General features: G+C 65.4%; 52 protein-coding genes, 1 pseudogene and 1 riboswitch (1 of these 54 cut by a window edge). Of the genes and pseudogenes, 23 read left to right on the forward strand and 30 right to left on the reverse strand.

Translation table 11 applies throughout. From position 1 onward, the window contains the following. Positions 1-78 precede the first annotated feature (78 nt). The 6 genes from IWX64_RS13330 to nirD form a co-directional block, all read right to left on the reverse strand. Positions 79-318 (reverse strand): hypothetical protein, encoded by a 240-nt coding sequence (locus IWX64_RS13330; protein WP_196867616.1) that lies wholly within the window; start codon positions 316-318, stop codon positions 79-81. A gap of 108 nt (positions 319-426) precedes the next feature. Further along, positions 427-1,602, reverse strand: coding sequence for an MFS transporter (locus tag IWX64_RS13335; RefSeq protein ID WP_196867617.1), 1,176 nt, complete (start codon positions 1,600-1,602; stop codon positions 427-429). 4 nt (positions 1,603-1,606) lie between these two features. Next, the gene (locus tag IWX64_RS13340; protein WP_196867618.1) at positions 1,607-2,344 is read right to left on the reverse strand and encodes a GntR family transcriptional regulator; all 738 of its coding nucleotides are present in this window, start codon (positions 2,342-2,344) and stop codon (positions 1,607-1,609) included. A gap of 70 nt (positions 2,345-2,414) precedes the next feature. Then, the gene (locus IWX64_RS17095; RefSeq protein ID WP_334683304.1) at positions 2,415-2,540 is read right to left on the reverse strand and encodes a hypothetical protein; all 126 of its coding nucleotides are present in this window, start codon (positions 2,538-2,540) and stop codon (positions 2,415-2,417) included. A gap of 38 nt (positions 2,541-2,578) precedes the next feature. Then, positions 2,579-3,391, reverse strand: a complete 813-nt coding sequence (locus IWX64_RS13345; RefSeq protein WP_196867619.1) for a sirohydrochlorin chelatase — start codon at positions 3,389-3,391, stop codon at positions 2,579-2,581. 30 nt (positions 3,392-3,421) lie between these two features. Beyond that, a complete protein-coding gene (gene nirD / locus IWX64_RS13350; RefSeq protein WP_196867620.1) occupies positions 3,422-3,808 on the reverse strand; it encodes a nitrite reductase small subunit NirD in 387 nt (128 codons plus the stop codon). A gap of 227 nt (positions 3,809-4,035) precedes the next feature. On the opposite strand from nirD, the gene nirB reads away from it, so the two are divergent. The 3 genes from nirB to IWX64_RS13365 are packed head-to-tail and all read left to right on the forward strand — an operon-like array spanning position 4,036 to position 8,879. Then, positions 4,036-6,702, forward strand: coding sequence for a nitrite reductase large subunit NirB (nirB, locus tag IWX64_RS13355; protein ID WP_196867621.1), 2,667 nt, complete (start codon positions 4,036-4,038; stop codon positions 6,700-6,702). Between the two features lie 3 nt (positions 6,703-6,705). After that, positions 6,706-7,761, forward strand: a complete 1,056-nt coding sequence (gene cobA, locus IWX64_RS13360; protein ID WP_196867622.1) for a uroporphyrinogen-III C-methyltransferase — start codon at positions 6,706-6,708, stop codon at positions 7,759-7,761. Beyond that, complete coding sequence (locus IWX64_RS13365; protein ID WP_196867623.1) at positions 7,758-8,879, forward strand: uroporphyrinogen-III synthase; 1,122 nt, start codon at positions 7,758-7,760, stop codon at positions 8,877-8,879. The genes cobA and IWX64_RS13365 overlap by 4 nt, the downstream gene beginning before the upstream one ends. A 12-nt stretch (positions 8,880-8,891) precedes the next feature. Here the strand turns inward: IWX64_RS13365 and IWX64_RS13370 are convergent, their stop codons facing one another. The 3 genes from IWX64_RS13370 to IWX64_RS13380 are packed head-to-tail and all read right to left on the reverse strand — an operon-like array spanning position 8,892 to position 13,989. Continuing rightward, complete coding sequence (locus IWX64_RS13370; protein ID WP_196867624.1) at positions 8,892-10,421, reverse strand: FAD-dependent oxidoreductase; 1,530 nt, start codon at positions 10,419-10,421, stop codon at positions 8,892-8,894. Then, on the reverse strand, positions 10,418-12,577 hold the full coding sequence (locus tag IWX64_RS13375; RefSeq protein ID WP_196867625.1) for a molybdopterin oxidoreductase family protein: 2,160 nt from the start codon (positions 12,575-12,577) through the stop codon (positions 10,418-10,420). The genes IWX64_RS13370 and IWX64_RS13375 overlap by 4 nt, the downstream gene beginning before the upstream one ends. Positions 12,578-12,582: 5 nt before the next feature. After that, the gene (locus IWX64_RS13380; RefSeq protein WP_196867626.1) at positions 12,583-13,989 is read right to left on the reverse strand and encodes an MFS transporter; all 1,407 of its coding nucleotides are present in this window, start codon (positions 13,987-13,989) and stop codon (positions 12,583-12,585) included. A 166-nt stretch (positions 13,990-14,155) separates the two neighbouring features. Between IWX64_RS13380 and IWX64_RS13385 the strand changes: the two genes are divergently transcribed. Next, entirely contained in the window at positions 14,156-17,041 is a 2,886-nt protein-coding gene (locus IWX64_RS13385; protein ID WP_245345826.1) for an FAD-binding and (Fe-S)-binding domain-containing protein, read from the forward strand. Here the strand turns inward: IWX64_RS13385 and IWX64_RS13390 are convergent, their stop codons facing one another. Beyond that, entirely contained in the window at positions 17,042-17,491 is a 450-nt protein-coding gene (locus tag IWX64_RS13390) for a pyridoxamine 5'-phosphate oxidase family protein (RefSeq protein WP_196867627.1), read from the reverse strand. It abuts the gene before it with no gap. A 41-nt stretch (positions 17,492-17,532) separates the two neighbouring features. After that, complete coding sequence (locus IWX64_RS13395; RefSeq protein WP_196867628.1) at positions 17,533-17,769, reverse strand: PLDc N-terminal domain-containing protein; 237 nt, start codon at positions 17,767-17,769, stop codon at positions 17,533-17,535. Positions 17,770-17,855: 86 nt separating this feature from the next. Here IWX64_RS13395 and IWX64_RS13400 point away from each other — a divergent pair, with 86 nt between their 5' ends. Then, positions 17,856-20,222 carry a phosphoketolase family protein gene (locus IWX64_RS13400; protein WP_196867629.1) on the forward strand — a complete coding sequence of 789 codons (2,367 nt, stop codon included), beginning with the start codon at positions 17,856-17,858 and terminating at the stop codon, positions 20,220-20,222. 81 nt (positions 20,223-20,303) lie between these two features. On the opposite strand, the gene IWX64_RS13405 is transcribed toward IWX64_RS13400, so the two are convergent. The 4 genes from IWX64_RS13405 to IWX64_RS13420 all read right to left on the reverse strand — a co-directional run bounded on the left by IWX64_RS13405 (position 20,304) and on the right by IWX64_RS13420 (position 23,752). Beyond that, positions 20,304-21,155: a universal stress protein gene (locus tag IWX64_RS13405; RefSeq protein WP_196867630.1), complete on the reverse strand. Its 852-nt coding sequence runs from the start codon at positions 21,153-21,155 to the stop codon at positions 20,304-20,306. Beyond that, positions 21,152-21,604 carry a universal stress protein gene (locus IWX64_RS13410; protein ID WP_196867631.1) on the reverse strand — a complete coding sequence of 151 codons (453 nt, stop codon included), beginning with the start codon at positions 21,602-21,604 and terminating at the stop codon, positions 21,152-21,154. Before IWX64_RS13410 ends, IWX64_RS13405 begins: the two co-directional genes overlap by 4 nt. A gap of 94 nt (positions 21,605-21,698) precedes the next feature. Continuing rightward, positions 21,699-23,321, reverse strand: coding sequence for a SulP family inorganic anion transporter (locus tag IWX64_RS13415; RefSeq protein ID WP_196867632.1), 1,623 nt, complete (start codon positions 23,319-23,321; stop codon positions 21,699-21,701). 35 nt (positions 23,322-23,356) lie between these two features. Next, on the reverse strand, positions 23,357-23,752 hold the full coding sequence (locus IWX64_RS13420; RefSeq protein WP_196867633.1) for an ArsR/SmtB family transcription factor: 396 nt from the start codon (positions 23,750-23,752) through the stop codon (positions 23,357-23,359). A 185-nt stretch (positions 23,753-23,937) separates the two neighbouring features. Between IWX64_RS13420 and IWX64_RS13425 the strand changes: the two genes are divergently transcribed. From IWX64_RS13425 to IWX64_RS13440, 4 genes are all read left to right on the forward strand, one after another. After that, the gene (locus IWX64_RS13425; RefSeq protein ID WP_196867678.1) at positions 23,938-26,358 is read left to right on the forward strand and encodes an HAD-IC family P-type ATPase; all 2,421 of its coding nucleotides are present in this window, start codon (positions 23,938-23,940) and stop codon (positions 26,356-26,358) included. 156 nt (positions 26,359-26,514) lie between these two features. Then, positions 26,515-26,973 carry a universal stress protein gene (locus tag IWX64_RS13430; RefSeq protein ID WP_196867634.1) on the forward strand — a complete coding sequence of 153 codons (459 nt, stop codon included), beginning with the start codon at positions 26,515-26,517 and terminating at the stop codon, positions 26,971-26,973. Next, positions 26,970-28,019, forward strand: a complete 1,050-nt coding sequence (locus IWX64_RS13435; RefSeq protein ID WP_196867635.1) for an NAD(P)-dependent alcohol dehydrogenase — start codon at positions 26,970-26,972, stop codon at positions 28,017-28,019. The genes IWX64_RS13430 and IWX64_RS13435 overlap by 4 nt, the downstream gene beginning before the upstream one ends. Then, positions 28,016-28,873 carry a universal stress protein gene (locus IWX64_RS13440; protein ID WP_196867636.1) on the forward strand — a complete coding sequence of 286 codons (858 nt, stop codon included), beginning with the start codon at positions 28,016-28,018 and terminating at the stop codon, positions 28,871-28,873. Before IWX64_RS13435 ends, IWX64_RS13440 begins: the two co-directional genes overlap by 4 nt. On the opposite strand, the gene IWX64_RS13445 is transcribed toward IWX64_RS13440, so the two are convergent. Beyond that, positions 28,874-29,323 carry a pyridoxamine 5'-phosphate oxidase family protein gene (locus IWX64_RS13445; protein WP_196867637.1) on the reverse strand — a complete coding sequence of 150 codons (450 nt, stop codon included), beginning with the start codon at positions 29,321-29,323 and terminating at the stop codon, positions 28,874-28,876. It lies immediately after the preceding gene. A 135-nt stretch (positions 29,324-29,458) separates the two neighbouring features. On the opposite strand from IWX64_RS13445, the gene IWX64_RS13450 reads away from it, so the two are divergent. Then, on the forward strand, positions 29,459-31,129 hold the full coding sequence (locus IWX64_RS13450; protein ID WP_196867638.1) for a GAF domain-containing sensor histidine kinase: 1,671 nt from the start codon (positions 29,459-29,461) through the stop codon (positions 31,127-31,129). A 125-nt stretch (positions 31,130-31,254) separates the two neighbouring features. Here IWX64_RS13450 and IWX64_RS13455 read toward each other — a convergent pair whose 3' ends face one another. Beyond that, on the reverse strand, positions 31,255-31,929 hold the full coding sequence (locus tag IWX64_RS13455; protein WP_395939784.1) for a response regulator: 675 nt from the start codon (positions 31,927-31,929) through the stop codon (positions 31,255-31,257). Positions 31,930-32,115: 186 nt separating this feature from the next. Here IWX64_RS13455 and IWX64_RS13460 point away from each other — a divergent pair, with 186 nt between their 5' ends. Further along, positions 32,116-33,216, forward strand: a complete 1,101-nt coding sequence (locus IWX64_RS13460; RefSeq protein WP_196867639.1) for an SDR family oxidoreductase — start codon at positions 32,116-32,118, stop codon at positions 33,214-33,216. 2 nt (positions 33,217-33,218) lie between these two features. Here IWX64_RS13460 and IWX64_RS13465 read toward each other — a convergent pair whose 3' ends face one another. From IWX64_RS13465 to IWX64_RS13500, 9 genes and pseudogenes are all read right to left on the reverse strand, one after another. Beyond that, positions 33,219-34,265, reverse strand: coding sequence for an LLM class flavin-dependent oxidoreductase (locus tag IWX64_RS13465; RefSeq protein ID WP_196867640.1), 1,047 nt, complete (start codon positions 34,263-34,265; stop codon positions 33,219-33,221). Positions 34,266-34,301: 36 nt separating this feature from the next. Continuing rightward, on the reverse strand, positions 34,302-36,203 hold the full coding sequence (locus tag IWX64_RS13470; RefSeq protein WP_196867680.1) for an amylosucrase: 1,902 nt from the start codon (positions 36,201-36,203) through the stop codon (positions 34,302-34,304). A 107-nt stretch (positions 36,204-36,310) separates the two neighbouring features. Then, positions 36,311-36,442, reverse strand: a complete 132-nt coding sequence (locus tag IWX64_RS17100; protein ID WP_209728484.1) for a putative transporter small subunit — start codon at positions 36,440-36,442, stop codon at positions 36,311-36,313. 9 nt (positions 36,443-36,451) lie between these two features. After that, positions 36,452-38,155 (reverse strand): sodium:solute symporter family protein, encoded by a 1,704-nt coding sequence (locus IWX64_RS13475; protein WP_196867641.1) that lies wholly within the window; start codon positions 38,153-38,155, stop codon positions 36,452-36,454. A 343-nt stretch (positions 38,156-38,498) separates the two neighbouring features. Next, positions 38,499-38,753: pseudogene (locus IWX64_RS13480) on the reverse strand (GNAT family N-acetyltransferase); the annotation flags it as partial. 21 nt (positions 38,754-38,774) lie between these two features. Then, complete coding sequence (locus IWX64_RS13485; protein WP_196867643.1) at positions 38,775-39,440, reverse strand: SDR family NAD(P)-dependent oxidoreductase; 666 nt, start codon at positions 39,438-39,440, stop codon at positions 38,775-38,777. After that, positions 39,437-40,777: an LssY C-terminal domain-containing protein gene (locus IWX64_RS13490; RefSeq protein ID WP_196867644.1), complete on the reverse strand. Its 1,341-nt coding sequence runs from the start codon at positions 40,775-40,777 to the stop codon at positions 39,437-39,439. The genes IWX64_RS13485 and IWX64_RS13490 overlap by 4 nt, the downstream gene beginning before the upstream one ends. A gap of 87 nt (positions 40,778-40,864) precedes the next feature. Beyond that, complete coding sequence (locus IWX64_RS13495) at positions 40,865-41,125, reverse strand: hypothetical protein (RefSeq protein WP_196867645.1); 261 nt, start codon at positions 41,123-41,125, stop codon at positions 40,865-40,867. Between the two features lie 118 nt (positions 41,126-41,243). Then, entirely contained in the window at positions 41,244-41,705 is a 462-nt protein-coding gene (locus IWX64_RS13500) for a Fur family transcriptional regulator (protein ID WP_196867646.1), read from the reverse strand. A gap of 60 nt (positions 41,706-41,765) precedes the next feature. Here IWX64_RS13500 and IWX64_RS13505 point away from each other — a divergent pair, with 60 nt between their 5' ends. From IWX64_RS13505 to IWX64_RS13515, 3 genes are all read left to right on the forward strand, one after another. Continuing rightward, positions 41,766-42,338 carry an MOSC domain-containing protein gene (locus tag IWX64_RS13505; protein ID WP_196867647.1) on the forward strand — a complete coding sequence of 191 codons (573 nt, stop codon included), beginning with the start codon at positions 41,766-41,768 and terminating at the stop codon, positions 42,336-42,338. A gap of 97 nt (positions 42,339-42,435) precedes the next feature. Then, entirely contained in the window at positions 42,436-43,482 is a 1,047-nt protein-coding gene (locus IWX64_RS13510) for an NAD(P)-dependent alcohol dehydrogenase (RefSeq protein WP_196867648.1), read from the forward strand. Positions 43,483-43,550: 68 nt separating this feature from the next. After that, positions 43,551-44,129: an HhH-GPD-type base excision DNA repair protein gene (locus IWX64_RS13515; protein WP_196867649.1), complete on the forward strand. Its 579-nt coding sequence runs from the start codon at positions 43,551-43,553 to the stop codon at positions 44,127-44,129. 109 nt (positions 44,130-44,238) lie between these two features. Here the strand turns inward: IWX64_RS13515 and IWX64_RS13520 are convergent, their stop codons facing one another. After that, entirely contained in the window at positions 44,239-45,048 is an 810-nt protein-coding gene (locus tag IWX64_RS13520; protein ID WP_196867650.1) for a nitrilase-related carbon-nitrogen hydrolase, read from the reverse strand. Positions 45,049-45,163: 115 nt separating this feature from the next. On the opposite strand from IWX64_RS13520, the gene IWX64_RS13525 reads away from it, so the two are divergent. Genes IWX64_RS13525 through IWX64_RS13540 form a run of 4 tightly spaced genes read left to right on the forward strand, consistent with a single transcriptional unit; the run spans position 45,164 to position 48,636 of the window. Continuing rightward, on the forward strand, positions 45,164-45,337 hold the full coding sequence (locus IWX64_RS13525; protein ID WP_196867651.1) for a hypothetical protein: 174 nt from the start codon (positions 45,164-45,166) through the stop codon (positions 45,335-45,337). Next, positions 45,334-46,797 carry a purine-cytosine permease family protein gene (locus tag IWX64_RS13530; protein WP_196867652.1) on the forward strand — a complete coding sequence of 488 codons (1,464 nt, stop codon included), beginning with the start codon at positions 45,334-45,336 and terminating at the stop codon, positions 46,795-46,797. The genes IWX64_RS13525 and IWX64_RS13530 overlap by 4 nt, the downstream gene beginning before the upstream one ends. Further along, on the forward strand, positions 46,794-47,888 hold the full coding sequence (locus tag IWX64_RS13535; RefSeq protein WP_196867653.1) for an alcohol dehydrogenase catalytic domain-containing protein: 1,095 nt from the start codon (positions 46,794-46,796) through the stop codon (positions 47,886-47,888). The genes IWX64_RS13530 and IWX64_RS13535 overlap by 4 nt, the downstream gene beginning before the upstream one ends. Positions 47,889-47,913: 25 nt before the next feature. Continuing rightward, positions 47,914-48,636, forward strand: coding sequence for a TetR/AcrR family transcriptional regulator C-terminal domain-containing protein (locus IWX64_RS13540; RefSeq protein ID WP_196867654.1), 723 nt, complete (start codon positions 47,914-47,916; stop codon positions 48,634-48,636). On the opposite strand, the gene IWX64_RS13545 is transcribed toward IWX64_RS13540, so the two are convergent. After that, positions 48,637-49,647, reverse strand: coding sequence for an aldo/keto reductase (locus tag IWX64_RS13545; protein ID WP_312883916.1), 1,011 nt, complete (start codon positions 49,645-49,647; stop codon positions 48,637-48,639). It abuts the gene before it with no gap. Positions 49,648-50,154: 507 nt separating this feature from the next. Between IWX64_RS13545 and IWX64_RS13550 the strand changes: the two genes are divergently transcribed. The 4 genes from IWX64_RS13550 (at position 50,155) to IWX64_RS13565 (ending at position 54,727) form a co-directional block, all read left to right on the forward strand. After that, positions 50,155-51,582 (forward strand): putative bifunctional diguanylate cyclase/phosphodiesterase, encoded by a 1,428-nt coding sequence (locus IWX64_RS13550; protein WP_196867655.1) that lies wholly within the window; start codon positions 50,155-50,157, stop codon positions 51,580-51,582. Between the two features lie 173 nt (positions 51,583-51,755). After that, a riboswitch (SAM riboswitch) is annotated at positions 51,756-51,873 on the forward strand. A gap of 212 nt (positions 51,874-52,085) precedes the next feature. After that, positions 52,086-52,967, forward strand: a complete 882-nt coding sequence (locus tag IWX64_RS13555) for a MetQ/NlpA family ABC transporter substrate-binding protein (protein ID WP_196867656.1) — start codon at positions 52,086-52,088, stop codon at positions 52,965-52,967. A gap of 72 nt (positions 52,968-53,039) precedes the next feature. Beyond that, positions 53,040-54,068 (forward strand): methionine ABC transporter ATP-binding protein, encoded by a 1,029-nt coding sequence (locus IWX64_RS13560; protein WP_334683306.1) that lies wholly within the window; start codon positions 53,040-53,042, stop codon positions 54,066-54,068. Then, positions 54,068-54,727: a methionine ABC transporter permease gene (locus IWX64_RS13565; protein ID WP_196867657.1), complete on the forward strand. Its 660-nt coding sequence runs from the start codon at positions 54,068-54,070 to the stop codon at positions 54,725-54,727. Before IWX64_RS13560 ends, IWX64_RS13565 begins: the two co-directional genes overlap by 1 nt. A 118-nt stretch (positions 54,728-54,845) precedes the next feature. Here IWX64_RS13565 and IWX64_RS13570 read toward each other — a convergent pair whose 3' ends face one another. Together IWX64_RS13570 and IWX64_RS13575 are read right to left on the reverse strand one after the other, a co-directional pair. Next, the gene (locus IWX64_RS13570) at positions 54,846-55,112 is read right to left on the reverse strand and encodes a hypothetical protein (protein WP_196867658.1); all 267 of its coding nucleotides are present in this window, start codon (positions 55,110-55,112) and stop codon (positions 54,846-54,848) included. A gap of 22 nt (positions 55,113-55,134) precedes the next feature. Beyond that, complete coding sequence (locus tag IWX64_RS13575) at positions 55,135-56,013, reverse strand: TPM domain-containing protein (protein ID WP_196867659.1); 879 nt, start codon at positions 56,011-56,013, stop codon at positions 55,135-55,137. Positions 56,014-56,304: 291 nt separating this feature from the next. Between IWX64_RS13575 and IWX64_RS13580 the strand changes: the two genes are divergently transcribed. After that, positions 56,305-56,353: the beginning of a VOC family protein gene (locus IWX64_RS13580; RefSeq protein ID WP_196867660.1), read on the forward strand. The gene runs 350 nt beyond the window's last position; 49 of the gene's 399 nt are visible here — the first part of the coding sequence; the start codon lies at positions 56,305-56,307; its stop codon lies beyond the right edge, outside the window.

Below are 56,353 nucleotides of genomic sequence, written 5' to 3' on the forward strand. Positions count from 1 at the left end.
CCTGGGCTTCCGCAATATCGCCAACTACATCGCCCGCTCACTCCTGGAAACCGGCGGCTTCAGACCCCGACTACACCCTCAATTATGAAGAGCCTGGTTACCTCGAGCGATGAAATCGCGCACGAGCTCAGCCGTGGCCCGCTTCCGTCCGCTGAGGACAAGACCAAGCAGTTCATCCGCTAGCCGCCGGGTGTCACCAAAATGTTCGATCGTGTACTCGGGCGATGCTGCCACCGCCTCGGGATGGGCGGCGCAATAGTCCTGCCACATCCGAATACCGGCGTGCTGGTTGACGGGGGCAACAGGTTGGGATTCCACCACCCCATCGTGCCAGAAGTCGCGGCAGGCCGACCAGAGTGGGCCTACTAGAGCGGGCCGACCAGACTAGAACAGTGCGGGCGTCCTGGAAATCTGAACGGGTGACAATCATGAGCGTGCCGCAGCCAGCACGCCGAGGGTTGCCACCCCTGCCATGGCCAGCGCCATCGCCGGATACCCTCCGAGGAGCGCCGCAAGGAGCGGCCCAGCCGCAGGAGCCAGTGCGCCGACTGCAGTCACCGGCGCCACGAACACGCCCTGCACGGCACCGAAGTTCGCGGTGCCCCACCGGTCGGCAACTGCTGTCGCCTGGAGCAGGGTGACGCAGCCGCGGACCGCGCCCGCCAGCACCGTCACAGCGATAAGCGCAAACGCCGGTCCGGGCAGCAGGCCCAGCAACCACAGGCTGGTCGCGCCTGCGCTCAGCAACAGCACCGCACGGCGCACCGGGTTCGCCTTGCCGGGGAGGACGGCGAAGAACAGCCGGCCGATGACCTGGCCCACCCCGATCAGGCTGAACGCGAGCACCGCGGTCCGGTAGTCAAGACCGCGCTCCAGCAGGAGGGGAATCAGGTTGAACGTTACTGCGAAGAGGGCAAGGGTGGCCGCTGCGACCGCCACCTGCAGCATGATGAACCGGCGGCTGCGCGTCGTCATCCGGACGTCACGGGTTACTGCCTGCCGTGGTTGAACAGGTACCGGTACCGACCAGTGGGCATTCAGGAAGAACCAGTGCAAGGGGATGGTGACCACCGCCAACGCGACGGCAAGCACCACGTAGGCGGAGCGCCAGCCGACACTCTCGATCAGCAGCGCCGTCAACGGCGCATAGATCGGTGACGCGAACCCGGCGACCAGGGTCAGGATGGTCAGCGCGCGCACCCGGGCCGGCCCATACCAGCGGGTCAGCACCACAAAAGCGGGTTGATAGAACACGGCCGCCTGCGCCAGCCCTGCCACCAGCCAGGCGGCTACAAAGACGGGCAGGTTCGGAGCCGTGGCGACAAGCAACAGTGCAGCCACACCGACCAGGCTGCCGGTCACCATCAGGCGTCGCGGTCCGCGCTGGTCCAGCAACCGACCCACCCAGATCCCCACGACCGCCGAGACAATTAACCCTGCAGAGAACGCGGCGGTGATCGCTGCTGCGCTCCACCCGGTGTCCAGTTCGATGGGCACCACGGCCACGGGCAACGAGTAATACAGCAGCCCCCAGCTGGTGGTCTGGGTGATACACAGGGCGGCAAGCCCACCCCGAGGGTGACGCTCCACCTCGTCGGTCATCCGGCTACCTGTCGCCTGCGTTGGACACTGGATCAACCAGGTCTTCCCACAGCGACGTATCCTGACCTCCCACGGCCCCCCGCAGGAGAAGCTTCCCGGTGGACTCCAGGTGCCGACGCATGGCAGCCCCTGCGGCACCCGGGTCGGCGTCGTCAATCGCGTCCAGGATGGGCCGGTGCTCCCGGTAAACATCGTCCAGGGACCGCGATTGCCTGATCGTCGACGCACCGACCAGCCGGGTGGCATCGCGGAGATTTTCGATGATCCGGGCAGCATGCGCATTGCCGGCGAGATCGAGCAGCAGTCCGTGTAGCCGCTGGTCGTGCAGCATGAAGGCGGTCTCGTCGCCCGCGAGCACCGCCTCCTGCATCGCCAGATGCTCGGCGTGCAGGGCTGACCGGTCGACGTCGGTGGCCCGGACCGCCGCCCGCTCAGCTGCGGGCACCTCAAGGGCCAGCCGGACGGCGATGATCTCGGTCAGTTCCCTCGCCCCCGGGACCACCACCCGGAAACCACGGTTGCGTTCGAACGCCACCATCCCGGTTTCCGCCAACCGCAGCAGTGCGTCGCGGACCGGGCTGCGGGAGACGCCGAGTTCATCCGCCAGCCGGTAGACCGAATACAGCTCGCCAGGGACCAGGGTGCCGTTCCGGATCCCCTCACGCACGGCCTCGATGGTCCGGTCGGTGAGGGACGGCGGCCGCGCAGCGGGGGCGGGGGCGTCGTCGGCGGCGGGTGACATGACTCCAAGGGTAATGCTCGACGGCATTAGTGCACGCCGAAAGAAAGAGCGTGCCGGGGCGAAGAGGCGGCTAGAAACCCTCGCGGTAGGCGTGAGCCAGGGTGGGATTAGGGCTGAACTGGCCGATGAACGCCCTGTGCGCAATCCACCGTCGCCCAATGATGAGTTCGTTGGTCAGCGCAAGCAGGATCGCCAAAACGGGGCACCAGGGGGTTCCACAATGGGTGGAATGCCTCAGGCCGCCGGCACCAGACCGCTTCGGACACACGTTGCCACGCGCGCCCGACACGGTCGGAGGCACGGGCCCGTGTCCGGTCGTGACCCGCTGAGCAGACGAACGACGGCGTCGTCGTACCGGGATAGAGCGATCCCAGCAATCACGGGGCTCGGGAGCAAGGGAGCGCTGACGACGTCGGCCCCGGCCTTCGCCAGCTGGTCATGGAAATACCCGGGCGCGAGGAGGTAGGACGCCAGCGCAACCGGCGAAGACGGGTCGCCGTCCCGAAAGGCTGCGACGGCGTCCGGGACGGACGGAGAGGCCTTCGAACCAAACCCCGGGCGTACCGGGCCGGTTCTGAGCGTTGCCAGACTTGATCGAACCTCGGCGACGTCCTCGGCAGCACAGGCGTCGGAGGAGCCTGCAGCCGATAGGACGACGGCGTCACCGTCGGTCACCCCTGCCTCGATCAGTCGCTGCTGCAGGACCTGCGCCAGGCGCGGATCCGGTCCAAGGGGAAGCGCTGACACCGTCACTGGCCGGCTCGCCGCCGCCCGTGCAATGTCTACTTTGACGTGGTAGCCGACCGACAACAGCAACGGCACAATCACTGCGGGACGGTTCGGCGGAAGCGTGGCGACCACGTCCACCAGGTCGGGATTCTGCACGTCGACGTAGGCCTCAAGCACGTCAAGCTCCGGACGCAGCGCAGCAATACCGGCGCGGACCGCGTTGATCTCCCGGCGCCCCTGGGCGTTGTCCGTGCCGTGCGCGCAGGCGATCAGGACCGGTACGCCGTCGTCCTTCAGATGCGAGGTCATGTCAGCCATTGAAGCATTGATCGGAGCATCGCTGCCCACTCAGGCAGGGAACCCGACCTCGATGAGGAGTTCCACAACTCCGTTGACGCACCGCACCGGATACGCGCTGAGACCTTGGCCTCCAGACACCGAAGCTCCAGTGGCAAGGTCGTACACCTCTTTATGAAGGGGCGAGGCGACCGTCGGTGAGGCACCACGCGACCCGACGATACCGCGGGCCATCACGGCTGCACCCGTTCTTGGGTCGATATTCCCGACGGCGTGGAGCCGGTCACCGGGCAACCGGAACAGGGCAACCTGAACCGTCCCCACCAGGGCAGCCTCCCCCCAGCATTCCTCGAGGTCGTCGAGCCGGCAGATCTGTTCCCAGGCAAGCTCGGCGGTTGTCTCCGGGATGCCGGGACGCTGCAGGATGAGCTCTGTCATGGTGTTCTCCTCGATAACGGATATTGCACTGGGGACAACGCTAGGCCGCGGACATGTCGCCCGAGTCCCGGGGGCGTTGCGCCCGCGTAACAACCACCTCACAGGGCATCCGCCGCACCGTGAGTCGATTGTTAACGTTGCGATACATTCACGACACATAAGCGACACTCCCCCCTCATAATGTGGAGCGAAAGACGGGACCGCCCGGTCCTGACGGAAGGCACCACATGAGCGAGACCCGATCATCCCGGCCCGCTGAGGATGCCACCCCACCGCAGGAGCGGCGCATCGTCGTCATCGGCGGTGGACCAGCGGCGCACCGCTTCGTTGAGGCGCTCTGGCGGCGAGGCACGGACGGGCTACTTATCACCGTCCTCACGGAGGAGGCTCATGCTCCGTATGACCGGGTGGCGCTAAGCCGGCGACTGATCGACGACGTCGACCTGAGCCTCGGCGAGTCCATCATGTGGCGCGAGCCCGCCATCGCCCTCGTCACCGGCGAGCGCGCCGTTCAGCTGGATCTGGACGCCCAGTGCGTCACCGGTGCCTCCGGCACGCGGTACCCCTACGACGACGTCGTCTTCGCCACCGGATCGGAAGCAGTCCGGCTGCCCCTGCCGGGCGGGGAGCATGCGGTGGTGTACCGCACGGTCGACGACATGCACTGGCTCCGCTCGGAGACAGCCCGGCTCGCCATCGATCTCGGAAGGGCGCCGCGCGCTGTCGTCATCGGCGGTGGGCTCCTTGGCCTTGAAGCGGCGGGAGGCCTCCAGCAACTCGGCGCTGAGTCGACCGTCGTCAACAGGGCGGGGTGGTTGATGAACGCGCAGCTTGACCAGGGTGGTGGGCAGGCGTTGGGGCGCCTCATCGCCGAAAAGGGGCTGGGGATCAACTGTGGTGGCGCGCCAACCGGCATCACCGCCGACGACGACGGCCGTGTCACCGGTGTGACCCTGAGCGACGGCATCGTCCTCCCCGCCGATCTCGTGGTCTTCTCGGTCGGCATCCGGCCCCGTGATGAACTCGCTCGGGAGGCCGGCCTCGACCTGGCACCCCGCGGCGGAATCGTCATCAGCGATGCCTGCAAAACGGCTCGGCCGGGAGTCTGGGCGATCGGCGAGGTGGCGAGCTACGAGGGGGTCAGCATGGGGCTGGTCGCTCCGGCGAACGCGATGGCCGAGGTCTGCGCCGACGGCATCCTGGGTGGGCTGTCCACCTTCCCCGGGTTCGACACCGCCACCAAGCTGAAACTCTCCGGCGTTGAGGTCGCGAGCTTCGGGGACGCGCTCGCGGAGACGGAGGGAAGCCTCGAAATTGTATACGCCGACCCCGCCCGTGGGCTCTACCAGAAGCTCGTGGTCACAGACGATGCGCGGATCCTGCTCGGCGGCATCTTCGTCGGGGACGCAGCGCCCTATTCGGCGCTTCGGCCGCTGCTCGGCCGTGAACTCCCGACCGAGCCGGGCGCTTATCTTTCGTCGGCGGGCAACGGCGACGCCCCACCGTCGGAACTGCCCGACGACGTCGTCCTCTGCTCCTGCAACAACGTCACCGCCGGGGCCTGCCGCTCAGCGGTGCACGGTCTGGACGCCAACGGAGAGGCGACTGACCCGGCGTTGGACATGCCCTCACTCAAAGCGTGTTCCCGCGCAGGAACCCAGTGCGGCTCCTGCGTGCCAATGCTCAAAAAGCTGCTCGACGCCGAGCTCACCAAGGCCGGCCGCACCGTTTCGAAGGGCATCTGCGAACACTTCGCGATGTCGCGGCCGGACCTGTTCGAAGCCATCCAGGCTCTCGACCTGGCGTCCTTCCAGGACATCATTCTGCGCTTCGGGGCGACTGACGAGGCGAAAACCGGGCACGGTTGCGACATCTGCAAACCGGCCATCGGTTCCATCCTCGCCACCCAACGTGGGGAGTACGTGCTCGACGGCGGCCGCGGCACCCTGCAGGACACCAACGACCGTGCGCTCGCCAACATGCAGCGCAACGGCACCTACTCGGTGGTGCCGCGGATCCCCGGCGGAGAAATCACGCCGCAGAAGCTCGCCGTCATCGCACAGGTGGCCGAGCAGTTCGGCCTGTACGTCAAGCTCACCGGCGCCCTGCGGATCGACCTGTTCGGGGCCCGGCTGGAGCAGCTGCCGGAGATCTGGAAGATTCTCGTAGAGGCGGGGTTCGAGTCCGGGCAGGCGTACGGCAAGGGCCTGCGGAACGTGAAATCCTGCGTCGGGTCCACCTGGTGCAGGTTCGGGGTGCAGGACTCGGTGGCCATGGCGATCAACCTGGAGCTCCGGTACCGCGGGCTGCGCGCGCCGCACAAGTTCAAGATGGGGGTCTCCGGGTGCGCCCGTGAGTGCGCCGAAGCGCGCGGCAAGGACGTGGGCATCATCGCGACCGACCAGGGGTGGAACCTTTACGTCGGCGGCAACGGCGGCTTCCAACCGGCCCACGCCCAACTCCTCGCCCAGGACCTTAACGACGCGACGTTGATCCAGTACATCGACCGCTACCTCATGTACTACATCCGCACCGCCGACCGCATGCAGCGGACGGCCCGCTGGATGGACGACCTCGACGGTGGCCTGGAGCACGTCCGTGACGTCGTCATCAACGACTCCCTCGGTATCGCAGCCGACCTCGAAGCCGCGATGGCCCGTCATGTGGAGCATTACGAAGATGAGTGGGCGGCGACCCTCAACAATCCCGACCGGCTCCGGCGATTCAGGTCCTTCGTCAACGCGCCAGACGCAGCAGACCAGTCGATCGTCCTTGTCGAGGAGCGCGGCCAGCGCCGCCCGGCCACCCCGGCAGAGATTGAGGCCGGCGCAGGACGCGTCAACCTCGGTGCGGCGATCCCCGTCCGCGCCGCAGCGGAAACCATGGAGGGCTGAGCCGTGCATCTCGAGATCGATCTGTCTGGGCGCCGCGTAGTGGTCATCGGAAATGAGTGGACCACCCGCCGGGCCCTCGCGCGGTACCGTTCCGCGGGCGCCGTCGTCGAGCGATATCCCCATCCTGAGGACTGCACGTCACCTGTGCTCGAGGGTGCTGCCCTCGTCGTCGTCGTGGAAGGGGCACCCATAGCGGCGGTGCCCACCGCCGGGGCGAACGCCCCCGGTGATGCACTCCGGGGACGGTGCCGCAGCGCTGGCGCCCTCCTCACCCGGGAAGCAGCGCCGTTGGACAGGGGTCATGTGACCCTGATTGGTGGTGGCCCCGGCGCACTAGGGCTCTTGACTCTCGACGCCGCGGCAGCCCTCAGGGAGGCCGACGTGGTGCTGTACGACCGGCTGGCTCCCGCCGAGGCCCTCGCCGAATTCGCTCCAGCCGCGGAGCTGCTTGACGTCGGGAAGTTGCCAGGTCATCACCGGGTGCCGCAGACCGGGATCAATGACCTCCTGGTCAGCCACGCACGAGCGGGACGGCACGTGGTCCGGCTCAAGGGTGGCGACCCTTTCGTGTTTGGGCGCGGCAGCGAAGAGTTGGCGGCATGCCTCCAGGCGCAGGTCCCCTGCCGGGTTATCCCCGGCGTCAGCTCGGCGATTTCGGTGCCCGCCGCAGCAGGCATCCCGGTCACGCATCGCGGGGTCAGCCACCTGTTCACGGTGGTGTCCGGACACGCCCCCTTGACTGACGAGGAACATGAGCATCTCGCGGGGTTGGGCGGCACCATTGTGGTCCTCATGGGGGTCTCGACGCTTCCGCAACTGGTGGCCGGACTCGGCCGGGCCGGGATGCGGCATGACATGCCGGTCGCCGTCGTCGAGCGCGGTTATAGCCCATCCCAGCGGACGACGGCGGGTACCCTGTCGACAATCGTCACGGCCGCTGGCGTCAGCCGATGCCAGTCCCCAGCCGTCCTCGTGATCGGTGAGGTGGTGCGTGTCGGACTCGAGCTGCAGGGCGGCGCCGCGCACCTTGCGCACCTGACCGAATCCCTGGCATCGTGACCGGGGCGATCCGCAGGGACGGAGCTGGCAAACAGTTGGCGGGTTTCCGTATCGGTGTGACCTCCGACCGCCGCTCAGGCGACCTTATCGATGCCCTCGAACGGCGCGGCGCTGCGGTGTTCCATGCGCCGGCGTTGAAGATCGCCCCGATCGCTGAGGATGTGGCGTTGCTGACGGACACCGCCGCCATGGTTGCCGCGCGCCCCGATCTGTTCATCATCACCACCGCCTACGGGATGCGCCGCTGGTTCGAGGCCGCGGACGCCGCCGGGCTGGGCGACGATCTTCTTGAGGTGCTGGGGGAAGGCCGTATTTATGTTCGCGGGCCCAAAGCCAGGGGAGCGGTGCGGGCGGCTGGACTGGACGACGAAGGCATCAGCTCCGACGAGACGACGGCGACCCTCGTCGACCAGTTGCTGGAGCAGGACCTGTCGGGGCTGACCATAGGCGTTCAACTGCACGCCTATGCCGACGCTCATCAACTGGATCGGCTGCAGGCCGCAGGCGCTACCCTGCTGACGGTCACCCCCTATCGCTGGGTCAAACCCGAGGGCTCTGAACGATTGCCCCGCCTGATCGAGGCCATCTGCGCCGGCCAGCTGGACTGCGTGACCTTCACCAGCGCGCCGGCCGTTGACGCGTTGTTCAGCACTGCGGCGGAGCAGGGTCTCCAGACGGAACTGGTGCAGCGGTTTCGCACCACTGTCCTGACCGCCGCCGTCGGGCCGGTCACCGCTCAACCACTGATCGAGGCGGGAATCGAGCCGCTCGTGCCGGAACGCTTCCGGATGGGCGCACTGATCCGCCTGGTCTGCGACCACCTTTCGGAAAACCATGTCGAACAGCTGACCACCTCGTCCGGCTGCGTCGAGGTACGGGGCCGGGCCGTCCGGGTGGATGAGGTAGAGGTGGACCTCGCCCCGGCGCAGCTCGTCCTCTTCAAAGCCCTCGTGACCGCGCGGGGCGCCGTCCTTGGCCGCGACGCCCTGATTGAACTCCTCGCCCGCACCGGTGCCAGCCACGCACTGGACATGAACGTGAACCGGTTGCGGAAATCCCTGCCTGATCCTGCCCTGATCGAAACAGTGGTCAAACGCGGGTACCGGCTACACATCTAGACCGCCGCTGCTCTACACCGCCACCGCGAAGTGTTGCTCGATTACGGTCCTGATGTCCTCGTGGCATCCCCCGCATCCCGTTCCCGCCCTGGTGCTGGCCGAGACATCGGAGACAGATGCACAGCCGTTCACCACTGAATCTGCCACCGATCCCCGGGTGACCCCCGCGCAACGGCAGAGTGTCGCGTCCGGTCCGGGAGGTATCGCCGCCACGACTCCCTCGGCGCTGTCGAGCCGCAGCAGACTGGAGCGGTCAGCTGGGAGCTCACTGCCGCGTTCAAAAAGCAGCACCAGTTCGGCGCCGGTCCGTGGCATCCCCACGCAGACCAAGCCTGTCAGGACACCATCGCGGGTAACCATCTTCACGTAGCGTCCGTGCCCCGGGTCCGCCCAGACCGCCACGGCCAGCCCCGCCTGAACCGTCCAGGGATCCGCGTCCGTTTCGCCGGCCGTCACGGCGTCCACGCCGCGGGCTTTCAGCACCAGGACGGCGTCGCGTCGCTCCGGAAGCCTAACGGCTGGGGCTGGCACACCGGCGAATTCGGCCGCCCATGCCAGGCCGAGGTAGTCCGCCTGTTGCCAGCCTGGACCGATCAGTCCCTGGGGGGCGGTGTCATTCATGCAGGCCTGGCAGGAACTGTCCCGGCAACGCACCTCGGCGCAGTCCCCGATCGCCCAGATGCCCCCCGCATCGACCGCGCGCAGCGTGTGATCCACCAGCACACCGTCGGCGACGTCGAGGCCGCATCCCTCGGCGAGTTCCGTCCGCGGCCGCACACCACACGCGAGGACAAGCCTCCCGCCGTCGACCCTCGTCCCGTCCTCGAGGTCCAATCCCGCGAACCGGCCGTCCGCCAGGTGCACCCCGGTCGAGGTGCCGGCGACGACGGCGATGCCTGCGTTTCGTAGCGCTGCCGCAAGAACCAGGGCCCCTTCACCCAGAAGCCGTTCCATCGGTGAGCGGCCATGGTGCACGAGGGTGACCCGGTCGCCCTCCTCGGCTGCGGCGAGGGCCGCCTCGATGCCGAGAATGCCGCCGCCCAGCACCACGATGCGTTCCCGCGAGGCGAGGGCGGTGGCCACGGCGCGGGCATCATCGAGGTCGCGTAGGAAACTGACTCCCGCGGGTAAGGTCTGCGATCCGTTGTCGCGTTCGTCCATGCCCTCGAGGCACGGCAGGATGGGGCGTGAGCCGGTCGCGAAAACCAGCCGGTGATAGTCGATCGCCTCTCCGTCCTCGAGCAACACCCGCCGGGAGGGGCGGTCCACCCGGGCTACCCGGGCGCCGAGACGAACATCGATGCCCAGGGCCATCAACGCAGCCGGGTCGGCCAACCCGATGGCGGCCTCACGGCTACGGCGGACGGCCACGTCGGCGACGAGCACCCGGTTGTAGGCGGCCTCCTTCTCCTGACCGATGACCGTTACGGCGACCTTTCCGGCGGCGACGAGTGGCTCAAGATGTTCAACGAGCCGGGCCGCGACCGGGCCGAAACCCACGATGACGATCCGCTCCGGGGCACCAGTATTAGGGTTACTCATGCGTTGACCTCCAGCTTGTCTGCCAATGACTGGGACGGGTGGGTAGCCAGAGCCGCCACCCGTACCGGGGTTGTCTTGAATTCAGGCATTCCGGAGATGGGGTCGGTCGCGCTGCCCGTGAGCCGGTTCGCGCTGCCTGCCTCCGCGTAGTGGAATGCCAGGAAGACCGTGTCCTGCCGGATGTCGGCCGTGAGATCCGCCAGGGCGTGGGCTTCGCCGTTCTCACTCGTGATGACCACACGATCATCCTGGGCAATGCCGAGGTCATCAGCCGTGGCGGGATGAAGTTGCAGCCGCGGCTCGGGTTGAGCCGACAGCAATTCGAGTACTCGCCGCGTCTGGGTGCCGGACTGGTAGTGCTCGAGGAGGCGGCCGGTCGCGAGGAGCAGCGGGGCGGGAACACGGGAGCCGGTTGTCGCGGCCAGCGGGGCAACCCGTATCAGAGCGGCTCGCCCGCCCGGATGTGCGAATGCGTTGAGGAAGAGCCGGGGCGTGCCGGTGCCGCCCGATGGGTAGGGCCAGTAAGCGGCTGTTCCGCCGTCAAGCAGATCGTAGTCAAGCCCTGAGTAGTCGGCGAGGCCGCCGGCGCTGGCCCGGGCGAGCTCGTTGAACATCGTCTCGGGGTCCTCGCTGAACAGCGATGGAGCTTCCAGGAGCCGGGCGAGTTCCTGCATGATCCAGAGCTCGCTGCGGGCGCCTTCAGGAGGTGCCACGGCGGCCCGGCGGCGGAGGGCGCGGCCCTCAAGGTTGGTGATGGTGCCCTCCTCCTCGGCCCACTGCAGGACCGGGAGAACGACGTCTGCCAGCGCAGCGGTCTCGGACAGGAAGAAGTCGGAAACGACGAGCAGGTCCAGTGAGCGCAGTCCGGCGATGACCGTCGCCGCGTTCGGCGCTGAGACGGCGATGTTGGCCCCGTGCACGAAGAGGCACCTGACGCCGTCTGGACGGCCCAGCGCCGCGAGGAGTTCGACGGCGGGAAGCCCCGGGCCGGGGATCGCGTCCTCGGGCACTCCCCACACGCTGGCCACGTGAGCCCGGCCGGCTGGTTCGGTAATCTTCCGGTAGCCCGGCAGCTGGTCGGCCTTCTGGCCGTGCTCGCGACCGCCCTGGCCGTTCCCCTGCCCGGTCAGTGTCCCGTAGCCGCTGTGGGAGGTGCCGGGTAGCCCGAGGAGGAGGGCGAGGTTGATGGCCGCAGTCGTGGTGTCCGTGCCATCAGCGTGCTGCTCAATGCCCCTGCCGGTGAGGATGTAGGCACCTGAACCACCGCTGGCTCCGCTACGTGCGCCTCGCGCGAGCAGCCGTGCAGTCGCCCGAATGGACGCAGCAGGAACGCCCGTAAGGCTCTGGACGCGCTCGGGCCACCAGCGCGCGAGGCCCCGAGCGACGTCGTCGTGCCCAATGGTCCGCTCTTCAAGGAACGCGCGATCCTCCAGGCCCTCGGCGACCACCACGTGGGCGAGCCCGAGGAGGAGCGCGAGGTCAGTGCCGGGGGTGGGCTGCAAGTGGATGCCCTTACCCTGATCGGTGAGGCGGGCCGTCGCGGACCGTCGGGGGTCGACAACGATGAGCCCGCCCGCGCCTTGGGCGCCGCGAAGATGCTGCACAAAAGGCGGCATCGTGTCAGCGGCGTTCGACCCGAGGAGGAGCACTACCGAGGCTGCGTCGAGGTCCTCGACGGGGAAGGGGAGGCCGCGGTCGACGCCGAACGCCCGGTTCCCGGCCGCCGCCGCAGACGACATGCAGAACCGGCCGTTGTAGTCGATGCGGGAGGTGCGCAGGGCGAGACGGGCGAACTTGCCAAGTGTGTAGGCCTTCTCGTTGGTGAGGCCTCCGCCGCCGAACACCGCCACGGCGTCCCGTCCATGATCGGCCTGGATGGCGCGGACGCGGTCGTTGATGAGCTGCAGGACGTCATCCCAGGGGGCCTCCCGGAGCACGCCGTCGGTACCACGGAGCAGCGGCGCGGTCAGGCGGTCCGGGTGGCGGAGCAGATCGGCTGCAGACCAGCCCTTCCGGCACAGGCCGCCCCTGTTGGTGGGGAAATCCCGGCCACCGACCCTCACCCCGCTGTCGGCGGTGGGGGCGCTGACAGTCATCGCGCACTGCAGCGCGCAGTAGGGGCAGTGTGTGTGCTGTCCGGGGTCGGTTTGTTCCATGGTGATCAGACCTTGCCGAGCGTCGAGGAGCGGCGTAGGTAGCAGAACCAGGTGACGACGAGCATCAACACATACCCACCGACGAAGCCGTAAAAGGCGAAGTCGTAACTGCCGGAGGCACTCTTTGAGGCGTTGAGGACCTGTGGGATGAGGAAGCCTCCATAGGCGCCGATCGCCGAGATGAGGCCGAGCGCAGCAGCGGATTTACGGGCTGTGCTGACCGATTCCCGCAGATCAGTCTGTCCTGCTGCGGCTCCTCTCACCGCGAAAATTATGGGAATCATCCGATAGGTGGCGCCGTTGCCGGTTCCAGCGGCGGCAAAGAGGACGAGGAAGAGACCGAGGAAGAGCCAGAAGTTGGCCAGCGGAAGAGTCCAGACAACCGTGAGGGCGACCGCGGCCATGACGGCGAAGGCCGCGACCGTGATTAATGCTCCGCCGAAACGGTCAGCGAGGCGGCCACCGAAGGGCCGGGCTAGGGAGCCGACCAACGGTCCGAGGAAAGCCAGCGACAGGGTGACCGGTCCCATCGCGAGGGTGGAGAAGGCGGGGAACGAGTCGACGATCAGTTTCGGGAACACCCCAGCGAACCCGATGAAGGAGCCGAAGGTGCCGATGTAGAGCAGGGACATGATCCAGAAGTGCGGTTCGCGAAGGGCCGCGAGGGACCCCGCAACGTCGCTCCTCGCGTTGGACAGGTTGTCCATGTACTTCCACGCGCAGAAGGCGGCGACGAGAATCAGAGGTACCCAGAGCCAGCCGGCCAGCGGCAGATTCAGGGTAGCGGCAGCGCCAAGTGCGACGGCGATTGGCACGACGAGTTGTGCGACGGCGGCGCCCAGGTTGCCTCCGGCGGCGTTCAGGCCGAGCGCCCAGCCTTTTTCACGGGCCGGGTAGAAGTAGGTGATGTTCGCCATCGAGCTGGCGAAGTTACCGCCACCAAAACCTGCCAGTGCTGCGACAGCGAGCAGGACACCGAAGGGCGTGTCCGGGTTCGAAACGCAGACAGCCAGCCCGATGGTGGGAATCAGGAGAAGCAGTGCGGAGATGACCGTCCAGTTCCTGCCACCAAACCGCGGAACCATAAAGGTATAGGGGATCCGGAGCGTCGCCCCGACGAGGGACGGCATCGAGATTAGCCAGAAGATCTGCGACGTTGAGAGGGTGAAGCCGGCCGCTGGCAGGTATACGACAACGATCGACCACAGTTGCCACACCACGAACCCAAGGAATTCGCACAGGATGGACCACTGCAGGTTGCGCTTGGCGATGGACTTGCCCACGCCATTCCACTGGGTGGTGTCCTCGGCGTCCCAGTTGTCGATCCACCGGCCGGGCCGATGGATCAAGGGCGGTGCGGTCGTGGCGGCTGGAGCGCTCAGGGCCGCCGGTGCTGCTTCGTCAATGCTCACGGAGACCTCCAGGGTTGGTGTTTCTATTTCCCTGACGGTACGGAGCCTTCGTTTCCACCCATGGCGTGCAACGTAAACGCCCCGTGACGTTCACCTATCCGCACTCGAAGGGCATTGTGAGAACTTCTCCGCCGAAAACGTGGGCATCCTGGACACGGTGAGTAACATGTTACTCATGGCGACGACGCTCACAGCACCCACCTCCCTGGTTTCCGAACTCCAGTCCCGGGGCGTCCCCGACGTACGGGTGGATCCGACGTCACGGGCCACCTACTCCTCCGATGCGTCCCTCTACCGGGTGCAGCCCACCGCCGTCGTCTTCCCCCGCCACCTTGATGAGGTGCTGGCCACCCTGGAGGTCTGCCGGGAACGCGGTATCCCCTTCACCTCCCGCGGCGCCGGCACCTCACTCGCTGGGAACTCCATCGGCGCCGGCGTGGTGATCGACTTCAGCCGCCACCTGAACCGCGTGCTGGGCTTCGACGCCGAAGCCCGCACGGCCGTCGTCGAACCGGGTGCCGTGCACGCCACCCTGCAGAAGGTTGCCCTGACGCATGGCCTGCGTTTCGGACCCGACCCGTCCACCCACACCCGCTGCACCGTCGGCGGGATGATCGGCAACAACGCCTGCGGGTCGCGGGCGCTCGCCTACGGGCGCACCGCCGACAACGTGACGCACCTCGACGTCGTCACCGGTTCTGGCTCCCGGCTCTACCTCGGCGCTGACGGCACGCCGTCGTCGCCGGAAACCGACGCACTCCGGTCGCTGGTGGGCGCTGAACTCGGCACCATCCGGACCGAACTCGGCCGCTTCGGCCGGCAGGTCTCCGGCTACTCCCTCGAACACCTGCTTCCGGAACGCGGCTTCGACCTGCGTCGGGCGCTGGTCGGCAGTGAAGGCACCCTCGCCGTCGTGCTCGAAGCCGGGGTGCGGCTCGTCGCCGACGCACCGCACAAGACCATGGTGGTGCTCGGGTTCGAAACCATTGGCGACGCCGGCGACGCCGTCACCAGCGTCCTGCCGTTTAGTCCCACCGCCTGCGAGGGCCTGGACTCGCGCATCGTCGAAGTGGTGCGGACCCGGAAGGGACCGCAGGCGGTGCCGGAACTGCCGGGCGGGGCGGCCTGGCTGTTCGTCGAAATCTCCGGGGACGACGCCGTCGACGTCGCTGATCGCGCGGGACGGCTCAGTGCCATCGAGCAGGCGAGGCATGCCCGGATCATCACCGACCCGCGGGAAGCCCTAGCGCTCTGGCGGATCCGCGAGGACGGCGGCGGGCTTGCTGGCCGGTCACCAGCCGGCGCACCCGCCCACGCCGGGTGGGAGGACGCCGCCGTGCCGCCGGAACGGCTGGGCGACTACCTCCGCGAATTCGACGACCTGCTGCTCACCCACCACCTGACCGGCTTCCCGTTCGGCCACTTCGGCGACGGGTGCGTCCACATCCGTCTCGACTTTCCCCTGGCCCACGACGGCACCACCGTCTTCCGCGCCTTCCTCACCGACGCTGCGAAACTGGTGGCCCGCTACGGCGGCTCCCTCTCCGGTGAACACGGCGACGGCCGCGCCCGCAGCGAGCTCCTGCCCTACATGTACTCGCCGGCAGCCATCTCCCTGTTCGGGAAGGTCAAGGGCATCCTCGACCCGGATAACATCCTCAACCCCGGTATCCTCGTGAACCCGGAGCCGCTGGACGCGAACGTCCGGGTGGCCGAGGCAGGTCCGCTCCGATCCAGGCTGGGCTTCGGGTACCTGCACGACGACGGCGACTTCAGCCAGGCGGTCCACCGCTGCACCGGCGTGGGGTTGTGCCGGGCGTCGCACGCGGACAACAGCTCGGTGATGTGCCCGTCCTACCTGGCCACCCGCGAGGAAAAGGACTCCACCCGCGGCCGGGCACGGGTGCTGCAGGAAATGATCAACGGATCGGTCACCGGCGGCACGACGGGCGGGGCACCGAACTGGCGGGCACCCGAAGTGCACGAAGCCCTCGACCTCTGCCTGTCCTGCAAGGGCTGCGCCTCGGATTGCCCCACCGGCATCGATATGGCTGCCTACAAGGCCGAGGTGCTGCACCAGAGCCACAAGGGAAGGATCCGGCCGGCGTCGCACTATTCCCTGGGCTGGTTACCGCGCTGGGCGAAACTGGCGTCCTTCGCCCCCAAACTCGTGAACGCAGTGGTCCGGTTACCGGGCGTCCGTCAGCTGGGGCTCCGGTTGGCTGGCGTCGACCAGCGGCGCTCCATCCCCGCGTTCGCCCCGCAGACCTTCCACTCCTGGTTCACCGCACGGTCCAGCGCCCAGGCCAGCACCGGTGCAGGTGGCAATGGCGGCGAGAACCGGCCGCAGGTGCTGCTCTGGGCGGATTCGTTCACCAACAATTTCTCGCCTGAAGTAGGCCAGGCGGCGGTGCGGGTGCTGGAAGCCGCCGGCTATGAGGTGATGATCCCCGACGCGCCGGTCTGTTGCGGTCTCACCTGGATTTCCACCGGTCAGCTCGATGCCGCCCGGAGGATCCTGCGCTCCAGCGTCACGGTGCTGGGGGAGTCGGTGGACCAGGGCATCCCGATTGTTGGCCTGGAACCGTCCTGCACGGGGGTGTTGAGGTCCGACGCCGTCGAGCTGCTTGGGCAGGCGACGGCCGGTCGGGTGGCAGCGGCCACCCACACCCTCGCCGAGTTCCTCGCGAAGGCCCCCGGCTACACCCCACCATCGCTTGACGGAACCACGGTTGTTGCGCAGCCGCATTGCCACCACCACGCAGTGATGGGTTGGAGCCCCGACGCCGCTCTCCTCGAAGGGGCCGGAGCCACCCTGCAAAAGCTCGGCGGGTGCTGCGGCCTTGCCGGCAACTTCGGCGTGGAGCGTGGACACTACGACATTTCGGTGGCGGTCGCCGAGCAGCAGCTCCTCCCGGCAGTCCGGGGTGCTGCGGACGACGCCGTCGTGCTGGCCGACGGGTACTCCTGCCGGACCCAACTTGAGGATCTCAGTGAGCGCCGCGGCATCCACCTGGCGCAACTCCTGGACCCGGCCCGACCCGAGGGGTAACTAGTGGGTGGGGCGGACCCGCCGTCCGCTGATCCTGTCAGCGGTGATGCCGAAGAAGAGGTTGCGTTGGCCGGGGGCCCACGGCTCGTCAGTGGGCCGACCCCACAGCGTCTTCAGCAGCTCAGGGTCGGTGACCCGCTCCACCCTGCCGTTGACCAGGATGGTCCAACCGCTCCGGGCAACCGTGTCGATGTGGTCGAGCTGGAATGCTCCCCGTTCCAAACCGCTGCGGGCGATTACACCGTCTTCGGCGGTGCGAAAGTACACGCCCCGGTCGTAGACGATGCAGTTCAGGGGAAATATTGTCACCAGCCCCTCGTTCAGGAACCCGATCCGCCCGGTGGTCTGCCCGGCCAACAGGGCCCAGCATTCGTCGGTGCTGAGCGACTCGGAGGCGCGGAGCAGCCCGGGGGCGTCCCAGAATTCGTCGTTCACGGTGGAGGAGCTCATTAATGTACCTTTCCGGCGCTCAATGGTGGTGTGGCGGGCAGTTAGCGACGGATTCCCTTGAGGAAGTACAGCACCGGGCCAACGAAATTGAAGGCTATCGCTATCGCCCACAGACTCTTACGCCCATTGATCTGAGCCTCCGGTCGATTCGTCAGGTCGGTCCAGGCAGTGGCAGCAAGCGACAGCTGCACAGCCGCCAGGGCGAGGATCGCAGACTGTTGCCTCGCGGTCAGATCGCTCCATTTACGGGGCTTCTTCCCCCTGAATGTGATATCCATTTCCCCACCGTAGCTGCAACAAGTCACCCAGGATAAGGGTCTTTCGGCACTGGAACGGCAACCGAATTGCCATCAAGCTGAAGCCCATGAGTGAGACATCCGTCCTTAACCCTGCCCAACTGTCGACCATCAATGCGTGGTGGCGGGCGGCCAATTACCTGTCAGTGGGACAGATCTACCTCATGGACAATCCGCTCCTGAAGGAACCGCTTGAACCGGAACACATCAAACCCCGGCTACTGGGACACTGGGGGACGACCCCCGGGCTGAACTTCATTTACGCCCACCTGAACCGGGTGATCATGGCCCGCGACCTCGACATGATCTACATCATGGGACCCGGCCATGGCGGGCCGGCGGCCGTCGCCGCAGCCTGGCTCGAAGGGACCTACAGCGAAACCTACCCGGATATTTCCTTCGACGGCGACGGGATGCGGCGCCTGTTCCACCAGTTCTCGTTCCCGGGCGGTGTTCCCAGCCATGTGGCACCGGAGACCCCCGGCTCCATTCACGAGGGCGGCGAGCTGGGGTATGCACTGTCCCACGCCTACGGTGCGGCGTTCGACAATCCGGATCTCACCGTCGCGGCGATTATTGGCGACGGCGAAGCCGAGACCGGCCCGCTCGCCGCAAGCTGGCACTCCAACAAGTTCGTTGACCCGACGCGGGACGGGGCTGTCCTGCCGATCCTGCACCTCAACGGCTACAAGATTGCCAACCCCACAGTCCTCGCCCGGATCAGCCATGAGGAACTCGACGCGCTGCTGCGCGGCTACGGCCATACCCCCCACTATGTGGAGGGCTCCGACCCGGAGCAGATGCATCAGGACTTCGCCCGGGTCCTGGATGTCTGCCTGAACGAAATCCAGGAAATCCAGCACCGCGCCCGGATCGAGGGTGACGGTCATCGCCCGCTCTGGCCCATGATTGTGCTGCGCTCGCCGAAGGGCTGGACCGGGCCCGCCGAGGTCGACGGCGTGAAGGTGGAAGGCACGTGGCGCGCGCACCAGGTGCCCTTCAGTAAGGCGCGCGAGAACCCGGGGCACCGGAAGATTCTTGAAGAGTGGTTGCGGAGCTACCGTCCGGAGGAGCTGTTCGACGACGCCGGCGCCCCCGTCCCCGCCATTCGCCAGCTTCACCCGGTTGGCCCACGCCGGATGAGCGCCAACCCCCATGCCAACGGCGGGATGCTGCTCCGGGACCTCACGATGCCCAACTTCCGGGACTACGCCGTGCCTCTTAGTGCTCCCGGAACCGGCGCTGTGGAGTCCACCCGGGTGCTGGGCACATTTCTCCGGGACATCATGTCGTCGAACATGGACTCCTTCCGGGTGTTCGCCCCCGATGAGAACAACTCCAACCGCTTGGATGCAGTGCTGGAGACCACAGACCGGACGTGGAATGCCGAGGTGGTTCCCGGCGACGATCATCTGGCGCGTGACGGCAGAGTCATGGAAATCCTGTCCGAGCACACGTGCCAGGGGTGGCTGGAAGGCTATCTCCTCTCCGGCCGCCACGGGTTTTTCTCCTGTTACGAGGCGTTCATCCACGTGATCGATTCGATGTTCAATCAGCACGCCAAGTGGCTGAGCACCACCAACAGCATCCCGTGGCGGCGCCCGGTCGCCTCGCTGAACTACCTGCTGACCTCGCATGTCTGGCGGCAGGACCACAACGGGTTCTCCCACCAGGATCCGGGCTTCATTGACCATGCGGTCAACAAGAAGGCGGACGTGATCCGGGTGTACCTGCCGCCGGATGCAAACACCCTGCTGTCGGTGGCCGACCACTGCCTGCGCAGCCGTCAGTACGTGAACATCATCGTTGCCGGCAAGCAGCCCCAGTTGCAGTACCTGGACATGGAGGCAGCAATCCAGCACTGCATCAAGGGCGTCGGTATCTGGGAGTGGGCAAGCTCCGACGCTGGACTGGAACCCGACGTCGTCATGGGCTGTGCCGGTGATGTCCCAACAATGGAAACCATCGCCGCCGTCGAGATGCTCCAGAACTATTTCCCGGACCTCCGGATCCGGGTGGTCAACGTGGTGGATCTGATGAGGCTGCAGGACCAAAGCAGCCATCCGCACGGCCTGTCCGGACCTGAATTCGATGCGGTGTTCACCCAGGACAAACCGGTGATCTTCGCGTATCACGGCTACCCGTGGCTGATCCACCGCCTGACCTACCGCCACACCAACCATGACAACTTCCATGTGCGCGGGTACAAGGAGGAGGGCACCACCACCACACCGTTCGACATGTGCGTGATGAACCAGATCGACCGGTTCAACCTGGCCATTGACGTCATCGACCGGGTGCCCCGCCTCCGGGACGTCTCTTCCCATGCGCGCGAGGAACTGAAGGACAAGCTGATCAGCCATCACCACTACATCCGCACCGCCGGCGAGGACCTCCCCGAGGTAAGGAACTGGCAGTGGTCCGCTAGGACCTAAGCCTGCGGAGTTCACCCTGACCCCGGCCGCTTTCACCCAGATGTGGTCAGCGGCCGCCGGGATGGTGGCGAAAGCAGATCCTTAGCCCCGGGGTCTCCGGGAGATCATGATATTTCCGGGTGCGTGGTGCAGGATGGTTTGCGCGGTCGAGCCAACCGCGCCCAGGAAGTTCCCCTGACCCGTCTCGCCCACCACCATTATCCTGGCGGTTGTTGCAGCCTCAAGGAGGGTGCCGGAGACTGAATGCCCGGTGACCAGCACCGACTCGAGCTCGATGCCGGGCGCGGTCGCCCGGGCGCGGATCGCCGCGTTCGCGAGGATCTGCATGGCCTGCACGTCAGACCCCGGGTAGGAGTTGTTACGCCCAAAAAGGCGGACGTCGTCGCGAACGTGCAGGAGCTTCAGGGGCGCCTTCCATACGGTGGCCAGCGCGATGGCGTCGTCCAGCGCGGTGTCACTCTTCGGCGAACCGTCGAGGCCGATCAGCACAGGTCCGGCGGGGTTCGCCTGTGAGCGCACCACCACAACGGGACAATGAGCGGTTCCTGCCAGCTTGAGACTGACCGATCCGACCAGCAGACCCATGAATCCGCCCAGCCCGCGGCTGCCCACCACCACCAGGTGGGCGGTGCGCGACATCCGGTCCAGGATCGCCGAGGAGACCCCTGAGACAAGGCTCGTTTTCACCTCAAGGTCGGGGGCGAGCTTTTTCGCCTCCGCGAGGGCTTCGGCCACAATCGCCTCGGCCGCGTGCCTCAACCCGCTGTCAGCCACGCCTTCCACCGGCCCCAGGTCATCGGTGAACAGCGGCCAGATCCAGCAGTGCACCAGATGCAGGCTCCGCTCCTCCAGCACCGCCTGCCGGACGGCCCACTCGAGTGCCAGGCGTGCCTGATCTGAACCGTCGTAGCCAACGACGATGCTGTGCTTCATTCGGTGCTGCTTCCGCTAGGGGGAGAGTGCTTTTCTGGTCCATGGGCGATCAATACGGGGCAGGTGGCGTGCTCGGCGACCGCCGAGCTCACCGACCCCAGTAAAAGTCCGACGAACCCGCCGTGCCCCCTGCTGCCCACGATGAGCATCTCGGCGTTCCGGCTTTCGTCAAGAAGGACACCGGCCGCCGGTCCCTGGCGGGTTTCGGAGGCGATAAACGGTGGCGGTTCGCCGTCGAACGCCTTGTCCAACGCGGTGGACAGGATGGTCCGGGCGACGCTTTGTGGGTCCCACCCCGTGATGGGGAACTCGTAATAGGTGAATGGTACCTGCCAGGCGGCCACTGCAGTGATGGAGCCGGCGACGGTGGGAACCAGCCGGGCCGCCCATTGCAGCGCGAGAACGGACGACGGCGACCCGTCGACGCCGACGACGATGTGGTGCTCCATGACTGCCCTTCCCGGCCGATGTCAACTGTTTTCCCAGCGTCGTGCGTCCGGGTGGGCCAGTCCAGAGGCTTTGGTCCTGCAACTGTCGGGGAATCTAGGCGGGAGGTGGGACAGCGGCGGGTGTTTCCCGGTTACGGGAGACGTGGCTGCGGGCGTGCTCGATGGCGGGTTCCAGGGAGGTGAAGAGATGGTTGCGATGTCGGAGGGACTCAAGCACCCCCACCTTGGTGATCAGGCGCAGGTGGTGCTCCTGGACCCCCTTCACGAGCACGGTGATGCCGCGCCGTTCAAGTGTAGTGATCAGCTCCGAAATGACTTTCGCCCCGGTCGCGTCAAGGGACTGCAGCTGGGACATCCGGATGATGACCACCTCGACATTGTCGATGTCGCTAACCCGTTCCAGGACCCGCTCGGCGGCGGCGAAGAAGAGTGCACCCTCGATGCGGTAGACGGCAATCCGCGCGTCACCGTCCTGGGCAGGGCCGGTGATCTCCTCGCGGTGCACCCCGCCGGATTTCACCAGCGCCCGTAGGGCGAAGAACGCTGCTGCCAGCACTCCGATGCCCACTGCCTGGATCAGGTCGAAGGAGACGGTGACGACCGCTGTGACGAGGAGGACCACGGTGTCCCCGCGGGTCGACCCGACGACGCTGCGCAGGGTGGAGAACGAGACCATCCGGACTGCCGTCACCATCAGGACGCCAGCGAGGGCGGCCAACGGTATCCGGGACACTGGCCCCGTTGCGAGGTAGACCACGAACAGGAGGATGAGGGCATGGGTGATGGCGGCGAGCCGGGTACGGCCACCCGAGCGGATATTTACGGCGGTCCGGGCGATCGCACCCGTTGCAGGCATGCCGCCGAAGAATCCGGACGCTACCGATGCCAAGCCCTGCCCGAAGAGCTCGCGGTCCGCGTCATAGGGGCCGGTGTCGGAGATGGAGGTGGCCACTCGCGCGGACAGCAGCGACTCGATCGCGGCGAGGATCGCGATGGTGGCGGCCGGTCCCGCCAGCATGACGATGAGTTCCCAGTCCCAGCCGGGCACGGTGGGGGCGGGGAGGGAATCCGGAAGCGCGCCGATGCGCGCCACCGGCAGGGCGAGCAGTTCCGCCAGGAGGCTGGCCGCGATGATTGCGATGATGGAGCCGGGGATGCGGTGGTGGATCCGCGGTGCCACCACCATGACGAGCGCGACGAGCGCGACGAGTGCCGCAGCCGCCAGGAACTCGGCCGTCGACGAGCCGCCGACCGCCTGCAGCGCGGAGATGGCCGCATTGCTGCTGGGGCCGGCGTCGGCGCCCATGGCGGCGGGTACCTGCTGCAGGAAGATGATGATGGCGATCCCCAGGGTGAAACCCTCGATGACGGGCCAGGGCAGGAAGGACACCACGCGCCCCAGTTTCACTACCCCGGCGGCGACCACCATCAGCCCGGCCAGGACGCTCACCAGCGCCAGGGCCTGGATTCCGTGGGTCGTGATGACGGGCCCCAGCACCACGACCATCGCCCCGGTCGGACCGGAAACCTGGACATGCGAACCGCCAAAGATTGCCGCGACCAGGCCCGCAACGACGGCGGTGATGAGGCCGCTGGCCGCCCCGGCGCCCGAGCTGACGCCGAACGCCAGTGCCAGGGGCAACGCGACAATCCCGACTGTGAGGCCGGCAATGAGGTCCCCCTTCCAGGTGCGGGGCAGCTGGGCATAGTCCTTCATTGAGGGAAGCAGGGCGTGGAGTGCCGGGAGGACCCTCACTGGGTGTCTCGGGCAGCGGGTGAAGGGCCGGGGGGAACCGCTGATTCAAGGTTCACCTTGGTCACCTGGAGCATGTTCTCAAGGAGCCCGCGGGCCACCGCCAGCAACTCCGCCACGAGGGGATCGGCAAGGGTGTAGAACTGCTGGAGTCCCCGGCGGTCTGACGTCACAAGTCGATAGCGCCGCAGGACTGACAGGTGCTGGGACAGGTGGGAGGCCTCCAGCCCCGTTGCCGAGAGAAGATCGGACACTGACACCTCGGGTGAGGCGGAGAGGAGCTCAAGGACACGGATGCGCACCGGATGAGCGAGCCCTTTGAAGAGGTTCGCCTTCACCTCGTAGAGGGGGGCGCGGAAGTCACCGAATCCGGACGGCTGGCGTTTCTGATCCATCGACACACTGCTCCATCTAATTGACTGTTTGATCATTCTATCATTCAAGAGGGGTCGAAGGACTCTTTTCTGCGGAAGCTGCGGGTACCACACTGGATGAAGCTGCTGCGATCCTGCCGTGCTGACGAGAGGTGCACATCATGGAAGCAGGGGAGATGACAGGTCTACGCTCCGGGGGCGCTGCGATGGCCAGCAATCACACAGAAGATACCCCGCGTACGGGTCTCTCCTCAGCCGAGGTCACCGTCCGGGTGGAGGCGGGCCTCACCAATAACGTGCCCGATCAGTCAAGCCGCAGTCTCTGGGACATCTTCCAGGCCAACGTGCTGACGCTTTTCAACGCCATTGTTGCGGGCAGCTTCCTGCTGTTGCTCTTTCTTGGCCAGTGGCGGGACGCGCTCTTCGGATTCGCCGCCGTCGGCAACGCCCTGATCGGCGTCGTGCAGGAATATAAGGCCAAGCGTTCGCTGGATCGCCTGGCCGTCCTCAACGCCCCGCGGGCCCGGGTGCTCCGGGACCGCCTGGTGCAGGAAATCGACGTCGCGGACGTCGTCAAGGATGACATTCTGGTGCTTCGCGCCGGGGACCAGGTGCCCGCCGACGCGGTGATCCTCGAGACCAGGGGGCTTGAGATTGACGAGTCGTTGCTCACGGGAGAGTCCGAACCGGTCGACAAGTCCATCGACGACGAGGTGCTGTCCGGCTCCAGTGTGGTGAGCGGCCAGGGGTGGGCGGTGGTCAACCGGGTGGGCGCCGACTCCTTCTCCAGCCGCCTCACCGCCGAGGCGAAACGCTTCTCGCTGGTCCACTCGGAGATCCGGCAGGGCCTCAACCGGGTCCTGCGCTGGATCACCGCGGCGCTGCTGCCCGTGATGGTCATTGTTATCAACGGTCAGATGCAAAGCCAGGGCGGATGGGAGCAGGCGATCACCACCGGGGGGTGGCGGACAGGAGCCGTGGGCGCCGTCGCCAGCGTCATCGCGATGATTCCACTGGGTTTGGTGCTCATGACGAGCGTCGCGTTCGCGGTGGGGGCAGTGCGCCTGACCCGCCAGCAGGTGCTCATCCAGGAGTTGGCAGCGGTCGAGGGTCTGGCCCGGGTGGATGTTCTCTGCCTCGACAAGACGGGCACACTGACCGAGGGCATCATCGTGTTCGATGCCGTGCACGACGCCGGCACTCTTCCGCAGCAGGGGTGGAAGCCGGTGCTCGGCTGGTTCGGGGCGGACCCGAACGCCAACGCGACGGCCCGCTGTCTGACGTCGGCCTTCGAGGAGGCCGCCGCGCTGCACCCGACCGGAGTCGTCCCGTTCTCCTCCGCCCGGAAATGGAGTGCGGTCAGTTTTCCCAGCGGATCACCCCAGGCGGGGACCTGGCTCCTGGGAGCGCCGGAGATGGTGCTCGACCCTGACACCCCCGGTGCGGGGGCTGCGTTGCAGGCCGCGGCGGGGCTCGCCGGGGCCGGTTTCCGCACTTTGGTTTTGGCCTACTCACCGGCCCCGCCGGTGGTCCACGGCGATGATGACGCGGCACTGCCGCCTGAGCCGGTGCCGGTGGTTCTGTTGACCTTTCGGGAGCAGGTCCGGGCGGACGCCGCGCAGACCCTCGCCTACTTCGCAGATGAGGGCGTCGCACTGAGGATCATTTCCGGTGATGACCCCCGCACGGTTGCTGCGGTCGCCAGAGAAGTTGGGGTGGCCACCGGCGCAGGCTATGACGCCCGGGAGCTTCCGGACGATCCCGAGGAGATGGCCGACGTGATGGATCGCCACACCGTGTTCGGCAGGGTCACGCCCGTCCAGAAAAGGTCAATGGTCAGGGCGCTGCAGCGACGCGGCCACGTGGTCGCGATGACGGGTGACGGGGTCAACGACGCGCTGGCCCTGAAGGAGGCCGATATCGGCATCGCCATGGACTCGGCTGCAGCAGCTACCAAGGCCGTCTCGCGGCTCGTACTCCTGGACGGCCGGTTTGACCGGCTACCCGGGGTGGTCGCGGAGGGACGTCGTGTGATCGCGAACATTGAGCGGGTGTCGATGTTGTTCCTGGCCAAAACCGCCTACGCGGTGATGCTCTCGATCACGTTTGGCCTGCTGCTGTGGGACTTCCCCTTCCTGCCCCGTCAGCTGTCGGCAACGGACGGCATCACCATCGGTATTCCGGCGTTTTTCCTGGCTCTGATGCCGAACACCCGGCGCTACCACAGCGGGTTCCTGCGCCGTTCGCTGTCTTTCGCCGTGCCCGCGGGGGCAATTATTTCGCTTGCGGTTCTGGCTATCACCACCTATTCGGTGGTGACAGGCACAGGCACCCCCGCCGAGGTGCGGACCTCCTCGGCTCTGGTGCTGGCGTTGATTGCGCTGTGGGTGTTGGTTGTCCTCTCCCGCCCGCTGAACCGCTGGCGGGTGCTGATCATCGTCTCGATGTACACGGCGCTGGGCTGTGTGCTCACCGTGCCTTTCCTCAGTGACTTCTTCGACTTCACGGTGCCCGGGCAGTCGCACCTGAGGGCGTCCGGCGTCGTCGTCCTCGTCGGCGTGACAGCCATCGAAATCCTGTTCCGGTACCACCGCCGGCGGCTGCACAGTGAAGGGTCGAAGCCATGATGAGCCAACAACATCGAACCTGGTACGGGCGTTGAAGGACATTGCGTCACCTGCTCATGCTGAGGAAGGGCCCTAAGACCCTAACGCCCGGGGGAACTGCGGGTGACACTGGGAGGAGCTGCTGCAACCATGCCGCGCTGACCCGGGAGGCACACCATGGACGCATCCACCTCGCCCCGCATCGTCGTCGGAGTTGACGGTTCCGAACAATCGATCGCCGCGCTGCGCTTCGCGGAGAAGCTCGCGCAACCCTTCGGGGCCGTGATCCAGGCGGTCAGCACCTGGGAATATCCGGCGCAGTATGCCGGCTATGTCCCCATTGGGAGCGACAACTTCGAGGAAATTACCGGGAAGCATCTCGATTCAGCCGTGCAATCCGCGTATGGGGAGAACCCGCCGGAGGGGCTGGAGAAGCATGTCATTTTCTCCCACCCGTCCAAAGGGCTGATCAAGGCGGCGGAGGGTGCAGTGATGCTGGTCCTGGGTCGCCGTGGTCACGGTACCTTCAGGGGATTGCTCATGGGCTCAGTCAGCGGCGCCTGCGTGGCGCATGCCAAGTGCCCGGTCCTGGTGGTGGAAGGATCCACCGCAGAGCTGCCCGAGGACGCCGCGTGAGGGCTCTGCAGTACCGCACGGTCGGCGCTGCGCCGGAGCTGGTGGAGATCGCGACGCCCGTGCCCGGTCCAGGAGAGGTATTGCTGCGGGTCACGGCGGCCGGGGTGTGCCACTCGGACCAGTTCATCATGGACCTGCCCGAAGAGCAGTACATCTACGGACTCCCACTGACCCTGGGGCATGAGGGTGCCGGTACCGTCGAATCCTGGGGCGAGGGCGTCACCGGTCTGGAGGTCGGGGACGCAATGCTGGTCTACGGTCCGTGGGGCTGCGGCCGCTGTTATACCTGCGCCCAGGGGAAGGAAAACTATTGCGAAGTGGCGGCAGCACGGGGCATCCAGCCCCCGGGACTCGGCGCGCCGGGAGCAATGGCTGAGTTTCTCATCGTCGATGATCCCCGCCACCTGGTGCCGCTCGGCGACCTTGACCCCGTCGCCAGTGTGTCACTCACTGATGCTGGCCTGACGCCGTATCACGCCATCAAACAGAGCCTGCCGAAACTGGTTCCCGGTTCGACGGCGGTCGTCATCGGCGTGGGTGGGCTCGGGCATGTGGGGGTCCAGATTCTCCGGGCCATCAGTTCAACGACGATCATCGCCATCGACACAGCAGAACAGAAACTGGCGTTGGCGCTCGACGTCGGCGCTGATCACGCGTTGCTGCCGGGCGAGGAGGCCGAGACGCAAATCCGTGCCCTGACCGGCGGCAAAGGGGCCACAGTGGTCTTCGACTTCGTCGGCGCCCCCGTCACCACCGGTTTCGCCTCCCGGGTCGTCGCTGTGGGCGGGGACGTTGCCGTGGTGGGTGTGGGAGTCGGGACGGTCGACGTCGGATTCTTCTCGACCCCCTGGGATGCCGAGGCCCGGGCACCCTACTGGGGATCCCGGTCCGAACTGATCGAGGTAGTGGAGCTGGCGCGCGCGGGCAGGATTCACGTCGAGTTTGAAAGGTTTCCCCTCTCCGAGGCTCCCTCGGCGTATGAACGCCTCCGGGCCGGAACCCTGCGTGGCCGCGCGGTCATCGTTCCCGAGGGAAGCACGGAATGACCGATTCACGGCCCTCATCCCCGGTCCGTGAGCGTCCAATCGTTGTCGCCTTCAGGGACCAGGCCACGGGTCCGGCGATCCTGCGTTGGGCGGTGGCGCGTGGCACGCTCACCGGGCACCATGTGACGGTTCTCCACGCCATCCCCGATCCATCGCTGATCCCTCCAGTGGCGGCTGGCGGGACCCCCTATGGGAGCCTGATTGCCGCGGCTCGGCAGACGCTGGATGAGGAGTCGAGGAAGGTGTGCGCCGACTATCCGGCGGCGCACGTCACCGCGAACGTGCATTCCGGTGACATTGTCGACGCCCTCGTGAGTCTCTCCGCTGACGCCTCCCTCATTGTGGTGGGGGCCGATCGGATGGATCAACGGAACGGCGAGTATCTGGGGTCAGTGGGGCAGCAGGTGGTGCTCGGAAGCATCGCGCCGGTGGTTGTCATCCCCCGGGACGGTCCGGCCGTGCTGCCGGAGGCGGGAGCGGTGGTGGTAGGTGTGGACGGTTCCGAGGAGTCCCTAGCGGCGCTCCGAGCGGCTGCCGTCGAAGCATCGAGCGCGGATCGCGGGCTGGTGGTCGTCACAGCCGTCGAAGGTTCCGCCCCCGACCCGTTCGAGGATGGTAAAACCCAGGAGGTGTTCGCTGGGGTGCAGGCTGCCCACCCGGGCCTGGTGCTGTCGCAGGTGGTTGACCGTGAGCGGGCGCCGACAGAAGCGCTATCGTTTCACGCGGCCGGTGCGTACCTGCTGGTAATCGGCAGGCACGGACGTGGGGCACGGCCCGGCATTCTTCTGGGCTCGGTGACGCATACGCTCCTGTTGACTCCGCAGTGCCCCACCCTGGTGGTCACCCGCCGGTAGTCACTCGTCGCTGGCTACCGGTTCCCCGTGCTGGAGTGGAGCGGGGGTAACGGTGAAGCTCCGCCCGGTGATGGAAGCCGGAACGATCCGCATGAAACGGTCTTTGCGCCCGGGTTCCCACGCGTGCAGGGGGAGGTGGATGGTCGCGATCAGTTCGGCGGTCAGCTGGATCGTTGACGCATGTCCCTTGATCACTACGCTCCACGCCCGGGCCCCGTCCGCCATCAAGCCGTCAGCTTCGAACGCAATGGGCGCACCCTCGGCCGCGCGCTGCTTAGCTCCCTCGGCTGTTCGGAAAACCAGAGTGCCGTGGTCCACCTGGGTGTTGATCGGGAAGATCTCCGGCTGACCGTCAACGCACAGCGCGAGCCGGCCATAGGGGGAACCCCTGAGTAACTCCCAGCAGCTGTGGGCGGGCAAAACGGTGGTGGGTGTATCCTCGGAGTCCATAGCCCGACGGTATGATTCTTCGGCCCGTTCCGCTAGGGCCGGAAGACCTTATCCGCTGGGTCAGCTTAGGCAGGCGCCTTCACATCCAGCATGCTGACGGATTGAAGGTTCAGGGTTTAACCAGTGGAGCCGCAAATGAGTCCCGCACGAAACGCTCAGGTCGCCGATCCCGATGATTCGCTTCCCCCCACCGGTCCCCCCGCCGGTGGTATCGACCACCTGCTTGCCGGATTCGCTGCAATCGCCGAGAACCAAGGGTTGCAGACCGTCCTGGAGCGGGTGGTAGCCGCCGCGTGCCGGCTGGTGGATGCAAAGTTTGCGGCGTTGGGCGTGATCGGCCCCGACGGTGCGCTGAGTCATTTCATTACCGTGGGCCTGGATGAGGGCCAGATCAGCAGGATCGGTCCCCTGCCGGTAGGACACGGGGTACTCGGTCTCCTGATTACCGAGCCGAAGCCCCTGCGGCTCGAAGACCTCCGCCAACATCCAGCAGCATTCGGTTTCCCGCCGGGCCACCCTCAGATGACATCTTTCCTCGGCGTGCCGATCAGGGTCCGCGACACTGTCTTCGGCAACCTGTATCTGACGGAGAAGAACGGCGGCGGGGACTTCAGCCAATCCGATGAGGATCTCTCGGTGGCGCTCGCAGCTGCCGCGGGTGTCGCCATCGAGAATATGCGCCTGTTCGAAGCGGAAACCCGGCGGTCCAGCTGGCTCGAAAGTGGGCAGGATGCCGTGCGGACGGTCCTGAACACGTCCCCGGAGCGGAGCCTGAGCGATGTGGAACTCGTCGCCGAGCACGCGAAGGCGGCCTCGGGGTCCTCACTGGTGCTGATCCTCACCCGGATGGAGCCCAACGAATCCCTTTATTGCGAGGTTGCGCTCGGACTGCACAGCGACAGTCTCCGCGGGAGGCTGCTCGGTGACGGCTCGGCCCTGTGCAAGGTGATGCCTCCCTTCGGGGACACTGCGGTGCTGAACGGAGAGCTACTCCACAATGTGCTGCCCGCCACCGAAGCCACCGCATTCGATGCCGCGATGTCCACCAGAATCAGCGACCGGGGAACCCACGCCCGTTTCCTGGTGATTGTTCGAACCCGGGAAGATCCACCCTTTTCACCGGTGGACCAGCGGATGGTCGCGGCCTTCGCGTCCCAGATCTCAACTGCCCTTGAACTGACCCAGATGCAGATCCAGCGGGAACAGGACGCGGTCTTCGGGGACCGCGACCGGATCGCCAGGGACCTGCATGACCTGGTCATCCAGCGGATGTTTGCCGCTGGCCTGAGCATCCAGAGTCTCCGAAAGCATGTGGTGGGGGAGGAACCTCTCGCCCGGATCGCCTCAGTCACCACTGAGCTCGACGCCACCATTGGCGAACTGCGGGACACCATCTACTCCCTGCAATCCGTCACCCACAGCTCGGATGCGCTGAGCTCGCGGATCCTCGCACTGGTCCGCCGGGTGCTCGATGGGTCCGAGGTTGAACCGGTCATCCACTTTTCAGGACCCCTGGATACGGCCGTTCGGGAGGCGACAGCCACGCAGGTGGAGGCGATCCTCCGTGAATCCCTCTCCAACGCCCTGCAGCACTCCCAGGCGACCACGATCACGGTCGAACTGACCGCGGGCGAGCAGTCAGTCAACCTACGGATCTCCGACAACGGGCAAGGTTTTGAGCAGAACGGGAGGCGCAGTGGCCTGAGAAACATGCAGCACCGGGCTGAGGCACTGGGCGGAGCGGTAACCATCGAATCCTCGCTGGGTCACGGCACCACCATTGACGTGACACTCCCCCTGGGCTGAGAATCCTGGTGCCGACGACCCGTTGGGCTGAGAATCCGGTGAGCAACCCGGACCACCGGGGTCAACCTGGACTTTCGGGTCGGACATGTTGGCCACCGTGGTCCAGGTTGCTCACCGAACCAGCGTTAAGGGTGTGGAGCCGAGGTCTGTGGACGGGAAATGTAGACGGCCGCCTGGGTGCGGCGCAGGAACCCCAGCTTCGCCAAAACGGACGAGACGTAGTTCTTGATGGTCTTCTCGGCGAGGAACAGTTCGGCGCCGATTTCCCGGTTGGTCATGCCAGCGCCGATCAGCGCCAGCACCTTCTTCTCCTGGACGGTGAGCCCGGCGAGGCGCGGATCCTCTGGCTGCACCGCCGAGAAACCGGCGATCACCCGGGCCTTGACCTCCTCGTCGAAGAGCATTTCCCCCCGTGAAGCGCGGCGCACCTTGTCGAGCAGGTCCGAGCCAAGGATCTCCTTGAGGATGTACCCGGCAGCACCAGCGAGGATCGCGCCGCGGACGGCGTCGTCGTCGTCGTAACTGGTCAGAATGACGCACTGCAGCGTCGGGTCCACGGAGCGGACATCCCGGCACACCTCGATGCCGTTCCCGTCGGTCAGACGTGCATCAAGGATGGTCACATCGGGTGCCAGCGCCGGAATGCGGCGGACGGCTTCCACCGCTGAATCAGTCTCCCCGATGACCGAGAACCCCTCGCTTTCCAGCAGGTCCCGCAGCCCGCGGCGGACCAGCTCGTGGTCATCCAGCAGGAAGACTGTCACCGGGCTGGTTGAACTGGGCGCGTCGTGTGTCATCATCGTCTTTCATCATCCTTCAGTTGTTCAATCATCGACGGCGACACTCCCTAGTGGCAGTGCCATAAGACCCGGTCATGGGTTTCGGGAGCGGAATTATTCGGCGTGGAACCGGCTTGGCGTAGGTAGGACACCGGCATTCCGCCAGGATGCCAGTGTCACCCCAGGTTCAACGCAAGGAGACTACCCATGAGCAATAGTGAACAATCATCCCCATCCGCCGGGCCAGCAAACGGCACCGCACTGGTCGTCGGCTCCTCAGGCATTGCAGGGTCCGCCCTGGTAGAGAAGCTCACCGGGGAGGGATGGCAGGTACTCGCCATGTCCCGCAGTGCTGGCTCGCCCAGGGCCAACGTGCAATACGTCCCTGCTGACCTCTCCTCACCCCAGTCGCTCAGCGACGCGCTGGCGGAGGTTGCACCCACCCACGTGTTCTTTACCGCGTGGGCGCGCCAGGACACCGAGGAGGCGAACATCCGGGTGAACGCCGCGATGCTGCGGAACCTGCTGGAGGCGCTCGCCGACAAGCCGGTGGCCCACGTCGCCCTCATGACCGGGCTGAAGCACTACCTCGGCCCGTTCGAAGCCTACGGAGAAGGGGAGATGCCGGACACACCCTTCCACGAGGAGGAGCCCCGCCTGCCGGTCAACAACTTCTACTACGCCCAGGAAGATGAACTGTGGGCCGCTGCGGCACATCAGGGCTTCACCTGGTCGGTGCACCGGGCGCACACCGTGATCGGCCACGCTGTCGGCAATGCGATGAACATGGGCCTGACCCTCGCCGCCTACGCGGCCCTCTGCAAGGAGGCCGGCCGGCCGTTCATCTTCCCCGGATCCGCTACCCAGTGGAACTCCCTGACCGACATGACCGACGCCGGGCTCCTCGCCGACCACATGGTCTGGGCCGCAACCACCCCCACCGGTGCCAATGAAGCGTTCAACGTGGTCAACGGCGACGTGTTCAGGTGGCGCTGGATGTGGCAGCAGCTGGCCGCGTACTTCGGGGTGGAAGCCGAAGGATTCAAGGACGGGCCGCGCACGCTGGAAGTCCAGATGGCCGGAGCGGAGCCACAGTGGGAGCAGCTTGTTGCAGCGCATGGCCTCGCCGAACCCCGCCTGGACCGGGTGGCGTCCTGGTGGCACACCGACGGCGATCTGGGTCGCAACCTTGAGGTCGTCGCGGACATGAGTAAGAGCCGGGTCGCCGGATTCACCGGCTACCGCCGGACGCTCGATGCGTTCACCGACCTCTTCGAGCGCTACCGCGCCGAGAAGCTCATTCCCTAGAGTTACCGGCTGGCGGCGTCCTCGAGGTGTGGGGAGCGCCGCCACCCGATGGCTGGGGCAACGTGAGCGGCAACGTTCTCCAGCAGCCGGGCGTTGTAGTCGACGCCCAGCTGGTTGGGGACGGTGAGCATCAGGGTGTCCGCCGACTGAACGGCGGCGTCGTTGGCTAGTTGCTCGGCGATGACGTCCGGCTCACCGATGTAGCTTTTCCCGAAGCGGGACAGGGCGCCGTCGAGCACTCCGACCTGGTCACGGGTTTCCCGTAGCGCGCTCAGTGCGAAGTACTGGCGGTCCTCGTCGCTGACGAGGGGGATGACGCTCCGGCTGACCGACACCCGTGGCTCGAAGCCATGCCCCTGCCCGGCCCAGGTGTCACGGAACATCTGGATTTGCTCGGTCTGCAACTCGTCGAAGGGGACTCCGGTGTCCTCGGTCAGCAGGGTGGAGCTCATCAGGTTCATGCCCTGCTCGGCTGCCCAGACAGCTGTCTTCCGGGTTCCGGCACCCCACCAGATCCGCTCGCTCAGCCCGGGGGACTGCGGCTGGATCGGCAGTAGCCCCGCCCCCATCCGGGGGTTGGCCTCGGCGATACCTGCGCCGCTGATCCCATACCTGAACACCTCGGTGTGGCGGCGGGCCAGGTCGGCGTACTCCTCGCCGTTGGCCGGTACGTAGCCGAAAGTCGCGGCTCCATTGAGCGCCGGCTCGGGTGATCCCCGGCTGATGCCCAGTTGCAACCTGCCGCGGCTGATCAGGTCCGCAGCCGCAGCTTCCTCGGCCATGTAAAGCGGGTTCTCATATCGCATGTCGATGACGCCGGTGCCGATCTCGATTCGGCTGGTGCGGGCAGCGACGGCGGCGAGAAGCGGGAAGGGCGAGGCGTGCTGGCGGGCGAAATGGTGGACCCGGAAGGACGCACCGTCGATTCCGATCTCCTCAGCTGCAACGGCCAACTCGATCGCCTGGAGCAGCGCCTCGCCGCCGGTACGGGTCCGGAATCCCTCCACCGAGGACCAGTTACCAAAGGACAGAAAACCGATTCGCTTCATACCCGGTGCAAACCATTGCGGGCGGGGCGGCATTCCCTAGCGGGGCTGCACCCGGAGCCACAGGTAGTTGCGGGGTTCGAGCGTGATCCCACCGTCCATCCGCAGCGTCCCCCTGGTCAGCAGATTGACGACGTCGGGCGCGAATCCGCTCAGCGTCAGCGCGCCCACCGTTTGTGGCTGGTCGCTGAAGTTCGCCAGCACCAGGATCGATGAGTCCGCGCCGGGCCGCTGGTAGCCCAGCACGCTGCGGTTGCCAGTGGCGAAGTCGACCAACCGGGTGCCGGCGAACTCAGCGGTGGCAGCACGGACCTCGATCATGCGGCGCAAACCGGCGAACACCGCGCCCTCGCCGGTACTGGAGTCGTGACGGCGGGCGTAGCGGTCTTCCGGGAAGCGGGGGCGGTGCACCCAGCGGCTGTCGGCGGCGTGGCCGTCCTCGAACATGTACTCGTCGTCGTTGACCTGGGCCACCTCATCACCGAGGTACAGCAGGGGAATGCCCCCGGTGCTGAAGACAATCGAGTGGGCCAGCAGGATGCGCTCGACGGCGGCCGCCTCGTCGTGGTCCACCCCGCACAGCGACGCCGTCGTCCCGGATATCCTGCAGTCCCCGGTGCGGGGGTTGTCCTGAAACGGCACCCCACGGGCGAAGCTGCCGGGGAACCGGTTGACGTAGAAGGAGTTCAGGAACTTGCGGTGATCGAAACCGTTGATGCCCAGCTCAGCGGCGTCCTCGTCGGCGAAGGTCCAGCCGATGTCGTCATGGCTGCGCACGTAGTTCACCCAGGCGGTGTTCTCCGGGATGGCATGCCGCCGTTCCAGCGCCTGACTGAGAAGTGACGCGTCGCGGGTGGCGAGGGCCTCCCAGATCAGCGCCATCTGCAGCGGATTGTAGGAGAGCTGGCATTCCGCGGGGTCGATGTAGCGTGCCACTTCGTCCGGGTGCACGATGGCCTCGGACTTGAACAGCAGCGACGGCGCGGCCAGCCGGCAGAGGGCGTTGAAGGCCCGCAGGAGCGTGTGCGCTTCCGGGAGGTTCTCGCTGGTGGTGCCCAGTTGCTTCCAGATGAAGGCAACGGCGTCCATCCGCAGGATGTCGATGCCCTGGTTGGCGAGGAACAGCATCTCCCGGGCCATTGCCCTGAAGACCGCCGGGTTGGAGTAGTTCAGGTCCCACTGGAAGCTGTGGAACGTCGCCCACACCCACCGGCCGTCGGGAGTGGGGACGAAGGATCCGGGATGGTCGTCCGGGAAGATTTCCCGGACATGCTGCTCGAAGGCATCCGGCATGGTGCGGTCCGGGAAGATCCAGTAGTAGTCGCTGTACTCGGGGTCCCCGGCGGCCGCCTTGCGCGCCCACTCGTGCTCGTTGGACGTGTGGTTGAAGATGAAGTCCACTACCAGGGAGATGCCGTTCGCGCGCAGTTCAGCGGCGAGTACGCGGAGCTGTTCCATCGAGCCGAGCGCCGGGTTCACCTCGCGGTAGCTGGAGACGGCGTACCCGCCGTCGGAGTGCGGCTCCGGTGCGAGGAACAGCGGCATCAGGTGCAGGTAGGTGAGCCCCAGCTCCTTGAAGTAGGGGATTTTCGCGCGGACGCCGTCGAGGTTCTCCGCGTACCGGTCGACGTAGCAGACACCGCCGAGCATCGAGTTGGAAAGGAACCATCCGGGGTTCGTTTCCTTGGCAGCGTCGATAGCTTTCAGATCCGTGGGACGCTCCCGCCACGAATCAGCGCCTTCGAGGACCAGCTGGGTGAGCTGGTCCAGCCAGTCGTTCTGCCATCCGTAGAGCGATTGGAACAACCGGCACAGCTCGGGGAAGTGTTCGTCGAACCGGCGCAGGAACGTGGCGCCGTCGTCGTCCGCCATCCGCGTTGGCTGGGCGGCAAGTGCCGCGAGCACATGCTGCCGCGCATCCTGGGCGACGATCTCGTCCATTGAGGAGGGTCCTTCCTTGAGGGGGATCAGCACCATCCTTTCATCTTCGGGACAGAGTCCGCCGTCGCACTGTCCATGGTGGAGCGACGGCGGACCCGGTTACGCCACTAGATGATGCTGCGCCCGGCCTTCCGGGACTCGGCCCAGTCCTTCAGGAAGCCGCGGCACACGGTCCAGAGGACCCCCGCGACGATGATCGGCCAGATGAGCACATAGACGGTGAGAAGGATGGTTTCCATGGTGATCTCCTACTGTCGGGCGGACAGCGTGACGCCGTCCAGGTCGTCGTCCGGGTGGGCGGTGGCGTCGTCGGCCACGGGGTCGTAGTCGCCAATGCGCTGTTTGATCAGCGCGAAGTCGAAGTTCTGCTTGCTCCTGACGGACATCAGGTAGCAGACGATGGTGCTCACCGCGTAGGCCACCAGGGACCCGGTGAGGACCGTGTAGTCGTGCAGGAAGCCGATGACGAACGGGGCCGAGGCGACCGCCGCGAGGGCGCCGACAATCTTCGCCGGTTTCAGCCCGAAGAAACCGAACACCATCAGGCCGAGCACAATGCCGATCCCGGCGGCCGAGAGAATGTCGAAGAAGATGCCAGTGACCCCGTCCATCGAGAACCAGGAGAAGCGGACCGGGATGAAAACGGCGAGCGCGACGATCACCGACGTCGTAAACGCCCTATTGGTCACCTTGTCCCAGTAGAAGCTGGCAATGACCGGGAAGACCAGGGCACCCCACAGTGCACCCACGAAGACCAGCAGATCCAGGATGTCCATCTGTTGGCTGGCGAAGACCAGTGCCGCAGCGGTGGCGACGATCATGGTGATCCGTCCGACCAGCAGCATGGTCTTGGGGTTGGCCTTCTTGGCGATGTTCTTCCCGTAGACGTCGGCCATCATGATGGAGGACAGCGCCGACAGGTCCGAATCGGCGGTGGACGAGAGCGCGCCGAGGATCATGACGAAGAACAGGCACAGCAGGACGGGACCGAGGTAGGTCGAGGCCATCTGCGGGATCAAGTTGTTGACGTCGCCGGCAACCGGGCTGACGCCCAGGTACAGGGCCATGACGCCGACCATGCCAATACCGATCACGGTGGCGCCGTAGCCGACCGTCGCGGTGACGAAAGTCTTCTTGATCAGGTCCTCACGGACGGCGAACAGCCGCTGCGCGATGGTCTGGTTGCCGATGGCGTACGCCAGCACGGCGGCGATGTAGGGTGCGCCCTGGTTCAGGAAGGCATCGCTGGAGAAGAAGTTGGACTGTTGCGGGGTCAGGTTGCTTGCGCCCTGATCAAACATGGCCGGACCCCCGGCGGCAAAGAACACCACCGGAATGATGACGGAGACGGCGCCGAGCATGGCGACCACCTGGGCGAAGTCGGTCAGGACGGAGGCCCTGAAACCCGACCACAGGGTGTACATCAGGACGCCGACGGCGACGGCGAGGACTCCCTGCCCGAAACTGAACGGGGAGAGCAGCGCCACCAGGGCGCCACCGGCGATGAAGTTGGAGGTCAGGCTGATGACGCTTCCGACGATGTTGGACCCGGCGAGCATCAACTGACTGGACCGGCCGTGGCGGGCGTGCATCACCTCGGCCAGGGTGTGGGCTTTCGGTGCAACCGCGCGGATGCGCTTGCCGAAGGGGTAGATGAAGAGAATCATCAGGGCACCCCAGAGGCCGTAGTGGATGGGGCCCGAGATGCCGTAGGTGTACCCGGCGGTGGCGGACGCGTACATGGACGACGCCCAAATCCAGGTGGCGGTCATGCTTGCCGCAGAGATTCCGAAGCCCACCTTGTTGCCGGCCGTCATGTAGCCGTCGGCGTTCTCCTTCTTCTTTCCGATGTAGGCGGACACCAGCAGGGTGCCACCATAAACCAGGACCACGAGCAGAATCACTATCCAGCCACTCAGTTGATACAAATCAGCATCGTTAGGCACTGTCATCCCTTCGTCACGACGAGTAACGCTTGAAACTCGACACCGTCATCACGCTGGCCTCCTGTGGGCCGTCCCCTCCGCAAGCGTTTTCAGGCGCGGAGACCGAGCCCAGATTCGGGCGCAAACGCGTCAATCCCGTAGACAATTACCTGAGGCAATCAAACAGAGCGCATAGCTCGGTCCCTCGGCGGCGCGCGGCCTACCGATCTGTTGGGTGTTTTCCACCCGTACGGGGGCAGGTGATGCTCTGCAATCTTCGCCGCTGATCAATCCCAGTCAATGGGGAAACGGTTACTCGCGGGCAGGCTTCCTGCAACGCAGTCAGGCTAGCATGCTTCGTCGGCGGACCCTAGGGGAGGGCAGGCAGGGCGAGGTGCATGAAAATGCTGTTCGGGTCCGGTCGGTAGTCCGCATACGGTGGGCATTCGGTGAAGCCGTGGCGCTGATACAGCCGGCGGGCAGGAGCGAAATACTCCTGGGTTCCGGTCTCCAGATAGATTCCATCGAGCCGGGCCTGGCGGGCGGCGTCGACAAGGTGGGTGAGCAGAAGTGAGGCGACGCCGCGGCCTCGTGCGGCGGTGGCAGTGCGCATGGACTTGATCTCGTCCGCCGAAGCGGAAGGTGCCTAGTCTTCGCTGACCTGGTGACGGAAGCGGTCACGCTTGGTGTGCAGGTCCCACAGGATGTCCGCGAGGACGGCGGGATCCTTCTCCGGGTCGCCGGCTTCGATGCGCCCGCCGATGATCAGCTGCGACACCTGGATGCCCTCCTCGCCGAGTACCTCATTGAGGAGCTGGGCGTAGGCTGCCTGGCCGGCGAAGGCGACCGAGGTTCCGGTGACCCCGCGGCCCGGTTTGACCGCCGAACCGCCGTTGACGAAGAGAATGGTGCCCCGGTTCTCGCCGAGGAAGCGCATGCCGGGCACCACCTGGTGGACGGCGGCAACCGGGCCATAGATGGAGAACTCGATAGGTCCCACCAGGTCTGCCGGAGTGGTCTCCAACACCGGGCGCATGAAGTCCTTCTGCGGCAGCGGGCTGTACTGGAGGACCTCGATGGGGCCGAGGGTTTCGGTCACCTGCTCAAGCGCCTTGGCAATAGAGTCCGGATCACGCACGTCGGCGACGAATCCCTTCGCGTGCACCCCGTCCTTGGCGAGATCGTCAGCCAGGGCGTCGAGGCGACCCTGGTTCCGTGAGATGAGGCCCACCGAGTAGCCTTCAGCGCCAAACTTGCGCGCGACGGCGGCTCCGAGACCTGCTCCTGCTCCGATAATTGCAATAGTTGTCATACTTCGTGCAAGTGATCAGTGGACTGAGGTATTCCCTCGGTCGTAGTCCGGAGGCGCCGATTCCTGCGACGGCTCCTGCTGCGCCGATGCGCAAAGGTACGGGAACGCTGGCTGGTCAGGGCAATGATCAGGAGAATGTCCAGGCCCAACCCGATCAGGTTGGTGCTGAGGGTGATCCCCGGTCCGCCGTTGACGACGTCGGCCGCCGCAGCGATGATTGCTGCCACGCTCAGCAGCATGGCCGCGATCCGCACCCGGTTGCTTCCGCGCAGCAACAGCCACGCCAGAAGAACCTCAACCAGCGCGAAGGCACCGACGACGCCGGCGACCACCGAAACGTATTCGTCGACCTCCTGCCCCGCCACGACTGTCAGGTCTCCGGTCCAAAGCGAGACCGCAAGCATGAGTGCCGTCAGTCCACGCAGAAACACCAGGGAGGCGCCGAAGGTGGTGGGCGCAGGGCGACGGTCCCGACTGTCGGCGGGGGCCAGGGCCGCGGGTGGGGAGCCCACGTCGACGGGACGCAGGTCGATGACCGGCAAGTGTCCATCGGTCTGGATGTTGTCACCGCCCCCGTTGCGGGAGTGGTATCCCGTGGAAAAGTTCCGCAGGATCCGCACCGTCGCGCCCGGCTCGGAGGAGGTGAGGGAGTCGATGACGTAATCGCGTTCCTCATCGATGTCGGTTTCGATCTTGTGCGTGATTTGGAGGGTGAAGAGGGAGAACCCCACCGATTTGTCGTAGGTGCCGGCCGCCAGCCAGTCCACGTCGGTGCCGCCCGGGAGGACCCACTCAGGAGGGCAGCGCCAGAACCGGATGTGGTGCCGTTTCCCAGGGCTGCCATTCACCTCCTGCTGGTAGGTGAAATCCTGCTGCCGCCCAAAGACGAACAGGGGGCTGACCGGCGCTTCGTCGTAGCTCCGGCGGGTGACTGTGGAAACGATGATGCGCCGGGTGCTGGTGGCGTCGATCTCATCGGCGCGGGTCCAACCGGCTCTGAGCATTGCGGTGTGCACGGCGGCATCGGAACCGAGCAGGGTCACATTGATGGGATCGCCCAGCAGTCCATCGCTGGTGCGTCCCCTGCCGATGAAGTAGTCGGGCAGGTAGATCCGGCTCAGGATCCGGTGCAGCCGGGGGAGCACCAGATAGGCGAGCACCGCCCAGAAGATGATGCTGAACCACCAGTGGTTCAACTGGAAGCTCTCCTGAAACAGGAGCGCAGCCAACCAGATAGCGGTCAGGCCGCTGAAGACGAACAGTGCTGTGTCGAGGGGGCTGCCTTTCACGGGCTCATCGTCCGCCACAGCGCTCGCCCGGGAGGGGGAACCGGTCATGGCTCAAGAAGAGCATCAATCAGGGTTTATTTGAAGGGCCTTCAGGCCCTGGTTCCACCCCTCCGATTGGGCTTCCGGGAGGTTCTCCTAGCCTCGGTCGGTGTATCGGCCTTCTGTGCGCCCGGTGGGCTGGCTGGCGGACGTAACGTAGGTGCCACGGGAAACTAGCGCAGCGCGTGAGCCGGTGGTGACATACGTTCCTTCGGCTGCTGAGCCGGGGCGCCGGGTGGTGACGTAGCGTCCGCCCAGCAGGGGCAGGGGCGCAGATGAGGTGCCGGGGGTGACCGGTCCGTCGACGGTGCGGCGGGTGATTGCGTGTGCGGGGGCGGTGCGGTTCAGAACTGACATGATGAATCTCCTTTTTGGGCGCGGCAAAGTGGCCGGGCTGTTCAGCGTTGAAAGGGTAGGTGGGCATAACCAATCGCGGCGTGCCGCGTCGGCGATTCCCTGGGGAAAGTGCTGTGGTCTAGCCGGTTTTCGGCTGCCCGTTGGTCTGGCAGGAACGGCATAGACCATTGAAGGTGACTTCAGCCGAATAGATGGTGAAGCCCGAGTCGTCCGACGGGGTGAGGCAGGGTGCCTCCCCGATGACGCAGTCGACGTCCTGGATCATCCCGCAACCAACACACGAAAGGTGGTGGTGATTGTCGCCCACCCTGCACTCGAACAGGGCCGGTGAGTTGGGTGGATCGAAGCGCCGCACCAATCCGGCGCCGGTGAACGACGCCAGAATTCCGTAGATTGCCTGGGCGGAGGTTCCGCTCAGGGTTTTTCGTACCTCGGCAAACACCTGTTCCGCGCTTGAATGCGGTGCGTGTTGGAGGACCTCCAGCACGGCGACGCGAGGGGCCGTCACCTTCAGGCCCGAGGCCCTGATGGAGCTCTTGAGCTCCTCGGGGTGAGTCTGTGGTTCAGTGCCGGTGGCCATGTCATAACCGTACCAGTTGTTTTGAGTAGTTCAAAACAACGGTCGGGATAGCCTTGGATAATGAGTGAAACCTACCGGTACGACGTCGAGGTGCTGCACCTGCTCGTCTCCCCAACACACGCCTACTTCGGCCGTGCCCGCGACGGCGCCGCCGATGTGCCCACGGTCGACGCCGAACGGGCCGAGGTGGTTGCCGGCAAGGGGATTGTGGGGGACCGGTTCTTTGGGAAGGCCGCGCACATGGACGCCGCCGTGACACTGATGGCCGTGGAGGCGCTCGAGGGCATTGCCTCGCTCCTGGGCGCCGCATCGTTTGATCCCCTGCTGACCCGGCGAAACGTCATCGTGAGGGGCGCCCAGCTGCACCCACTGCTCGGTCACGAGTTCGAACTGCACTCACAGGGCGATGCGGTGCGGCTGCTGGCCGGTCGGCCAGCCCATCCCTGCGTCTGGATGGACCGGATGCTCGCCCCCGGAGCCCACGCGGCGATGCGGGGGCGCGGTGGCGTGCGCTGCCAACCGGTCTCCGACGGGGTGCTGCACCGCGGTCCGGCCGTGCTGATCAGCCCGGTCCCGCTCCAGGCGGCGCTCGCCGGGGAGGCCACGCTCCGCCGCCCCTCCCGGCTGCCCTGACCCTCGGTCTCTTAGGTAGCGGGGAATACGCTGCCGCCCGCTGACGTTGCTGAAAAGGAACCAAAACTTTCCAGCAACCAATCTGCAGGAGTCATCTATGCCTACGACCGTCAACGCTTACGCTGCGCCTTCGGCCTCCGAAGACCTTATTGCCACCACCATCGAGCGCCGCGACGTCGGCCCCGATGACGTGATGATCGACATCAAGTTCGCCGGAATCTGCCATTCCGACATCCACACCGTCCGCGGCGACTGGGGACCACAGTCCTACCCGCTGGCGCCCGGCCACGAAATTGCCGGCATCGTCACCGAAGTTGGGTCCAACGTGACCAAGCACTCGGTCGGCGACCGCGTGGGCGTCGGCTGCATGGTCAACTCCTGCGGCGAGTGCAAGAACTGCGAGGCTGGCGAAGAGCAGTATTGCCTCAAGGGCAACACCGGCACCTATGGCGCCGAGGACCGCGACGGGTCCATCACCCAGGGTGGCTACTCCACCCACGTTGTCGTCACCGAGGACTTTGTCGTCCGGATCCCCGAGGGCATCGAGCTCGACGTCGCCGCGCCGCTGCTCTGCGCGGGCATCACCACGTTCTCGCCACTGAAGCACTGGGGCGCCGGACCCGGCAAGAAGGTCGCCGTCGTCGGGCTGGGCGGACTCGGCCACATGGCCGTGAAGCTGGCTGCCGCGATGGGCGCCGAGGTCACCGTCCTGTCGCAGTCGCTGAAGAAGCAGGAAGATGGAATGCGTCTGGGCGCCAAGCACTACTACGCGACCAGCGATGAGAACACCTTCTCCGACCTCGCCGGCTCGTTCGACCTGATTATCAACACCGTCAGCGCCACCATCCCGATCAGCGACTACCTGGGTCTGCTCTCCCTGGACGGTGCCCTAGTCAACGTTGGCGCACCGGCCGAGCCGCTGCCCGTCAACGCCTTCGCGCTGATCGGTGGACGCCGTTCCTTCGCCGGCTCCATGATCGGTGGCATCCGCGAAACCCAGGAAATGCTGGACTTCTGCGCGGAGCACCACCTGGGCTCCGAGATCGAGGTCATCTCCGCCGACAAGATCAACGAGGCTTACGAGCGCGTCCTCGCCTCGGACGTCCGCTACCGCTTCGTCATCGACACAGCAACACTGAACTAAGCTTCAGCGTTCATGAACCCCCAGCGGGAGCTACTCCCGCTGGGGGTTTGCGCGTTAAACTCGGGGTTATGACTGCGCACCTGAACATCACCGACGATCCCGCCGCCGATCAGCTCCTCTCGGAGGAGCCACTCGCCCTGTTGATCGGGATGCTGCTGGACCAGCAGGTAGCCATGGAGACGGCGTTCGTTGGTCCCGCGAAGATCAAGGACCGGCTGGGCGAGTTTGACGCAGCGACCATCGCCCACAAGGATCCCGACGAGTTCGTTGAGCTCTGCCGCACCCCTCCCGCCGTCCACCGGTACCCGGGAAACATGGCGGGACGCATCCAGACCCTCTGCGCCACGCTCCTGGATGAGTGGGATGGCGACGCGTCCCAGATCTGGACCCGCGACAACCCCAACGGCGCCGAGGTCTACAAGCGGCTCAAGGCCCTGCCGGGATTTGGGGAACAGAAAGCGAGGATTTTCCTGGCACTGTTGGGCAAGCAGTACGGGTACGACGGCGACGGCTGGCGTGAGAGCGCCGGCGCCTATGGCGAGGAGGGCAGCTTCCGCTCAGTTGCCGACATTGTGGATCCTGAGTCGCTGACCAAGGTGCGCGAAACCAAGCGTGCGGCGAAGGCTGCCGCGAAGGCGAAGGGCTGATTCACCGCCTGATCCCGGCCGATTGATTTCGTTTCAGCGGTCCGGCGTTACCCCTCTCCGCAGAAGAGTTAGATCGAGCGACTTATTGGACGCCCCGACCCACCAGATCTCACGCTTCGGCGGAGGTGGGAACGTCATAGCCCAGGTCGGGCAGGTAGGTGTTGATGCGGCGGGCTCGCTGCACTTCGTCCTGACTGATCTCCGCGACGAGGAGTTCCTCGGATTGATCCGCCTGCGCAAGGACGTTTCCGTGGGGTCCAACAATGCAGCTGAGGCCGGTGAAATCCGGCGGAGTGTGGTTGGCGTAGGCAATGTAAATGCCGTTCTCCAGTGCCCGACACGGGACCATGATGGTTGAGATTCGCTCGGCGTTGTACGTTCGCTGGGAGGGGAACCCGTCAACGTCGCCCGTGCGCGGCACCGCAGTGGGAATCAGGAGTGCGTCGGCGCCGCGCACCGTGGCCGCCCGGGCAAACTCCGGGAATTCAATGTCATAACAGATGCCCAGGGCCAGGTGAAGGCCAGCGTATCCGAACACGTCGGCTGGCTCGGATCCCGGCACGAAGACCGACTTCTCTTCCGCCCCGAATAGATGTGATTTCCGGTAGCGCGACATCTCCACGCCATCCGGGTCGAAGAAGGATGCGCTGATGTACCGCAGGCCGTCCGCTTCATCAACGCTGGAGCCGACAATAGCTATCCCGTGGCGCCGGGCAGCGGCGGCGAGACTCTCGCGGACCTCACCGCCATCCAGGCCATGAATTTTCGCCGGGGCATAACCGGTGGCGAACAGCTCGGGGGTAACGACGACGTCGATTTCCTCCCGGGCCGCTCGCGCCGCCATCCGGTCCAACCGCGCCAGATTCTGTTGGGTACTGGCTACCGTTCCAGTAGCCTGCCAGACGCCGATCCGAACCACTATGTCTCCTTCATATTGGACAGCTTTCGCCAATTCTATTGACACTTCGATGTGTTTGGGTCTGTTATGAACCTGGAAACCGAAAGATATTCGATTAGTTGTTGAGGAGACGCTCGTGGCCAGAGATTCCGCCCAGGTACAGCAGGAATTACATCGTCGCATAGAGGAAATCAGGACGGTCGAAGGAGCTGACCCGGCTCGGCGTGCGCTCAGCCGCGCTGACCTGGCCGTGTATGTCGGCGTTACCGTATTGATCAGCCTGCTCGGACTGCTGGTGATGGTCCTGTGAACCGCCCCAACGACACCGGAACCGAAGAAATCGAGAATGCCAACACTTTCGGATCCCTTCCCCTGCTGAAATCCGAGCGGGTCTGGAGCGCGTTGGACTTCAGCTGGGTAAACGTTGCACTGGCTATCGCCACCTGGGCCTTCCTGGTGGGCGGGGCGACCGCGTCGTTTGTGGGATTTCAGCAGGGGATCGCGGCGATGATTATCGGCAACGCGATCGGGCTATGTTTTATGGTGCTCGCCAGCACAGTGGCCAGCCAACGGTATGGCGTGGAGCAGTACACGATCCTCCGGCCGGTCTTCGGGGTGGCAGGGGTAGGAGCGCTCGTCTTCACCGTTGTATTGATCACCGAGATGGGGTGGTCGTCCTTGCTGGGCATCATGGTGGGCCGGGCAACCACACAGGTGGCCGGGGTCGCTACCGGGATGGAATTCGATGAATACGGGCTAATGGTCACGCTGGGGGCGCTGGTAGCACTGGCCGTCGCCTGGTACATCCTCTCCCGCGGCCCCATCACGATCGGTCGCCTGAACAAGTTCATTGCTCCGGGGCTTCTGGTGATCACCGCACTCCTGATGGTTTTCCTGGTGATCAATACCTCGTGGGCTGCCCTTCTGGATGCCGCCCCGCTCGCCCCTTTTGATGATCCGCAGCTGAACTTCATGATCGCCGTCGAATTCAACGTTGCTGTTGGAGTGTCGTGGTATCCGGTGATGGGCTCCCTGGCCCGGATGACCACATCACCCAAGGCCGCAATCTGGCCCGCCTATGGAGGATTACTGATCGCGACGTTGCTGGCTCAGATTGTTGGAATGGGCGCGGCGCTGACCCTGGGGGATTCCGACCCCACCGTCTGGATGATCCCCTTTGGCGGTCCTCTGCTCGGAGCGTTCATCCTGTTGTTCATTTGCTTCGCCAACATCACCAGCATGTCCTCGATTGTCTACTCAACTGTTCTCGCACTGAGGCAGTCCAGCGGCGAGTTGCTCACCGGCCTGCACTGGAAATGGCTGTGTGCTGGATTCTTCGTACTGCCTGCTCTGCTCGCCTTCTTCCCGCAGTTTATGTACGAGAGGTTTGTCCTGTTTGTCACGCTCAGCGGGGCGTTCCTCGCCTCGATGTGCGGCGCGATCATCGTCGACTATTTCATTCTGCGCAAGCAGCACATTGATCTGTCCGAGCTGTACGCCCCAGGCGCCAAAAGCGCCTATCACCTGCCGGGTGGGGTCAATTGGGCAGGGATTGTGGCGGTGGTCGCTGGCGCAGTGTTCTACCTGTGGATCTACAACCCCGTCACGCTTGAAACCCAGCCGGTCTTCAACGTCATCTCTGCTTCACTGCCCGCCGCCGTTCTCGGCGGGATCGTGTACTGGATCCTGGCCGTGGTGCTTTATAGGAACCGCGGAGTGGGCGGGTTCAACCTGGCCAAGTCCCACAACCTCAAAGGGTCACGGTCATGACCATCAGTTCACGGGCCGCGGTGCACCGCGGCGGATCTTCGCTGGAAATCACCCAAATCGAGGTGGCCGCACCCGGGCCAGGGACAGCGCTGGTCCGGCTTGGGGCGTCCGGCGTGTGCGGTTCCGATCGACATGTGCTCGACGGCGAATGGGAGATGCCTTCCCCCACCGTCATGGGCCACGAGGGAGCGGGGGTCGTCGAAGCTATTGGTGAGGGGGTCGAAGACGTTGCAGTCGGAGACCATGTCGTCCTCAGCTGGTTCTATCCCTGCCGGCGCTGCACTGCCTGTCTTTCCGGCAGGGCCTTCGTCTGCACGGGCAGCCGTTCAGAGGAATGCCTCCTCCCGGATGGCAGCACGCCCCTGTCGGAGAACGGAACACCTGTGTATCCCTATCTTGCCGTCGGGTCGATGAGCGAATACACGGTCGTCCCCGAATCGGCAGCCGTGAAGATACCGTCGGACGTGCCGTTTGAGGTTGCCTCGCTCCTTGGCTGCTCGGTGTCTACCGGTGTAGGAGCGGTGGTCAACGATGCGATGGTGGCGCCGGGCAGGTCTGCCGTCGTCGTCGGGACCGGCGGAGTTGGACTGTCGATCATTATGGGACTGAACCTGGTGGGGGCGCACCCCATCATCGCTGTCGATCTCAGTGAGGAAAAGCTCGCGATAGCTCGCCGTTTTGGTGCCACGCACTCGGTGATTTCCGGGCCGGACAGCCAGGAGCAGATCCGGAGCATCACCGGGGGTGGAGCGGACTATGCGTTCGAGGCGATCGGACGCAAGGACACCATCGAGTCGCTGCCTGGCCTGTTGGCGCGTGGGGGCACTGCCGTCCTGGTCGGCCTGCCGCCAGCTGACCAGACCATCAATTTTGATGGCCTGGCACTGGCCGAGGGAGGGATCCGGATTGTCGGGTCCAACTACGGCTCCACAGTTCCCGGCCGGGACTTTCCTCGTTTGGCCGCACTCTATCTTGCCGGCAAACTACCGGTGGATGAGCTGATCTCCGACCGGATTCGCCTCGACCAGGTCAACGAGGCCTTCGAGGCGATGCGCCGTGGCGAGCGAGCACGCAGTGTCATAGTGTTTTAGCGGCCCGCAACCACGAAGGAACTTTATGGCCAGGCCTACTACCCGGATCCTCACTCCTGGCAAGATCTTCCGGGCGGCCCTTGAACGGTTCGACGAGCGTCAGGAATTTTCCATCCCACAGCTTGCCAAACGGCTGGGCGTCAGTCCGTCCTCCCTCTATCACCATGTGAAGGGAGGACGGACCGAGATTATCGAGGGAATCCGTTCCCTCATCAGTCAGGACGCTCACGACCGTGGGGATTTCCCGCCGGGAGAGGGAAACTGGCAGGAGCAGACGCGTCGCTGGGCGATCAACTACCGCTACGCGCTGGGGCTTCACCCGATGGCCATTCCGGCGCTGGTGGGCGAATCTGTCGACGATGCGCCCACCCTCGAGATCTACGAAACGTTGGCGCAGATCCTCGAGTCGGCCGGATTCCAGGACGGCCGGCTCCTTGACGCTCTTTCACTCGTTGATCTGCTGGTTCTTGGTTCTGCGATCGACGCGGGATCTCCCGAACCGCCGTGGGAGCCGTCGGAACTTGCGCATCCTTCCCTGTCACGAGCACTGGCGACTCAAACCGGTGCCCGGCGACAGGACAGGGCTTTTGCCCTGGGGCTCGACGCGGTCATTGCCGAACTGGACCGTCAGCTGACCACTCACGTCGCCCCTGACGGGTTAGACCGGGCGATTCGTCGCCCTGCCCCTGCCAGTCCTCACGTTTCGGCGAAGGGGAGCGAAATTGAGGAAGGGGTGAACTTGTTGTAGCTAGTTCGCCGGAACGGGAGCCAGCGGCGAGATGAGCTGTTCCTCGCGCAGGGCATCCCAGAAGGCGGCGGGCACCGTCTCCTGCAGTGCGGCGAGGTCCTCCGCGATGCGGCTCGGTTTGGTGGCGCCCGGTATCACCGCGGTAGTTGCCGGGTGGGCGAGCGAGAACTGCAGCGCTGCCGCCTTGATGCCGATTCCGTGTTCAGCCGTCAGTGCCTTGATGCGTTCCACCTTGGTAATGATCTCGGCCGACGCTTCCTGATACTCGAAGTGCTTGCCGCCAGCAAGAATGCCCGAACTGTAAGGTCCGCCCACCACAATATCCACCTGGTGATCGACTGCCGCCGGGAGGAGGCGCTCCAGGGCACGATCATGGTCGAGGAGCGTATACCGTCCGGCCAGGAGGAAGGCATCGGGCTGGGGCTCGTCCAGATCGAGTGTCAGCTCCAGTGCCTCCACACGGTTGACGCCCACACCCCAGGCCTTGATGACGCCCTCGTCCCGCAACCGGGTCAGGGTGCGGAAAGCGCCGGTCCGGGCCGATTCAAAGACGGCAAGCCACTCATCGCCGTAGAAGTCCTGGGCAATGTCGTGAACCCAGACGATATCCAGTCGGTCGGTTTTCAGTCGTTTGAGACTGTCCTCCACCGAACGGAGAGTGGCGTCTGCCGAGTAGTCGTTGACCACCTTGTTCGGGCGGCCGTGGGCGAACAATCCGCCCTTCTCTCCCATGTCGCGTGCTGAGACGTCCTCGGTCTCGTCGAGGATCACACGGCCCACCTTCGTGCTCAGCACATAGTCACCCCGAGGGTGCGCGGAGAGTACATCGCCGAGGCGGATCTCGGCGAGGCCAGCACCGTAGAACGGTGCGGTGTCAAAGTACCTGATGCCCTGGTCCCAGGCGGCTGCGACAGTGGCCGTGGCCTCTTCCTCGGGAATGGCCCGGAACATGTTGCCCAGCGGTGCAGTGCCGAACCCGATGGGTGCCGGGAGCAAGGATGAAATGGTCACGGAGGGGTTCTCCTTCGGGAGGTGTTGGGCGTGCTGCGCAGGATTCGCACAGGATCTTCAAAGTAAGGCGCCTTCGTATTTACCCGGGGGTTACACTGTGAAAACCGGCGCGAACGTGGTGAAACGTGAAGAACAACACCACTGATTAAGCATATCGTTCGGCTGGGCGGGCCACGGGACCTTCCGCCACCCCACAGGAAGGTCTCTCATGCACTACGTCTCTTGTCGTCGACGACTGATCGCCAATCGACCCACAGAGTGTTGCCGCGCAATCAGCGGTACCCCGGCCCACAATTTGTCATGCAGAAGATAAGCACAATGTTCAGGACTTTTCGGCACTCTCGCCGTGGAAGCACCTCATCGGTCATGGATTCGCCACCGCTGGGGACTTCAGATTTCCGTTGATTCACCCGAAAGCGAATTGCACTTATGCCCGACCCCGCAAGTGATTCATCCGCCGCACAGTTTCAGGACACCCCCTCCGATCGGGAATACACCAAGTCGTCCATGGCAGGCCCCGAGGCCCGGCCATATGAGCGTGCCCTCGAGGACGTGCGTCGCGGCATTGAGGCTCAGCCCACCCCGGCGGCTGCCCAGGCCGGGCTGACGCACCTGATGCGCCACGACCCCCTCACCGGGCTGGTCAACCGAACGGGTTTCCTCTCCGAGCTGTGGGCCCTCCTCGCCGAGGATGGCACCGACCAGTCTCCCGTGGGCGTCCTGATCCTCGACATTGACCACTTCATGGCGGTCAATGAGGGACTGGGTATCGCTGCCGGCGACGAAGCACTCAGCATCGTGGCATGGCGGCTCCGGTCCACAATGAGCGACACTGCGGTTGTCGCGCGCCTCGATGGAGACGAGTTTGCCGTCGTCGATACTTTTGCTGACACGGCAGCCGCGTGTCAGGCGGCAGCCTTGTTGCTGGCGGCCCTCAACGCGCCGATGATTGTGGGCGGGTCAACGCTCGATCTTTCGGTCAGCATTGGGTTTGCGATGGCTACTTCCAGCGATACGACCGACGGCGTGCTAGGCAGGGCCACCACCGCCGTGAACCGGGCGAAGAAGCTGGGGCGTAACCGGTTTGAAGTGGAAATCGGAAGCACCAAGGACCCGACAGATGGTCGTCTCAAGCGCCGAGGCGAACTGCGGCAGGCGATCGACGACGGCGAACTGCTCCTCTTCTTCCAGCCGCAGATCGACCTGGCCAACGGGCAGATGAGCGGTTTTGAAGCGCTGGTCCGGTGGGATCACCCGGACCGGGGGTTGCTGGACCCGGGATCCTTCATCGACTTCGCCGAGGAGTCAGGGCTGATCCTGCCCCTCGGTGCCTGGGTCGTCAACGCCGCCGTGGCGCAGCAGGCGGCCTGGCACCGTTCCTCACCCGGCCGGGCACCGGTACGCATGTCAGTGAACATTTCGGCCATTCAGTTGAATGACCCCCATCTGGCGGACATCGTGACTGCAGCTCTGGAACGTCACAACGTGGCGGCGGGACTGCTCACCCTCGAGATCACCGAGACGGCGTTGACAGTCGACCCCGAAAGTGCGCTCCGGACGCTCAACGCGCTCAGCGCACTGGGCGTCAGCTTGTCCATCGATGACTTCGGGACCGGCCACTCCAGCCTGGTCTATCTGCGGCGCTTCCCGATCGATGAGCTCAAGATTGACCGGTCATTCATCGCGGGCCTTACCTCCGATACTAAGGACCACGCGATCGTGACCTCCTGCATCCAGCTCGCCCACGCAACGAACATGTCTGCGGTGGCCGAGGGCGTCGAAACGGCCGGCCAGTTGGAAGCCCTGTTGGGACTTGGCTGCGATCTGGCGCAAGGCTACTTCTACACGCGGCCCATGACCGCGGTAGATCTGGAACCCTGGTTCGTTCCGCGTCCGGACAACCAGATTATGTCCCGGGAGCAGCTCACCGGCTAGTCGCGCCGCTGGATCACCGGCACGAGGTCGCGATGACCGACCAGGCTATGAGGGCCTGCTGGGTGGTCATGCCGAGGAACCGGCTCACCAGCAGTTCTCCGCCGGGTCATTTGTGACGATCCTTCGAGACCATTTTTTGACCCTGCGAATTATCTGCTTTAGCGTGAACTCAGAATCAAGAGTTCAACCAATGGCTCCCTGGCCGGTTGAACAGCAACCCTCTCCCGTAGTGGGGTGCTTCAGGTGAAGATTCGGCCACCGGAACAAGTCCCCGGATGGCAAGTACGGCGTATCCAGGAGAGTCCCCGCAAGGGTCTCGGTGATACCGCCCGCGATCTCGAAGCGAGCCAGTATGTAACACCCGAGGAATCCCGCCCGATTGTCGCTGCAGTTTCCGCAGCACCTTCACATTTCTTTTCTTAGTGCCGATCCAGCAGAGCTTCCGGCCGATTTCGCCTGCCCTGCTGATCCTTTCCCCAAGTAAACCGTTCAAAGGAAAACCCATGAATTCCCGCAAACTCCTGTCCCTTGCCGTGGTCCCCTTTCTGGCCCTCACCGTCGCCTGCGGTTCGTCGGAAGGCTCCGACTCCGGCAACGAAAGCATCAGCCTCGGCGTCGTCGGCGCCAGCGACCCGGAATGGGGACTGCTGACCGAAGCCGCGGCGGAGGAGGGCATTGACCTTGAGGTCATCGACTTCGCCGAGTACACCCAGCCCAACCCCGCCCTGAGCGAAAGCGAACTGGACCTCAACCAGTTCCAGCACCTCGTGTACCTGGCGCGCTACAACGTCTCCAGCGGTGCGGAGCTCGCCCCGATCGGGTCCACAGCGATCTACCCCCTGGGTCTGTACTCCACCCAGTACGGCTCGGTCGACGAAATCCCCGAGGGCTCCACCGTTGCCGTCCCCAATGACGAGAGCAACCTGGCCAGGGGCCTGCTCGTGCTCCAGTCCGCTGGACTGGTGGTGCTCGACGGCGGCGGCAGTGCCTTCTCGACCATCGACGACATTGACGAGGAGGCCTCCAAGGTCACCGTCACCACCCTCGAGGCCTCGCTGACACCCACGTCGTTGCCCGACGTCGCCGCCGCGATCATCAACAACGACTTCGTTCAGGACGCGGGGCTGAACTTCGAGGACGCCATCGCGCAGGACGATCCGACGGATCCCGCCGCCGTTGCGTACGTGAACGTGTTCGCCGCCCGTGCCGGTGAGGAGACCAACGAGACCTACCAAAAGCTGGTGAGCATCTACCAGGAAAACCAGGAGGTGCAGGACGCCGTCCAGGAGACCTCCGGTGGGACGGCCGAGTTCCTGGTGGTAACTCCCGAGGAGCTGCAGTCAACCCTCGACACTGTCGAGGAAGACACCGCCGCCCAGGGCTAGCCAGGCCCCGCCAACTCCTGCGGCCGGCCGGCGATCCCGGCTGGCCGCAGGGCTCTTCCAGCAAGGAACACCATGCCCCTCATCTCTTTGCAGGACGTCACGAAAAGCTTCCCTCCGGGGCGGCGCGGTGGCGACCCTGTGCACGCTATCGACAACGTCAGCCTCGACATTGAGGCCGGCGAGATCTACGGGATCATCGGGTACTCGGGTGCCGGTAAAAGCACCCTGGTCCGGCTGATCAACGCGCTGGAGAAGGCGACGAGCGGCACGATCGTCGTCGACGGACACCAGGTCACCAACGTGCCCGACCGCCAACTACGCAAGCTGCGCCTCGACATTGGCATGATCTTCCAGCAATTCAACCTCTTCAACGCCAAGACGGTCTGGAACAACGTTGCGTACCCGCTCCGCGTCGCAGGGAAGAGCCGGGAGGAAATCCAGGCGCGCGTCACCGAGCTCCTCGACTTTGTGGGGCTGGCCGACAAGGCGTCGAACTACCCTGAGCAGCTCTCCGGTGGGCAGAAGCAGCGCGTCGGGATTGCCCGCGCGCTGGCCACGTCACCGAAGATTCTCCTGGCCGATGAGGCCACCTCGGCGCTGGACCCCGAGACCACCCACGAGGTGTTGCGCCTGCTGCGCCGGGTCAACGAGGAGCTGGGGATCACCATCGTGGTGATTACCCACGAGATGGACGTCATCCAGACCCTCGCCACCAAGGTGGCGGTGATGGACGGTGGCCGGATCGTCGAGCAAGGTGACGTTTTCGACGTCTTCTCCAACCCGCGTCAGGCCTCGTCGCAACGGTTCGTCTCCACGGTTGTCAGGGGCATCCCGTCACCCGACGAGGTCGCCGTGCTGCGCGAGCGGCATGCGGGTCGGATCGTCACCTTCTCCTTCCGCGACGGCGACTCGTCCCAGGCTTCGGTGTTCCTTGAACTCGCCGCTGCGGGGGTCGAGTTCGAGCTGATCTACGGGGGCATCAACGACATCAGAGGCCGCGCGTTCGGTCACCTGACCCTCGCGCTGACCGGACCGGCCACCGCGATCGACGCCGCACTGGCCAGTCTCGCCACCCGCACCACTGTGAAGGAGCTCAGCTGATGGATTCCCTGATCGATCTCAGCCCGGAACTGTGGCAAGCCACCTACGAGACCCTCTACATCGTCGGGTTCAGCCTATTCTTCGGCGGCCTGGGTGGGCTGCTCCTCGGTATCGGCCTTTACACCACGCGGGCCGGCAGCATCCTGGGGAACAGCGCCGTGTTCAGCACCCTGAACATCATCGTCAACATTTTCAGGCCCATCCCGTTCATCATCTTTCTGGCCGCCGCTCAACCTCTGGCCCGGGCGGTGACGGGGACCGGTATCGGCAACAGCGCCATCATCTTCACGCTGTCGTTGGCTGCTGCATTCGGGATCAGCCGCATTGTGGAGCAGAACCTGTTGACCGTGCAACCCGGTGTGATCGAGGCGGCACGCTCAGTAGGTGCTGGCCGGCTCCGGATCATCCTGACCATCATCATCCCGGAAGCCCTGGGACCGCTGATCCTTGGCTACACGTTCATTTTCGTGGCGCTGGTCGACATGTCGGCCGTCGCTGGCTATGTGGGCGGTGGAGGGTTGGGCAACTTCGCCATCCAATACGGTTACCGGCAGTTCAACCCCTGGGTTACCTGGGCTGCAGTAATTGTGATTATCCTGCTGGTGCAGGCGGTCCAGCTCCTGGGGAACGTGCTCGCCCGGAAGGCGCTCAGGCGGTAGTTTCCAGTGCCAGCGCCGTGGCCCGATCCCGAATTGTCGTGGCCTGACCCCGACCTGTGGGGTGTGGCCGCGGCGCCGGCTTCAGGACGCCGAGCAGAGCTGCTGCCTACCCGGCTGGCTACCCTGCCGGTGCTGGCTTGTGATCGGGAAAGTCTTCCTCGCCAATCCCGCCTGGTTCATAAAACGCCCCAACGAACCCGCGTGCCTCGGCCATCAGCTCTTCCCTCGACATCGGGCTCGGCTTGCTCAATCCGACCGTGAAACCATACGTTCCCTCGTCCGGACCGTTGAGCCAGGCGAAGTGGTAGCTCAATCGTCCTGGTGGCTGGTTTCTCTCGCTGACGCGGAAGAGTTCACCACCGATCGACAGTTCGAGGTCATCCATGCACCGAGTGTAATGAGAACTGTCAGTACCTGCCGGATGCGCCTCCGCCGGTAAACCCGCCACCCCCGCCGAATGACGAGCCGGACTGCGTGCTGGTGCTCCACCCCGAATACAGTGCGGGGTTGGCAATATAGAGGGGAAGCCAGGTCGGCGGGTAGTTGACGGCGTCGTCGCCGCGCTTGCTGTACCGGTACTTGCGGTAGGCCTTGCGTTGTTCCTCGGTGAGGCGGAAGGTCGGATCCTTCTCTTCCGCCTCCCGGATCTCGTCATCGGCAACCCGACGACGGCGGCGGGAGTCGACGGTGACAACCGAGATGATGATGCCTACCAGGGCCACGGTCCCTCCGACGACCCACGCGAGGACGGCCCAGTTGAACGGTTCCTGGACCGGTTCCTGCCCGTCTGCGTACAGGTAGATCTGCTCCACCGCCTCGGTGAGGCCTTCGGCATACTGTTCATCGGCGAACGCCGGTTCAAGAACGTCCTCGATCACTGCGGCCGCTTCGTCATCAGAAAACTCTTCGCGGACGCCGTCGGCGGTTTCGATCCGAAGTTCCCGTTCGGCGGTGTCGGCAACCACGAGCACACCGTTGTCTGCCCCCGCATCGCCCACTTCCCATTCGGTGGCGACGCTGCGGGAGTAGTCCTCGATGGACCCGCCCGCATTCTCGATGGTGAGCACGGCGACGCGGGCCCCGTCAGTACTGCCGTTTCGCTCCTCGATCAGTGCGTTGAGGCTTTCTTCCTCCGCCGTGGTCAGGACATCGGCAACGTCAAGCAGGTTGCCCTCGGCGGGGCGCTCCGGGACCGTCGACGGTTCGCTGCTGCCACACCCGGTGAGGACGAGGAGCAGCATCGACAGGGTGGCTGCGGCTCCTCCGGCACTTCTGCTGATCGTCACGATGTCCCCTTTTGGCTGTCCAGTATTTCTTTCGTGAGTCTAGCGATCGCCGTGACACGCTCCGGCCAGAACGTGCGGGGCGGTGTCTGGTGGCCTACGCCGTCGAGCATCAGGCGCGGGGCGTCCAGCGCGGCTGCCGGGCTGTTCAGTCATGGAGTCAGCATAGGGAACCCGCCGATTGCTGCACAGGGTGGGCAGCTTCGCTCCTTTACCGCCGGGTCGTGCAGCAGTATCCTGTCGGGCACAAGTCGCCCGACCACGGACGAGGTGCCCGAGCATGGAGTCTTTTCAATGAAATACACCCTCGAAGTGGTGCCCGTGCCCGTAAGCGACGTCGAGC

It is taken from the genome of Arthrobacter sp. CAN_A212, assembly GCF_015752345.1.
GTDB lineage: Bacteria > Actinomycetota > Actinomycetes > Actinomycetales > Micrococcaceae > Arthrobacter_D.

Bases quoted from the DNA above. Each gene is read 5' to 3' on its own strand.
- IWX64_RS13335 (WP_196867617.1), bottom strand. From the start codon at position 1,602: ATGACCGACGAGGTGGAGCGTCACCCTCGGGGTGGGCTTGCCGCCCTG.
- IWX64_RS13340 (WP_196867618.1), bottom strand. From the start codon at position 2,344: ATGTCACCCGCCGCCGACGACGCCCCCGCCCCCGCTGCGCGGCCGCCG.
- IWX64_RS13345 (WP_196867619.1), bottom strand. From the start codon at position 3,391: ATGGCTGACATGACCTCGCATCTGAAGGACGACGGCGTACCGGTCCTG.
- nirD (WP_196867620.1), bottom strand. From the start codon at position 3,808: ATGACAGAGCTCATCCTGCAGCGTCCCGGCATCCCGGAGACAACCGCC.
- nirB (WP_196867621.1), top strand. From the start codon at position 4,036: ATGAGCGAGACCCGATCATCCCGGCCCGCTGAGGATGCCACCCCACCG.
- IWX64_RS13370 (WP_196867624.1), bottom strand. From the start codon at position 10,421: ATGAGTAACCCTAATACTGGTGCCCCGGAGCGGATCGTCATCGTGGGT.
- IWX64_RS13375 (WP_196867625.1), bottom strand. From the start codon at position 12,577: ATGGAACAAACCGACCCCGGACAGCACACACACTGCCCCTACTGCGCG.
- IWX64_RS13385 (WP_245345826.1), top strand. From the start codon at position 14,156: ATGTTACTCATGGCGACGACGCTCACAGCACCCACCTCCCTGGTTTCC.
- IWX64_RS13390 (WP_196867627.1), bottom strand. From the start codon at position 17,491: ATGAGCTCCTCCACCGTGAACGACGAATTCTGGGACGCCCCCGGGCTG.
- IWX64_RS13395 (WP_196867628.1), bottom strand. From the start codon at position 17,769: ATGGATATCACATTCAGGGGGAAGAAGCCCCGTAAATGGAGCGATCTG.
- IWX64_RS13400 (WP_196867629.1), top strand. From the start codon at position 17,856: ATGAGTGAGACATCCGTCCTTAACCCTGCCCAACTGTCGACCATCAAT.
- IWX64_RS13405 (WP_196867630.1), bottom strand. From the start codon at position 21,155: ATGAAGCACAGCATCGTCGTTGGCTACGACGGTTCAGATCAGGCACGC.
- IWX64_RS13410 (WP_196867631.1), bottom strand. From the start codon at position 21,604: ATGGAGCACCACATCGTCGTCGGCGTCGACGGGTCGCCGTCGTCCGTT.
- IWX64_RS13415 (WP_196867632.1), bottom strand. From the start codon at position 23,321: ATGAAGGACTATGCCCAGCTGCCCCGCACCTGGAAGGGGGACCTCATT.
- IWX64_RS13420 (WP_196867633.1), bottom strand. From the start codon at position 23,752: ATGGATCAGAAACGCCAGCCGTCCGGATTCGGTGACTTCCGCGCCCCC.
- IWX64_RS13425 (WP_196867678.1), top strand. From the start codon at position 23,938: ATGGCCAGCAATCACACAGAAGATACCCCGCGTACGGGTCTCTCCTCA.
- IWX64_RS13430 (WP_196867634.1), top strand. From the start codon at position 26,515: ATGGACGCATCCACCTCGCCCCGCATCGTCGTCGGAGTTGACGGTTCC.
- IWX64_RS13440 (WP_196867636.1), top strand. From the start codon at position 28,016: ATGACCGATTCACGGCCCTCATCCCCGGTCCGTGAGCGTCCAATCGTT.
- IWX64_RS13445 (WP_196867637.1), bottom strand. From the start codon at position 29,323: ATGGACTCCGAGGATACACCCACCACCGTTTTGCCCGCCCACAGCTGC.
- IWX64_RS13450 (WP_196867638.1), top strand. From the start codon at position 29,459: ATGAGTCCCGCACGAAACGCTCAGGTCGCCGATCCCGATGATTCGCTT.
- IWX64_RS13455 (WP_395939784.1), bottom strand. From the start codon at position 31,929: ATGATGACACACGACGCGCCCAGTTCAACCAGCCCGGTGACAGTCTTC.
- IWX64_RS13460 (WP_196867639.1), top strand. From the start codon at position 32,116: ATGAGCAATAGTGAACAATCATCCCCATCCGCCGGGCCAGCAAACGGC.
- IWX64_RS13465 (WP_196867640.1), bottom strand. From the start codon at position 34,265: ATGAAGCGAATCGGTTTTCTGTCCTTTGGTAACTGGTCCTCGGTGGAG.
- IWX64_RS13470 (WP_196867680.1), bottom strand. From the start codon at position 36,203: ATGGACGAGATCGTCGCCCAGGATGCGCGGCAGCATGTGCTCGCGGCA.
- IWX64_RS17100 (WP_209728484.1), bottom strand. From the start codon at position 36,442: ATGGAAACCATCCTTCTCACCGTCTATGTGCTCATCTGGCCGATCATC.
- IWX64_RS13475 (WP_196867641.1), bottom strand. From the start codon at position 38,155: ATGACAGTGCCTAACGATGCTGATTTGTATCAACTGAGTGGCTGGATA.
- IWX64_RS13485 (WP_196867643.1), bottom strand. From the start codon at position 39,440: ATGACAACTATTGCAATTATCGGAGCAGGAGCAGGTCTCGGAGCCGCC.
- IWX64_RS13490 (WP_196867644.1), bottom strand. From the start codon at position 40,777: ATGACCGGTTCCCCCTCCCGGGCGAGCGCTGTGGCGGACGATGAGCCC.
- IWX64_RS13495 (WP_196867645.1), bottom strand. From the start codon at position 41,125: ATGTCAGTTCTGAACCGCACCGCCCCCGCACACGCAATCACCCGCCGC.
- IWX64_RS13500 (WP_196867646.1), bottom strand. From the start codon at position 41,705: ATGGCCACCGGCACTGAACCACAGACTCACCCCGAGGAGCTCAAGAGC.
- IWX64_RS13505 (WP_196867647.1), top strand. From the start codon at position 41,766: ATGAGTGAAACCTACCGGTACGACGTCGAGGTGCTGCACCTGCTCGTC.
- IWX64_RS13510 (WP_196867648.1), top strand. From the start codon at position 42,436: ATGCCTACGACCGTCAACGCTTACGCTGCGCCTTCGGCCTCCGAAGAC.
- IWX64_RS13515 (WP_196867649.1), top strand. From the start codon at position 43,551: ATGACTGCGCACCTGAACATCACCGACGATCCCGCCGCCGATCAGCTC.
- IWX64_RS13535 (WP_196867653.1), top strand. From the start codon at position 46,794: ATGACCATCAGTTCACGGGCCGCGGTGCACCGCGGCGGATCTTCGCTG.
- IWX64_RS13540 (WP_196867654.1), top strand. From the start codon at position 47,914: ATGGCCAGGCCTACTACCCGGATCCTCACTCCTGGCAAGATCTTCCGG.
- IWX64_RS13550 (WP_196867655.1), top strand. From the start codon at position 50,155: ATGGCAGGCCCCGAGGCCCGGCCATATGAGCGTGCCCTCGAGGACGTG.
- IWX64_RS13555 (WP_196867656.1), top strand. From the start codon at position 52,086: ATGAATTCCCGCAAACTCCTGTCCCTTGCCGTGGTCCCCTTTCTGGCC.
- IWX64_RS13560 (WP_334683306.1), top strand. From the start codon at position 53,040: ATGCCCCTCATCTCTTTGCAGGACGTCACGAAAAGCTTCCCTCCGGGG.
- IWX64_RS13565 (WP_196867657.1), top strand. From the start codon at position 54,068: ATGGATTCCCTGATCGATCTCAGCCCGGAACTGTGGCAAGCCACCTAC.
- IWX64_RS13570 (WP_196867658.1), bottom strand. From the start codon at position 55,112: ATGGATGACCTCGAACTGTCGATCGGTGGTGAACTCTTCCGCGTCAGC.